General features: G+C 72.4%; 44 protein-coding genes and 1 pseudogene (2 of these 45 cut by a window edge). 31 read left to right on the top strand and 14 right to left on the bottom strand.

The annotated features are described in order from the left end of the window. The 17 genes from rsmH to ACZ6R6_RS06945 form a co-directional block, all read left to right on the top strand. Nucleotides 1-929, top strand: the 3' portion of a protein-coding gene (gene rsmH, locus ACZ6R6_RS07025; RefSeq protein WP_470090849.1) for a 16S rRNA (cytosine(1402)-N(4))-methyltransferase RsmH. It extends 64 nt beyond the left edge of the window; the window shows 929 of its 993 coding nt (coding positions 65-993); its start codon lies off the left edge, out of view; its stop codon occupies nucleotides 927-929. Further along, entirely contained in the window at nucleotides 907-1,413 is a 507-nt protein-coding gene (gene ftsL / locus ACZ6R6_RS07020; RefSeq protein WP_470090847.1) for a cell division protein FtsL, read from the top strand. Before rsmH ends, ftsL begins: the two co-directional genes overlap by 23 nt. A gap of 779 nt (nucleotides 1,414-2,192) precedes the next feature. After that, a complete protein-coding gene (locus tag ACZ6R6_RS07015; protein WP_470090895.1) occupies nucleotides 2,193-3,935 on the top strand; it encodes a peptidoglycan D,D-transpeptidase FtsI family protein in 1,743 nt (580 codons plus the stop codon). Nucleotides 3,936-3,975: 40 nt separating this feature from the next. After that, complete coding sequence (locus ACZ6R6_RS07010) at nucleotides 3,976-5,520, top strand: UDP-N-acetylmuramoyl-L-alanyl-D-glutamate--2,6-diaminopimelate ligase (protein WP_470090893.1); 1,545 nt, start codon at nucleotides 3,976-3,978, stop codon at nucleotides 5,518-5,520. Nucleotides 5,521-5,532: 12 nt separating this feature from the next. Continuing rightward, complete coding sequence (locus ACZ6R6_RS07005) at nucleotides 5,533-6,912, top strand: UDP-N-acetylmuramoyl-tripeptide--D-alanyl-D-alanine ligase (RefSeq protein WP_470090845.1); 1,380 nt, start codon at nucleotides 5,533-5,535, stop codon at nucleotides 6,910-6,912. Beyond that, the gene (gene mraY / locus ACZ6R6_RS07000) at nucleotides 6,909-7,967 is read left to right on the top strand and encodes a phospho-N-acetylmuramoyl-pentapeptide-transferase (protein ID WP_306857761.1); all 1,059 of its coding nucleotides are present in this window, start codon (nucleotides 6,909-6,911) and stop codon (nucleotides 7,965-7,967) included. Before ACZ6R6_RS07005 ends, mraY begins: the two co-directional genes overlap by 4 nt. A 40-nt stretch (nucleotides 7,968-8,007) precedes the next feature. Further along, nucleotides 8,008-9,414, top strand: a complete 1,407-nt coding sequence (murD, locus tag ACZ6R6_RS06995) for a UDP-N-acetylmuramoyl-L-alanine--D-glutamate ligase (protein ID WP_470090844.1) — start codon at nucleotides 8,008-8,010, stop codon at nucleotides 9,412-9,414. Between the two features lie 55 nt (nucleotides 9,415-9,469). Continuing rightward, complete coding sequence (ftsW, locus tag ACZ6R6_RS06990) at nucleotides 9,470-10,792, top strand: putative lipid II flippase FtsW (protein ID WP_470090842.1); 1,323 nt, start codon at nucleotides 9,470-9,472, stop codon at nucleotides 10,790-10,792. 14 nt (nucleotides 10,793-10,806) lie between these two features. Beyond that, entirely contained in the window at nucleotides 10,807-11,898 is a 1,092-nt protein-coding gene (gene murG / locus ACZ6R6_RS06985; RefSeq protein WP_470090840.1) for an undecaprenyldiphospho-muramoylpentapeptide beta-N-acetylglucosaminyltransferase, read from the top strand. A 159-nt stretch (nucleotides 11,899-12,057) separates the two neighbouring features. Beyond that, nucleotides 12,058-13,464: a UDP-N-acetylmuramate--L-alanine ligase gene (gene murC / locus ACZ6R6_RS06980; protein WP_470090839.1), complete on the top strand. Its 1,407-nt coding sequence runs from the start codon at nucleotides 12,058-12,060 to the stop codon at nucleotides 13,462-13,464. A 55-nt stretch (nucleotides 13,465-13,519) separates the two neighbouring features. Further along, the gene (locus tag ACZ6R6_RS06975; RefSeq protein ID WP_470090837.1) at nucleotides 13,520-14,188 is read left to right on the top strand and encodes a cell division protein FtsQ/DivIB; all 669 of its coding nucleotides are present in this window, start codon (nucleotides 13,520-13,522) and stop codon (nucleotides 14,186-14,188) included. A 225-nt stretch (nucleotides 14,189-14,413) separates the two neighbouring features. Further along, nucleotides 14,414-15,832, top strand: coding sequence for a cell division protein FtsZ (gene ftsZ, locus ACZ6R6_RS06970; RefSeq protein WP_470090835.1), 1,419 nt, complete (start codon nucleotides 14,414-14,416; stop codon nucleotides 15,830-15,832). A gap of 90 nt (nucleotides 15,833-15,922) precedes the next feature. After that, nucleotides 15,923-16,627, top strand: coding sequence for a YggS family pyridoxal phosphate-dependent enzyme (locus ACZ6R6_RS06965; RefSeq protein WP_470090834.1), 705 nt, complete (start codon nucleotides 15,923-15,925; stop codon nucleotides 16,625-16,627). Nucleotides 16,628-16,747: 120 nt separating this feature from the next. Continuing rightward, nucleotides 16,748-17,251 (top strand): cell division protein SepF, encoded by a 504-nt coding sequence (locus ACZ6R6_RS06960; RefSeq protein ID WP_306857771.1) that lies wholly within the window; start codon nucleotides 16,748-16,750, stop codon nucleotides 17,249-17,251. A gap of 83 nt (nucleotides 17,252-17,334) precedes the next feature. Further along, nucleotides 17,335-17,622 carry a YggT family protein gene (locus ACZ6R6_RS06955; protein ID WP_451932344.1) on the top strand — a complete coding sequence of 96 codons (288 nt, stop codon included), beginning with the start codon at nucleotides 17,335-17,337 and terminating at the stop codon, nucleotides 17,620-17,622. A 49-nt stretch (nucleotides 17,623-17,671) separates the two neighbouring features. Next, entirely contained in the window at nucleotides 17,672-18,529 is an 858-nt protein-coding gene (locus ACZ6R6_RS06950) for a DivIVA domain-containing protein (protein ID WP_470090832.1), read from the top strand. Between the two features lie 66 nt (nucleotides 18,530-18,595). Next, nucleotides 18,596-20,443, top strand: a complete 1,848-nt coding sequence (locus ACZ6R6_RS06945; RefSeq protein ID WP_470090830.1) for a hypothetical protein — start codon at nucleotides 18,596-18,598, stop codon at nucleotides 20,441-20,443. Nucleotides 20,444-20,797: 354 nt separating this feature from the next. On the opposite strand, the gene ileS is transcribed toward ACZ6R6_RS06945, so the two are convergent. Next, nucleotides 20,798-23,962, bottom strand: coding sequence for an isoleucine--tRNA ligase (gene ileS, locus ACZ6R6_RS06940; RefSeq protein ID WP_470090829.1), 3,165 nt, complete (start codon nucleotides 23,960-23,962; stop codon nucleotides 20,798-20,800). A gap of 469 nt (nucleotides 23,963-24,431) precedes the next feature. On the opposite strand from ileS, the gene ACZ6R6_RS06935 reads away from it, so the two are divergent. The 3 genes from ACZ6R6_RS06935 to ACZ6R6_RS06925 are packed head-to-tail and all read left to right on the top strand — an operon-like array spanning nucleotide 24,432 to nucleotide 26,342. Continuing rightward, entirely contained in the window at nucleotides 24,432-24,851 is a 420-nt protein-coding gene (locus ACZ6R6_RS06935) for a TraR/DksA family transcriptional regulator (protein WP_306857779.1), read from the top strand. Further along, nucleotides 24,815-25,420, top strand: a complete 606-nt coding sequence (locus tag ACZ6R6_RS06930) for a signal peptidase II (protein ID WP_470090827.1) — start codon at nucleotides 24,815-24,817, stop codon at nucleotides 25,418-25,420. The genes ACZ6R6_RS06935 and ACZ6R6_RS06930 overlap by 37 nt, the downstream gene beginning before the upstream one ends. After that, complete coding sequence (locus tag ACZ6R6_RS06925; RefSeq protein ID WP_470090825.1) at nucleotides 25,413-26,342, top strand: RluA family pseudouridine synthase; 930 nt, start codon at nucleotides 25,413-25,415, stop codon at nucleotides 26,340-26,342. Before ACZ6R6_RS06930 ends, ACZ6R6_RS06925 begins: the two co-directional genes overlap by 8 nt. Before the next feature lie 111 nt (nucleotides 26,343-26,453). On the opposite strand, the gene ACZ6R6_RS06920 is transcribed toward ACZ6R6_RS06925, so the two are convergent. The 6 genes from ACZ6R6_RS06920 to ACZ6R6_RS06895 form a co-directional block, all read right to left on the bottom strand. Continuing rightward, nucleotides 26,454-28,055 (bottom strand): serine/threonine-protein kinase, encoded by a 1,602-nt coding sequence (locus ACZ6R6_RS06920; protein ID WP_470090824.1) that lies wholly within the window; start codon nucleotides 28,053-28,055, stop codon nucleotides 26,454-26,456. A 114-nt stretch (nucleotides 28,056-28,169) separates the two neighbouring features. Next, the gene (locus tag ACZ6R6_RS06915; RefSeq protein WP_470090823.1) at nucleotides 28,170-28,481 is read right to left on the bottom strand and encodes an AzlD domain-containing protein; all 312 of its coding nucleotides are present in this window, start codon (nucleotides 28,479-28,481) and stop codon (nucleotides 28,170-28,172) included. After that, entirely contained in the window at nucleotides 28,478-29,158 is a 681-nt protein-coding gene (locus ACZ6R6_RS06910; protein ID WP_470090821.1) for an AzlC family ABC transporter permease, read from the bottom strand. Before ACZ6R6_RS06910 ends, ACZ6R6_RS06915 begins: the two co-directional genes overlap by 4 nt. Nucleotides 29,159-29,168: 10 nt before the next feature. Next, nucleotides 29,169-30,014, bottom strand: a complete 846-nt coding sequence (locus ACZ6R6_RS06905) for an AraC family transcriptional regulator (RefSeq protein WP_470090820.1) — start codon at nucleotides 30,012-30,014, stop codon at nucleotides 29,169-29,171. Then, the gene (locus tag ACZ6R6_RS06900; RefSeq protein WP_470090819.1) at nucleotides 30,011-32,044 is read right to left on the bottom strand and encodes a serine/threonine-protein kinase; all 2,034 of its coding nucleotides are present in this window, start codon (nucleotides 32,042-32,044) and stop codon (nucleotides 30,011-30,013) included. The genes ACZ6R6_RS06905 and ACZ6R6_RS06900 overlap by 4 nt, the downstream gene beginning before the upstream one ends. Before the next feature lie 49 nt (nucleotides 32,045-32,093). Further along, complete coding sequence (locus ACZ6R6_RS06895) at nucleotides 32,094-34,100, bottom strand: serine/threonine-protein kinase (RefSeq protein ID WP_470090817.1); 2,007 nt, start codon at nucleotides 34,098-34,100, stop codon at nucleotides 32,094-32,096. A gap of 315 nt (nucleotides 34,101-34,415) precedes the next feature. Here ACZ6R6_RS06895 and ACZ6R6_RS06890 point away from each other — a divergent pair. Both ACZ6R6_RS06890 and ACZ6R6_RS06885 read left to right on the top strand, forming a co-directional pair. Next, nucleotides 34,416-34,916, top strand: a pseudogene (locus tag ACZ6R6_RS06890) (hypothetical protein); the annotation flags it as partial. 123 nt (nucleotides 34,917-35,039) lie between these two features. Beyond that, on the top strand, nucleotides 35,040-35,348 hold the full coding sequence (locus ACZ6R6_RS06885; protein WP_470090891.1) for a chorismate mutase: 309 nt from the start codon (nucleotides 35,040-35,042) through the stop codon (nucleotides 35,346-35,348). 73 nt (nucleotides 35,349-35,421) lie between these two features. Here the strand turns inward: ACZ6R6_RS06885 and ACZ6R6_RS06880 are convergent, their stop codons facing one another. Continuing rightward, complete coding sequence (locus ACZ6R6_RS06880; RefSeq protein WP_470090816.1) at nucleotides 35,422-36,798, bottom strand: amino acid permease; 1,377 nt, start codon at nucleotides 36,796-36,798, stop codon at nucleotides 35,422-35,424. Between the two features lie 184 nt (nucleotides 36,799-36,982). Between ACZ6R6_RS06880 and dnaE the strand changes: the two genes are divergently transcribed. Further along, on the top strand, nucleotides 36,983-40,504 hold the full coding sequence (dnaE, locus tag ACZ6R6_RS06875; RefSeq protein ID WP_470090815.1) for a DNA polymerase III subunit alpha: 3,522 nt from the start codon (nucleotides 36,983-36,985) through the stop codon (nucleotides 40,502-40,504). Nucleotides 40,505-40,559: 55 nt separating this feature from the next. Here dnaE and ACZ6R6_RS06870 read toward each other — a convergent pair whose 3' ends face one another. After that, nucleotides 40,560-41,948 carry an MFS transporter gene (locus ACZ6R6_RS06870; RefSeq protein ID WP_470090813.1) on the bottom strand — a complete coding sequence of 463 codons (1,389 nt, stop codon included), beginning with the start codon at nucleotides 41,946-41,948 and terminating at the stop codon, nucleotides 40,560-40,562. 137 nt (nucleotides 41,949-42,085) lie between these two features. Here ACZ6R6_RS06870 and ACZ6R6_RS06865 point away from each other — a divergent pair, with 137 nt between their 5' ends. The 5 genes from ACZ6R6_RS06865 to ACZ6R6_RS06845 all read left to right on the top strand — a co-directional run bounded on the left by ACZ6R6_RS06865 (nucleotide 42,086) and on the right by ACZ6R6_RS06845 (nucleotide 47,832). Then, nucleotides 42,086-42,448, top strand: coding sequence for a MerR family transcriptional regulator (locus tag ACZ6R6_RS06865; protein ID WP_470090812.1), 363 nt, complete (start codon nucleotides 42,086-42,088; stop codon nucleotides 42,446-42,448). Nucleotides 42,449-42,708: 260 nt separating this feature from the next. Beyond that, a complete protein-coding gene (locus ACZ6R6_RS06860) occupies nucleotides 42,709-44,067 on the top strand; it encodes a discoidin domain-containing protein (protein ID WP_470090810.1) in 1,359 nt (452 codons plus the stop codon). Then, complete coding sequence (locus ACZ6R6_RS06855; RefSeq protein WP_470090809.1) at nucleotides 44,068-45,288, top strand: MFS transporter; 1,221 nt, start codon at nucleotides 44,068-44,070, stop codon at nucleotides 45,286-45,288. A gap of 103 nt (nucleotides 45,289-45,391) precedes the next feature. Beyond that, entirely contained in the window at nucleotides 45,392-46,360 is a 969-nt protein-coding gene (locus tag ACZ6R6_RS06850; protein ID WP_470090807.1) for a TolB family protein, read from the top strand. A gap of 161 nt (nucleotides 46,361-46,521) precedes the next feature. Beyond that, on the top strand, nucleotides 46,522-47,832 hold the full coding sequence (locus ACZ6R6_RS06845) for a serine hydrolase domain-containing protein (protein WP_470090805.1): 1,311 nt from the start codon (nucleotides 46,522-46,524) through the stop codon (nucleotides 47,830-47,832). A 173-nt stretch (nucleotides 47,833-48,005) separates the two neighbouring features. On the opposite strand, the gene ACZ6R6_RS06840 is transcribed toward ACZ6R6_RS06845, so the two are convergent. From ACZ6R6_RS06840 to murA, 3 genes are all read right to left on the bottom strand, one after another. Further along, nucleotides 48,006-48,581, bottom strand: a complete 576-nt coding sequence (locus tag ACZ6R6_RS06840) for an RDD family protein (RefSeq protein ID WP_470090804.1) — start codon at nucleotides 48,579-48,581, stop codon at nucleotides 48,006-48,008. Between the two features lie 716 nt (nucleotides 48,582-49,297). Next, the gene (locus ACZ6R6_RS06835) at nucleotides 49,298-51,574 is read right to left on the bottom strand and encodes a transglycosylase domain-containing protein (protein WP_470090802.1); all 2,277 of its coding nucleotides are present in this window, start codon (nucleotides 51,572-51,574) and stop codon (nucleotides 49,298-49,300) included. Between the two features lie 74 nt (nucleotides 51,575-51,648). Continuing rightward, on the bottom strand, nucleotides 51,649-52,971 hold the full coding sequence (murA, locus tag ACZ6R6_RS06830; protein ID WP_470090800.1) for a UDP-N-acetylglucosamine 1-carboxyvinyltransferase: 1,323 nt from the start codon (nucleotides 52,969-52,971) through the stop codon (nucleotides 51,649-51,651). Nucleotides 52,972-53,069: 98 nt separating this feature from the next. On the opposite strand from murA, the gene ACZ6R6_RS06825 reads away from it, so the two are divergent. Further along, nucleotides 53,070-53,618: a hypothetical protein gene (locus tag ACZ6R6_RS06825; protein ID WP_470090798.1), complete on the top strand. Its 549-nt coding sequence runs from the start codon at nucleotides 53,070-53,072 to the stop codon at nucleotides 53,616-53,618. Here ACZ6R6_RS06825 and ACZ6R6_RS06820 read toward each other — a convergent pair. Both ACZ6R6_RS06820 and ybaK read right to left on the bottom strand, forming a co-directional pair. Next, the gene (locus tag ACZ6R6_RS06820) at nucleotides 53,605-54,996 is read right to left on the bottom strand and encodes an amidase (RefSeq protein ID WP_470090796.1); all 1,392 of its coding nucleotides are present in this window, start codon (nucleotides 54,994-54,996) and stop codon (nucleotides 53,605-53,607) included. The genes ACZ6R6_RS06825 and ACZ6R6_RS06820 overlap by 14 nt on opposite strands. Before the next feature lie 95 nt (nucleotides 54,997-55,091). After that, the gene (ybaK, locus tag ACZ6R6_RS06815) at nucleotides 55,092-55,592 is read right to left on the bottom strand and encodes a Cys-tRNA(Pro) deacylase (RefSeq protein ID WP_470090795.1); all 501 of its coding nucleotides are present in this window, start codon (nucleotides 55,590-55,592) and stop codon (nucleotides 55,092-55,094) included. Between the two features lie 99 nt (nucleotides 55,593-55,691). Between ybaK and hisD the strand changes: the two genes are divergently transcribed. Together hisD and ACZ6R6_RS06805 are read left to right on the top strand one after the other, a co-directional pair. Further along, nucleotides 55,692-56,999 (top strand): histidinol dehydrogenase, encoded by a 1,308-nt coding sequence (gene hisD, locus ACZ6R6_RS06810; protein WP_306857809.1) that lies wholly within the window; start codon nucleotides 55,692-55,694, stop codon nucleotides 56,997-56,999. A 61-nt stretch (nucleotides 57,000-57,060) separates the two neighbouring features. Then, nucleotides 57,061-57,671 carry the 5' portion of a histidinol-phosphate transaminase gene (locus tag ACZ6R6_RS06805; protein WP_470090889.1) on the top strand. Its footprint extends 466 nt past the window's final position, so only the first 611 of its 1,077 coding nucleotides appear in the window; the start codon lies at nucleotides 57,061-57,063; its stop codon lies beyond the right edge, outside the window.

Here is a 57,671-nt window from a genome sequence, read left to right as displayed (position 1 = left end):
AGCGGGTGCTCGAACTCCTGGCTCCCGCCCTCACCGGCCCGGACCCCGTCGTCGTCGACGCCAACCTCGGCCTCGGCGGCCACGCCGAGGCCCTGCTGGCCGCCCACCCCGCGCTGCACCTGATCGGGATCGACCGCGATCCCACCGCCATCGAGCGCTCGACGGCCCGGCTGGCGCCGTACGCCGACCGGACCACCCTGGTCCGCGCGGTCTCCGACGAGCTGACCGGGGTGCTGGCCGAGGCCGGCCGTCCCCGCGTCAACGCCGTCCTGTTCGACCTGGGCGTCTCCTCACCCCAGCTCGACGAGGCCGAGCGCGGTTTCGCCTACTCCTACGACGCGCCTCTGGACATGCGGATGGACCGCGACCAGGAGCTCACGGCCGAGGTCGTCGTCAACACCTATTCGGCCGCCGAACTCATCCGGATCCTCCGGGATTACGGCGAAGAGCGATTCGCCCCGCGTGTCGCGCGCCTAATCATCAAGGAACGGGGCAACGAGGCCATAACGTCTACCAAGCGGCTTGCGGAGATTGTCCGTACGGCAATACCCGCCGCTACCCGACGGACTGGGGGAAACCCCGCAAAAAGGACTTTTCAGGCGTTGCGGATCGAGGTGAACGCGGAGTTGACAGCACTGGAACGCGCGCTCCCCGCCGCGCTCGACGCGCTGACGCTTGGCGGGCGCGTGGTCGTGCTCGCCTACCACTCCCTTGAGGACCGGCTCACCAAGCAGGTCCTCGCGGCGCGAACCAGGGAGACCAGCCCCCCCGGGCTGCCCGTCCCGCTGCCGGCTCACCAGCCGCGGTTCGCCCTCCTGACAAGGGGAGCCGAGCTTCCGAGCGAAGAGGAGGTGGCCCGCAACCCGCGGGCGGCCTCTGCCCGGTGTCGGGCGGCAGAGAGGATCCGTGAGGCAGTTGACGAGGAGTGAGTCGGACGTCCGCACCGCGCCGAGCCGGGGCGGGCGACCCGCGCGGGTGCCCCGCGCGACGCCGCAGGCGCGCAGGAGCAGGCCGGCCAGGACCGCGCACGCCGGCCGTCCGGCGGCCCAGGCTCCCGAGTCCCGGCAGGGACGCGCGCCGCGCGCTCCCTTCGTGCTGCTCGTCGTCGGCCTGCTCTGCGGTGGCCTGGTCAGCCTGCTGCTGCTCAACACCGTCCTCGCCGAGGACTACTACAAGGCCAACGAGCTCCGCGACGCCAACAGCCAGCTCCGCCTGAAGAAGGAGGAGCTGAAGAACGCCAACGCGCGGATGGAGATGCCCGGCGAGCTCTCCAAGAACTCCGCCAACCAGGGCCTGGAACCCGACTGGGACAAGGCCGAGGTCATCACCCCCGACCGCCCCGCCCGCAGCCGGACCGCAAGCGACGCCCAGACGCCCGCCGGGCAGGAGCGGGCGCCGGGCACGGGCCGGTGAGGGAGACCGGCGGGCGGGGCCCCGGCCCCGGCCGCGGCGGTTCCGCCGGAGGCTCCGGCCGCCGGGCCCCGGGCGGGCCCGGCCGTGCCGGCCGCCCGGGTGGCCCAGACCCAACGGGACGGCCGGGCGGCTCCGGCAGGCCCGCACGCCCGGAGGGCCCGGGCAGGCCCGACGGCGCCGACGGACCGGGCCGGCCGGCCGCTCCCGGCAGGCCGTCCGGCGCCGACGGCTCCGGCAGGTCCGGCGCCCAGGGTTCCGGTAAGGCGCGTCCCGACGGCTCCGGCAGGTCCGGCGCCCAGGGTTCCGGTAAGGCGCGTCCCGACGGCCCCGGCAGGTCCGGCGCCCAGGGTTCGGGCAAGGCGCGTCCCGACGGCTCCGACGGCCAGGCCAGGCCCGCGGGCCCGGGCCGGGCGCGTACGGACGGTCCCGGCAGAGCGCGTTCCGACGGCTCCGGCAGGTCCGGCGCCCAGGGTTCCGGCAGATCCGGGGGACCGGCGGGGACGGGCAAGGCGCGTTCCGACGGCTCCGGCAGGCCGTCCGGCCCGGCGGGGACGGGCAGATCCGGCCCCTCGGGCAGGTCCGCGCGCCCGGAGAGGCCGGGCAGGCCGTCGGGGCCCGAGGCGCCGCGCAGGCCGCGCAGCTCCCCGCGCCCGGAGACGCCGCAGCCCGCGCCGGGGCGGATCCGTCCCGGCGCCGGACAGGACGCCGATCCGGGCCGTACGGCGGGCCGGGGCGGGACGGGCGGCAGGCCGCCCCGGCCGCCGGTGCGCCCGCCGGCGGTGCTGCACCTGGGCAACCCCGGCAGGCGGATCAACATCGGCCTGATCGCGATGACCTTCGTGCTGTCCATCTTCGCCGGCCGGCTGATCCAGCTCCAGGGCCTGGACTCCAAGGTCTACACGGCGGAGGCGGCCGAGCAGCGGGTGCGGGACGAGAAGCTGACCGCCCGGCGGGGCTCGATCACCGACGTCAACGGGCACGAGCTCGCGCTGACCGTGGAGGCACGGGAGATCTTCGTCGACCCGGCGGAGGTCGACCCGCGCAAGCGCGACCAGGTGGCCACGGTCCTGGCAGCCGAGCTGAACCAGCCGAAGGAGCAGATCGCCGCCAAGCTCGGCAACTCCGGCAGCCGCTACCAGCAGGTGGCCGCCGCCGTCGACCCGTCCGTCGCCCAGCGGATCATGGAGCGGATCGCCGAGCAGAAGCTCAGCGGTGTCGGCAGCAAGCCCCGCTACCGGCGCGACTACCCGGGCGGCGACCTGGCGGGCACCCTGCTGGGCTTCGTCGGCGACGACGGCACGGGCCTGAGCGGGCTGGAGAACACCTACAACAAGCTGCTCGCCGGCCGCGACGGGGAGCAGGTCATCGAGACGGGCCGTGAGGGGCAGCACATCCCGATGACCCGCAGCACGCTCCAGGCGCCCGTGGAAGGCAGGGACGTGCGGCTCACCATCGACCGCGACGTCCAGTGGGCCGCGCAGAAGGCGATCACCGACCAGGTCGGGGCCACCGGTGCCCGCACCGGCAGCGTCATCGTCGTCGACGTGCCGACCGGCCAGGTGGTCGCCATGGCCAACGCGCCCGAGCTCGACCTGAGGGCCTGGGAGAAGACCGCCCCGGAAGACTGGGTCAACCGGTCGGTGACGGACGTGTTCGAGCCGGGCAGCACCAACAAGGTCATCACCGCGGCGGCCGCCCTGGAGTCGGGGGCCGTGCGGCCGGAGACGGTGTTCAAGGTCCCCGACAACATCAGGTGCGCCGACCGGGTGCTGCGGGACTCCCACCCGCACCCCGTGGAGCGGCTGACCTTCTCCGGCGTGGTCGCCACCTCCAGCAACGTCGGCACGATCCTCGCCTCGCAGCGGGTCGGCGACCAGCGGCTCCACGAGATGCTGCAGCGCTTCGGGTTCGGCGCCAAGCCGGGCAGCGGCCTCCTCGGCGAGGAGGCCGGGCTCCTGCCGGACTGGAAGAAATGGTCGGGCAGCCAGCGCTGCACGATCGCCTACGGCCAGGGCGTCTCGGTGACCGCGCTCCAGACGGCCAGCGTCTACCAGACCATCGCCAACGGTGGCACGCGCGTCACCCCGCAGGCCGTGGCCGGCACCACCACCGAGAAGGGGGTGTTCGTGCCGTCCGCGCCGGGCAAGCGGACCCGGGTGGTCAGCGAGCGCACGGCCCGGGAGGTCACCGGGATGCTGGAGGCCGCCGTCAGCGAGGAGGGCACCGGCAGTCTCGCCGCCATCGAGGGCTACCGGGTGGCCGGCAAGACCGGCACCGCGATGCGCTACGACCCCAAGTGCCAGGGATACTGCGGCTACACCTCGACGTTCGTCGGCTTCGCGCCGGCGGACAAGCCCCGCCTGGTCGTCCTGGCGGTCGTCCAGGACCCTCACAAGGGCTACTACGGTGGGGAGATAGCCGCCCCGGTCTTCAAGAAAGTGATGACGTTCGCGTTGAAGAGCAAGAAGATCCCACCTACCGGAACGACGCCGTCCTCGGTGCGGATACGCGCCGGGGAGTGATGAGGGAAGGTACGCTCTCGCCGTGCGTCCCCCGTTGTCCATGCGACCGTCAACCAGTTCACCCCGTCCGCTCTCGGGGCTGGCGAGCCTGCTCGGCGCGCCCTCCGGCACCTCGCGCGCCCCGCTGGCCGCGGTGTCCGGCATCACCATCGACTCGCGCCAGGTCCGGCGCGGAGATCTCTACGTCGCGCTGCCCGGGGCCCTGTCCCACGGCGCCGACTTCTCCGCCCAGGCACTCGCCGCCGGAGCCGCCGCCATCCTGACCGACGAGGCGGGCCGGGCGTCGGCGGTGGCGACCGGCCTGCCGGTCCTCGTCGTGCCGGACCCGCGCGGCGTGCTCGGCGAGGTCTCCGCCTGGGTGTACGGCAGGCCCGCGGCGGACGTGATGGTGATCGGCGTCACCGGCACCAGCGGCAAGTCCACCACCAGCTTCCTGCTGGAGGCCGGGCTGCGGGCCGCCGGCCACAAGGCGGGGCTGATCGGCGGTGTGGAGATCCGCGCCGGCGAGCTGCGCTTCGTGCCCAAGCTGACCACGCCGGAGGCCAGCGACCTGCAGGGCCTGTTCGCCCTCATGCGCGAGCACGGCGTAACGGCCGCCGCGATGGAGGTCTCCAGCCACGCGCTGGCGCTGGGCCGCGTCGACGCGGTGTTCTACGACGTCGCGCTGTTCACCAACCTCTCCCAGGACCACCTGGACTTCCACAAGGACCTCGACGACTACTTCGCGACCAAGGCCCGGCTGTTCACCCCCGAGATGAGCCGCGCCGGCGTCGTCAACGTCGACGACGCCCACGGGCGCGAGCTCGCCGCGATGAGCAAGATCCCGATCACCACCTTCTCCGCCGAGGGCGCCCCCGAGGCCGACTGGCGGGCCGTGGACGTGCGTCTGGGCAGTGAGGGCAGCTCCTTCCGCGTGGCCGGCCCCGGCGGCGTCGAGGAGGACGTGACGGTGGCCCTGCCCGGCCCGTTCAACGTCGCCAACGCGCTGGGCGCGATCGTCTCCCTCGTGGAGGCAGGGGTGCCGCTGCGGGCCGCGGTGGCGGGCGTCGGCACGCTGGCCGGGGTGCCCGGCCGGATGGAGCGGGTGCCCGGCGGCGAGGACTTCCAGGCCATCGTCGACTACTCGCACAAGCCCGGAGCGGTGGAGTCGGTGCTGCGCTCGCTGCGCCAGGTCACGACCGGCCGGCTGACCGTGGTGCTGGGCTGCGGCGGCGACCGCGACCGCGGCAAGCGCCCCATGATGGGGGAGGCCGCCGCCCGACTGGCGGATGTGGCCATTCTCACCAGCGACAATCCCCGCTCGGAGGACCCGCTGCGGATCCTCGCCGAGATGATGAATGGAGTCCTCGGCGTGTCTCAGGACGAGCGCGCCCATGTGATCATTGAGCCGGACCGGGCCGCGGCCATCGACCTGGCGATCAGCCGGGCGGGCTTCGGCGACGTCGTCGTCGTGGCGGGCAAGGGCCATGAGCAGGGCCAGTATGTCGGGGACGAGGTGCTCCCGTTCGACGACAGGCAAGTGGTGGCCGACGCGATCGTCAGAAGGCGGAACCGGACCGGGCGCCGAAGCACATATGGAGAGTAGGTAAGACGCATCATGATCCCGTTGCCGCTGGCAAGGATCGCCGAGATCACCTCGGGTGCCCTCACGGGCATGGCCGATCCCCGTGCGGTCGTGCGCGGTCCGGTCGTCATCGACTCCCGCGCCGTCGAGCCGGGGTCGTTGTTCGTCGCCATCAAGGGCGACCGGGTCGACGGGCACGACTTCGCCGCCCAGGCCGTGGAGGCCGGGGCCGTCGCCGTGCTGGCGTCCCGGCCGGTCGACGTCCCCGCGGTCGTCGTCGGCGACGCCGTGACCGCCCTGGCCGCCCTGGCCACCGCGGTCTGCGCCGACCTGCCGTCGGCCACGGTCGTCGGCGTGACCGGATCGGCGGGCAAGACCACCACCAAGGACCTGCTGGCCCGCCTCACCGCCAGGATCGGCCCGACGGTCGCCCCGGTCGGCTCGTTCAACAACGAGATCGGCCACCCCCTCACGGTGTTGAAGGCCGACGAGGACACCCGCTACCTGGTGCTGGAGCTCAGCGCCAGGGACGTCGGCCACATCAGCCACCTGGCCCGGGTCGCCCCGCCGAAGATCGGCGTGGTCCTCAACGTCGGCACCGCCCACCTGGGGGTCTTCGGCGGCAAGGAGGCGATCGCCAAGGCCAAGGGCGAGCTGGTCGAGGCGCTGCCCGCCGACGGCGTGGCCGTGCTGAACACCGACGACCCGCTGGTGGCCGCGATGGCCCGGCGCACCGGCGCCCGGGTCACCTGGTACGGCCGGGCCGAGAGCGCCGACGTGCGCGCGGAGGGCGTGACCCTCGACGACCGCGGCCGCGCCGCCTTCACGCTGCGCACCCCGTCCGGGGCCGCCCCGGTCATGCTCCGCCTGTACGGCGAGCACGCGGTGGAGAACGCGCTGGCCGCCGCGGCGGCCGCCTACGAGCTCGGGCTGCCGGTCGCCACCATCGCCGAGGAGCTGTCGGAGGCCGAGCCCCGCAGCCGCTGGCGGATGGAGGTCACCGACCGGGCGGACGGCGTCACCGTGATCAACGACGCCTACAACGCCAACCCCGACTCCATGCGCGCCGCCTTCGACGCCCTCGACGCCCTCGCGGGCGGCCGCCGCCGCTTCGCGGTCGTGGCCGCCCTGCGCGAGCTGGGTGAGGAGAGCGTGGCCCTGAACGAGGGCGTGGGCCGCCTGGCGGCGGGCGCGGGCCTCGCGGGACTCCTCGTCGTCGGGCCCGACGCCGGCCCCGTCCTGGCCGGGGCCGCGGACGGCGCCGCGCCGGTGACGCACGTCGCCGACGCCGAGGCGGCGGCCGCCGAGCTGTCGGCGCTGCTGGCCCCGGGCGACGTGGTGCTGGTCAAGGGGCCGCGCGCGGCCGCCCTGGAGCGCGTGGCCGAGGCGCTGCTGGGAGGTGAGCGCCGATGATGGAGATCCTCATCGCGGCGGCGGTCGGCCTGCTGCTGTCGACGTTCGGCACGCCCCTGGCGATCCGCCTGTTCTCCCAGCGCGGCTACGGCCAGAGCATCCGGGAGGAGGGGCCCTCCGGCCACCACGACAAGCGCGGCACCCCCACCATGGGCGGCACCGTGATCGTGATCGCGGCGCTGCTCGGCTTCGCCTGCGCCCACCTCTACAGCCAGACCCTGCCCACCGTCTCGGCGATCCTGGTGCTGTTCCTGATGACCGGCCTGGGCGCGGTCGGCTTCCTCGACGACTTCATCAAGATCTACAAGCAGCGCAGCCTCGGCCTGCGCAGCGGCGCCAAGGCCCTGGGCCAGCTCATCGTCGGCGCGGTCTTCGCGGTCCTGGTGACCCGCTTCCCCAACTCCTACCTGATCACCCCGGCCGAGACCCGGCTGTCGTTCCTGCGCGACTTCGGGCCCTCCATCGGCATCGTCGGGTTCACGATCTGGGTGCTCATCATGATCGTGGGCTTCTCCAACGCGGTGAACCTCACCGACGGCCTCGACGGCCTGGCCAGCGGCGCCACCGGCGTGGTGCTGGCCTCCTACGTCCTGATCGGCAACTGGCAGCTCCGCAACAACTGCACCACCCAGCTCGGCCCCAACTGCTACTGGGTCCGCGATCCGTTGGACCTGGCCGTGGTCGCCGCCGCCGTGCTCGGCGCGCTGGTCGGCTTCCTGTGGTGGAACGCCCCGCCCGCCAAGATCTTCATGGGCGACACCGGATCGCTGGCCCTGGGCGGCGTGCTCGCCGGCCTGGCCATCACCACCCGCACCCAGCTCCTGCTGATCATCCTGGCCGGGATGTGCGTGGTCATCACGACGTCGGTGATCATCCAGGTCGGTTTCTTCAAGATGACCGGCAAACGGGTCTTCCGAATGGCCCCGCTCCAGCACCACTTCGAGCTGTCGGGCTGGGCGGAGACGACGATCGTGGTCCGCTTCTGGCTCATCGCCGGGCTCTGCGCCGCCGCCGGTCTCGGCCTGTTCTACGTCGAATGGATGCCCAAGTCATGAGTGAGGCGCCCACGCCCGCGCGGCCGGCGGAGGTGGCGGGATGAGCCAGGTGATCTGCGTCGCCGGCCTCGGGGTCTCCGGCACGGCCGTGGCCCGCGCCATGGCCGCCCGGGGCGAGAGGGTGGTCGTCCTGGAGGGCCGGGACGGGGAGGGAGTCAGGGCGACGGCCGCGGAGCTGGCCGGGCTCGGTGTCGAGGTCCGCTTCGGCGAGCCCGCCGAGCTGCCCGCCGGCACCGCCCTCGTCGTCGCCACCGGCTGGCCGCCGCACCACCCGCTGCTCGTCGCGGCGGCCGCGGCCGGGGTGGAGGTGATCGGCGAGGTCGAGCTGGCCTGGCGGCTCCGCCCGGCGGGCGCGGCCCCGTGGCTGGCGCTGACCGGCACCAACGGAAAGACCACCGTGGTCCGGATGCTCACCTCGATGCTCGTCGCGGCCGGCCACAAGGCGCTCGCGGTCGGCAACGTCGGCACCCCCGTCGTGGAGGCCGTCACCGGCCCCGCCGACGTGCTGGCGGTGGAGCTGTCGAGCTTCCAGCTCCACCGCTCGCCCAGCCTCGTCCCGCACACCGCCGCCGTGCTGAACGTCGCCCCCGACCATCTCGACTGGCACGGCTCCATGGAGGAGTACGCCCGGGTCAAGGGTGAGATCTTCACCCGGGCGGGGACGGTCGTCCACAACGCCGACGACGAGTGGTCGGCCCGCCTGGCCGCGCCGTACGAGGCGCGGGCGGGCGGGCGCAGCGTGGGCTTCACCCTCGACGTGCCGATGCCCGGGCAGGTCGGCGTGGTCGAGGACCTGCTGGTGGACCGGGCGTTCGTGGCCGATCCGGCGCGCAACGCCGAGGAGCTCGCCTCCTTCGGCGACATCCGGCCGTTCGCGCCGCACAACGTCGCCAACGCGCTCGCCGCCGCCGCCATGGCCCGCTCCTACGGGGTGCCCGCGGCAGCCGTACGGCAGGGCCTGCTGGACTTCGTCCCCGACCCGCACCGGATGGCGCGGGTCGCGCGGGTCGGCGAGGTCGACTACGTCGACGACTCCAAGGCCACCAACCCGCACGCCGCCGCCGCCTCGCTCGCCGCCTACCCTTCGATCGTCTGGATCGCCGGAGGACAGCTCAAGGGCGCCGACGTGGAGGAGCTGGTACGGCGGGCCGCGCCCCGGCTGCGTGCCGCGGTGCTGCTGGGCGTCGACCGTGGGCGGATCCGGGAGGCTCTGGCGCGACACGCCGCGAATGTCCCGGTGGTGGAGGTCGCCGGGCAAGACACTGGGGTCATGGACCGCGTCGTCGCCGAAGCCGCGGGGCTCGCCGCCCCCGGAGACACCGTGCTGCTGGCCCCGGCCGGCGCCTCCCTGGACATCTTCCCCAACTACGGGGCCCGCGGGAGAGCCTTCGCCCAGGCCGTCCTGGAGCGCCTGGGCGGGGCGCGGGGCGGTGCCGGGGAGGGATGAGAGCACGCCTGCGAGATCCGGGGACGCCCGTCCGGCCGGCGGGGCGGGGTGACGGATGACCGCCGTGAACGATCGGCCGCCGGGCACGGCCCCCTTCAGGGGCCGGCTGGCGCGGGCGCGTGAGCTGCTGGCCCGCCCGCTGTTCTCCTACCACCTGCTGGTGGGCGTCAGCGCGCTGCTGATGGCCCTGGGGCTGATGATGGTCCTGGCCGCGTCGAGCATCCAGGCGCTTGAGACCAGAGGGTCGGCCTTCGCGCTCTTCGGGCGGCAGCTCATCTCGATGGCGGTGGGGCTGCTGCTGATGTGGATCTGCTCCCGGCTGCCGATCAGGTTCTTCCGGCTGGCGGGCTACCCGCTGATGGTCCTGGCCGCGCTGGGCCTGGTCCTGGTGCTGTTCATCGGCCAGGCGGAGCTGGGCGCGCAGCGCTGGATCTACATCGGCGAGCTCACCATCCAGCCGTCGGAGCCGGCCAAGCTCGCGCTGGTGCTGTGGGGGGCCGACCTGCTCGCCAAGGGAGCGCGCGCCGGGCGGATCGAGTGGCGCAGGCTGCTGATCCCCCTCATGCCGGGCCTGGCGATCATGGCCGTCCTGGTGATGCTGGGACGTGACCTCGGCACCACGCTGGTCCTGATGATGATCTTCCTGGCCCTGCTGTGGGTCGTGGGCGCGCCGCTGAAGCTGTTCGGCGGCATCCTGTCGATCATGGTACTGGCCACCATCACGATGATCACCATCGAGGGCTACCGCTCGGAGCGGATCAAGGGGTGGCTCAACCCGTGGGGCAACGCGCAGGACGCGGGCTACCAGCTGGTGCAGGGCCAGATCGGGATGGGCAGCGGCGGCTGGTTCGGGCTCGGACTGGGCTCCAGCCGGCAGAAATACTGGACCCCCCACGCCGAGAGCGACTTCATCTTCTCCATCGTCGGCGAGGAGCTCGGCCTGATGGGCACGCTGGTCGTGGTGGCCCTGTTCGGCCTGCTGGGCTATGCCGGCCTGCGGGTGGCCACCCGGGTGCGGGACCCGTTCGTCCGGCTCGCCTCGGCCGCCGCGATAGCCTGGATCGTCGGCCAGGCGATCGTCAACATCGGCGCCGTCATCGGCGCGCTGCCCATCACCGGCATCCCGCTGCCCCTGATCTCCTACGGCGGATCGGCGCTGCTGCCGACCCTGGCCGCGCTGGGGATGCTGCTGGCCTTCGCCAAACACGAGCCCGGAGCGCGCGAAGCTCTGGCGGCGCGTGGCCCCGGACCGGTGGCGCGGGGCCTAAGCTGGCTTGGCCTGGGTGGTCCGGCCGGGAAACGACGGCCGGTCCGCGAGGACGATGAGCGACGGGGCGGTCCGGCGCGCAGGCGACGGCCGGTCCGCGGGAGACGATGAGTGAAAGGACCGACATGAGGGTGGTCCTCGCAGGCGGCGGGACGGCCGGTCATATCGAACCGGCGCTGGCTCTGGCCGATGCGCTCCGCCGGCTGGACCCGAACATCGGGATCACGTGCCTGGGCACCGAGCGTGGCCTGGAGACGCGACTGGTGCCGGCCCGGGGCTACGAGCTGCAGCTCGTGCCCGCGGTGCCGCTGCCCCGGGCGATCACACCCCAGCTCCTGACGGTGCCCGGCCGGCTGGCGGGCGCCATCAACGCCGCCGCGGGCATCATGGACCGCGTCCAGGCCGACGTGCTGGTCGGCTTCGGCGGCTACGTGGCGACCCCCGCCTACCTGGCGGCGCGCCGGCGCGGCGTGCCGATCGTGGTGCACGAGGCCAACCCGCGGCCGGGACTGGCCAACCGGCTGGGCGCCCGGCTCACCGACCACGTGTTCACCGGCCACCAGAACACGCCGCTGAACCGCGCCGAATACATGGGCATCCCGCTCCGCCGCGAGATCGTCGCGCTCGACCGGCTGTCCATGGGCGACAAGGCGCGCTCCTGGTTCGGCCTGGAGGCCGACCTGCCCACGCTGCTGGTGACCGGCGGCTCCCAGGGCGCGCGCTCGCTCAACCGGGCGGCCCTGGCCGCCGCCCCGGCGCTGCGCCGGGCCGGGGTGCAGGTGCTGCACGTCATCGGCCCGAAGAACACGCTGGAGGAGGAGCCGCCGCCCGGCGACCCGCAGTACGTCGTGCTGCAGTACGTCGACCGGATGGACCTGGCCTACGCCGCGGCCGACTTCGCCCTGTGCCGCAGCGGCGCCATGACCTGCGCCGAGCTGACCGCGGTGGGCCTGCCCGCCGCCTACATCCCGCTCCCGCACGGCAACGGCGAGCAGCGGCTCAACGCCGAGCCGATCGTGCAGGCGGGCGGCGGCCTCATGATCGACGACGCCGACCTGACGCCGGAGTGGATCGTCCAGAACGTGCTGCCCATCCTGTCCGACCCCGAGCGCGTGGTCACCATGTCGGAGGCCGCCTCCAGGATGGGCCGCAAGGACGCCGACGTGGCGCTCGCCCGCAAGGTGTTGCAGATCGCGGCCGAGGGGAAGGGCAGATGAGCCGGGCACACGGTGCCCGGCGGGGGACGGGCCGGCCCGCGCGGCGGGCGGCGAGCGGTGGGCGGCCGGCGGGCACGGAGCGGATCCGGCGCGGCGAGTGCTGCCACCGGTGGGGGAACGAGACCGTCCGCGTGGCGGATGAGGAGTGGTGAACGGCCGATGAGCCTGGTCAAGTTGGTGGATCCGGTCGCGGCCGAGGAGCTCGGGCGCGTCCACTTCATCGGGATCGGCGGGGCCGGGATGTCCGGCATCGCCCGCATCCTGCTCAAGCGCGGCGTGCCGGTCTCCGGCAGCGACTCGCGCGGCTCGGACATGGTGACCGAGCTGCGGGAGCTGGGCGGCCGGGTGCACATCGGCCACGCCGCCTCGCACATCAAGCACGTCGACACCGTGGTGGTCTCCACCGCGATCCGCGACTCCAACCCCGAGCTGGGCGAGGCGCTCCGCCAGGGCCTGCGGGTGATCCCCAGGGCCGCCGCGCTGGCCTCGGTCATGGCGGGCCGGACCGGGATCGCCCTGGCCGGGACCCACGGCAAGACCACCACGACCTCGATGCTCACGGTGGCGCTGCAGAAGTGCGGCGCCGACCCGTCCTACTGCGTCGGCGGCCAGCTCGTGACCACCGGCCTGGGCGCCGACGAGGGCGCGGGCGAGGTGTTCGTCGCCGAGGCGGACGAGAGCGACGGCTCCTTCCTCATGCTGGCCCCCGACATCGCCGTGGTGACCAACGTGGAGCCGGACCACCTCGACAACTACGGCGATCCGCGCGCGGTCTACGACAGCTTCGCCCGGTTCGTCGAGCGGGTCGGGACGGCCATGGTGATCTGCGCCGACGACCAGGGGTCGGCGGCCCTGGCCCCGATCGCCCGCGCGCGCGGCCTGAAGGTGATCACCTACGGTGAGGCCGAGGACGCCGACCTGCGGGTGAGCGGGATCGTCCCCGACGGCCTGGGCATCTCCTTCACGGTCGCGGGCCACGGGGAGGTCAGGCTGGCCGTCCCCGGCCGCCACAACGCGCTCAACGCCACCGCGGTCATCGCGGTGGCGGCGGAGCTGGGGGTCTCCTTCGACGAGATACGCGACGGTCTGGCCGCCTTCACCGGCGCCAAGCGCCGCTTCGAGGCCAAGGGCGAGGCCGGGGGAGTGGCGGTCTTCGACAGCTACGCCCACCACCCGACCGAGCTCGCCGCCGACCTGCGCGCGGCGCGGGACGTGGTGGCCTCCTTCTCCGGCTCCGGCAGGGTCATCGCGGTCTTCCAGCCGCACCTCTACTCGCGCACCAGGTTCTTCGCCGACGAGTTCGGCGTCGCCCTGGGCCTGGCCGACGAGGCCATCGTGCTGGACGTCTACGGCGCCCGTGAAGACCCCGAGCCGGGCGTCTCCGGGGCCCTGGTGGCGGGCAAGGTGCCGCTGCCGTCGGGTCAGGTGACCTACGCGCCGCAGCGGGAGGCGGTCCCCGCCCTGGTGGCCGACCGGGCCCGGCCCGGAGACATCGTGCTCACCATGGGGGCGGGGGACGTGACCGAGCTGGGCCCCCGCATCGTGGCGGAGCTGGCCGCCCGGTGACCCGCGGCAGGGGTCGCGGGGCGCCGGAGCCCGGGCCGCCCGACGGGGTGAGACGGTGAACGCGGTGTGGCGGTCGGCCTTCCTGGCCCTGCTCACGGTGGGGGTGGTGGGCACCGCCGCCTGGCTGGTGTTCTTCTCGTCGGTGCTCGGGGTCCGCGACATCCGGGTCGCGGGCAACCTCGGCATCCCCGCCCAGCAGATCCAGCTGGCGACGGGGGTGCCCGAGGGCAGGCCCCTGGCCATCGTGGACGTGGACGAGGTCGAGGCGCGGATCAAGAGGATCCGGCAGGTCGAGTCGGTGAGCGTCAGCCGCAACTGGCCGGGCACGCTGGTGGTCGAGATCGTGGAGCGCGAGCCGGTGGCGGTGGTGCCGGTCGGCCCCAAGTTCGCGCTCATGGACCGGCACGGTGTGATGACGGAGGTCAGGGACGTCGCGCCGCCGTCGCTCCCGCTGCTGCGCGTGGACCGCCCGCAGCCCGGCGATCCGGCGACCGGCGCCGCGCTGACCGTCATCCAGGCGCTGTCGGCGGATCTGACCCGGCGGATCGCGGAAGTGCTCGCGCCCTCGCCCGAGACCGTCTCGCTGCGCCTGAAGGACGGCCGGACGGTCGTGTGGGGCGGTCCGGACCGTCCGGCGGACAAGGCGAACATCCTTCTCACGCTGCTGAAACGTCCGGCGGACACCTATGACGTGAGCTCGCCCGACGTCGTGACGGTGAAGTGATCTCATCCACCGTCGCGCCTTCCCCGAAAAGGACGGCCCGCGACACGCCGGGCGCGCTTGCGGCGCGGTTAGTTGACCCGCCTGGAGCGCAACTCCTACTGTCCGTATCACTCCTCAGGTTGACATAAATCTAAATCTCAACTTGAGGGTGAGGGTTTTGGAAACGACGGCACGGGCCCCGTGCCGCATGAAATTGCAAGTCAACGAGCGGAAAGGCCCCTCGTCGTGGCAGCACCGCAGAACTACCTCGCGGTCATCAAGGTTGTAGGAATCGGCGGAGGCGGAGTCAACGCCGTCAACCGGATGATCGAGGAGGGACTCAAGGGCGTCGAGTTCATCGCCATCAATACCGACGCTCAGGCGCTGCTGATGAGTGACGCCGACGTCAAACTCGATGTCGGACGCGAACTCACCCGCGGCCTCGGCGCGGGAGCCAACCCCGAAGTCGGGCGCAAGGCGGCCGAGGACCACCGCGAGGAGATCGAAGAGGTCATCAAGGGCGCCGACATGGTGTTCGTCACCGCCGGAGAGGGCGGCGGCACGGGCACCGGAGGCGCCCCGGTGGTGGCCAACATCGCGCGCTCGCTGGGCGCGCTGACCATCGGCGTGGTCACCCGGCCCTTCAGCTTCGAGGGCCGGCGCAGGGCGATGCAGGCCGAGGCGGGCATCGAGACCCTCCGCGAGGAGGTCGACACCCTCATCGTGATCCCGAACGACCGGCTGCTGTCGATCTCCGACCGGCAGGTGAGCGTGCTGGACGCCTTCAAGGCGGCCGACCAGGTGCTGCTCTCCGGTGTCCAGGGCATCACCGACCTCATCACCACGCCGGGTCTGATCAACCTCGACTTCGCCGACGTGAAGTCGGTCATGTCCGGCGCCGGCTCGGCGCTCATGGGCATCGGCCACGCGCGTGGCGACGACCGGTCGGTCGCCGCGGCCGAGATGGCCGTCTCCAGCCCGCTGCTGGAGGCCAGCATCGACGGTGCGCACGGCGTGCTGCTGTCGATCGCCGGCGGGTCCGACCTCGGCCTGTTCGAGATCAACGAAGCGGCCCAGCTCGTCTCCAACGCCGCGGCGCCCGACGCCAACATCATCTTCGGTACGGTCATCGACGACGCCCTCGGCGACGAGGTGCGCGTCACCGTGATCGCGGCCGGGTTCGACGAGCCCGCCGCGGAGGTCAAGGCCGCGCCGCCGCAGCCGGCCGTCCGGCAGCAGCCGGCTCCGCGCCCGGCCCCCGCCCCCGCGGCGACCGCGCCGGTCCGTCCGGCGCCGCCCACGGTGAAGGCCGAGCCCCGGCCCGAGCCGAGGGCCGAGCAGCCGCCGCCACCGCCGGTCCGGCCGGTCGTCAGCCCGCCGCCCCCGCCGGCCCCCGTGGCGGAGACGCCGCTCCCGCCGGCGCCGCAGCCGCTCCAGCAGATCCCCCAGGCCCAGCCCGCCGCGCCGGTGCACCTCCCGGCCGAGCCGGTCGAGCCGCCCCGGGTGGAGGAGCCGCCGGCCCCGCCGGTGTCGATCCCGCGCCCGACGCCCGAGCCGTCGCAGCCCACCCCGATCTCCGCGCGGGTCTCCGACCCCGCCCGGAGACGGCCGGTGATCTTCGAGGAGCAGGAAGAGGAGCTCGACGTCCCCGACTTCCTGAAGTGACATTGCTCACGGCCGGGGGGCCGACAGGTCACCCGGCCGTGACGGGGAGAATGGATTCCGCCGGTTTTTCGGTATTCGGACGGCGGAGACGTGACACAGACAACACGACATGATGAGATCGCGGCCGGTCTGGCCCAGGTCGAGGCGGAGATCGCCGCGGCCTGCCGGGCCGCCGGCCGTGCCCGCGAGGAGCTGACGCTCATCGCGGTGAGCAAGACCTACCCCGCCTCCGACGTGCGGTTGCTGGCCGCGCTGGGGGTGACGGACGTGGGGGAGAACCGCGACCAGGAGGCTTCGGCCAAGGCGCGCGAATGCGCCGAGCTGGGGCTCACCTGGCACTTCGTCGGTCAGTTGCAGACCAACAAGGCCCGTTCCGTGGTCGGCTACGCCGACGTCGTCCACTCGGTGGACCGTCCACGCCTGGTGAGCGCGCTCAGCCAGGAGGCGGTCAGGGCGGACAGGGAGATCACCTGCCTGGTGCAGGTCGCCCTGGACGGTGATCCCGGACGGGGCGGGGCGCGGCCGGCGGACGTGCCGGAGCTGGCGGACGCACTCGCCGCCGCGCCGGGGGTACGGCTGGGCGGGGTGATGGCGGTGGCGCCGCTGGGAGAGGAGCCGGCCAGGGCCTTCGCGAGGTTGTGGGAGATCGCGCAGGCCGTACGGGGGGTCCACCCCGGGGCCGACGTCATCTCGGCGGGGATGAGCGGTGATATGTCCGAGGCCATTGCGAATGGCGCGACACACCTGCGCGTCGGTACGGCGTTGCTCGGTCGCAGGAAGCCCTTAGTCAGGTAATGTCCCTTCAAGTGGACCTTGGCGTCCGCGTATCCAGATAGAGGTCGATCGGTGGTGAGCTCCAAGGGGGTGCGGCTACCGCCCCAGGGAAATCGAAGTAAGGCGGAGGAAGAAGTAGCGATGGCCGGCGCGATGCGCAAGATGGCGGTCTACCTCGGTCTTGTGGAGGACGACCGCTACGAGAGATACGACAGCTATTCCGACGACGAGTACGACGACTTCGACGACTCGCGGAAGGTCGGCGACGAGCGGCCTGGCACGGTCCACGACCGCGAGGACGACACTGAGGCGGGCGTGCCCGCTCCGAGGCCCGCGACGGCTGTCATAGAGCGCCGCACGACCGATCTGGCCCGCATCACGACGCTCCATCCCCGCACCTACAACGAGGCGCGGACAATTGGCGAGCACTTCCGTGACGGCACCCCGGTCATCATGAATCTGACCGAAATGGTTGACAGTGACGCCAAGCGGCTTGTCGATTTCGCGGCAGGTCTTGTCTTTGGCCTACATGGCAGCATTGAACGTGTTACCAACAAGGTGTTCCTGTTGTCCCCTGCCAATGTCGAGGTGACCGCCGAGGACAAGGCCCGAATCGCGGAACGCGGGTTCTTCAACCAGAGCTAGAGTTCCACCATGAACAGTGACCGGCCGGACAGGTCCTCGCGGGACCGGGGTGCGGCGGAACAGAGTGGAGGCGGGGACAGGCCGTGAGGGTCGTTAGCGAGATCTTGGTCGTCGTCCTGGCCCTCTACCTGGTTCTGCTGATCGGTAGAATGATCTTTGAGACGGTGCAGGCGTTCGCACGTCAGTGGCGCCCCACGGGGGTCGTCCTGGTTCTGGCGGAGGCCGTATACACGGTGACCGACCCACCTCTCAAGTTCCTCCGCCGTTTCATTCCACCACTCCGGTTGGGTACGGTGGCCTTTGACCTAAGCTTCACAGTGCTGTTCATTGTGGTCTTGGTCTTGATCCAACTCGTGTCCGCGCTTAGTTGATCGGGTACCGTCCCTCCGGACAGACTCCAAGCGCGCCAAGGAGACCGAAATGCCGCTGACGCCCGCTGATGTGCGGAACAAGCAATTCAGTACGACCCGGCTCAGGCCGGGCTATGACGAGGAAGAGGTGGACGCCTTCCTTGATGAGGTGGAGTCCGAGCTGGACCGCCTCATTCAGGAGAACGAGGAGCTCCGCGCCAAGCTGGCGGAGTGCCTGCGGGGCAAGGTGCCCGGCGGAATGGGAATGGCCATGGCGCCCGCCCCCGTCGCCGAGCCCAAACCCGAGATGATGATGCCGCAGCCGGAGCCGATGCGTGCCCCCGAGCCGGTGCAGCACCAGCAGCCTGTCCCCGTCGGCATGGGGATGCCCCCGGCCGAGGACAACATGGACACCGCGGCCCGCGTGCTCGCGCTGGCCCAGCAGACGGCCGACCAGGCGATCGCCGACGCCCGCCGGGAGGCGGACGAGACGGTGACCCGGGCCCGCCGCGAGGCCGACGACATCCTCGGCAAGGCGCGCCGCCAGGCCGAGCAGGTCATCGGCGACGCCCGTGCCCGCGCCGAGACGCTGGAGCGCGACGCCCAGGAGCGGCACCGCCAGGCCATGGGCTCGCTGGTGCAGACCCGCGACGAGCTTGAGCGCAAGGTCGAGGAGCTGCGCAGCTTCGAGCGGGAATACCGCAGCCGGCTGAAGCTGTACCTGGAGAACCAGCTCGCCGAGCTGAACGTGGCTGCCGAGGGCAGCGGCGGATTCCCGATCGTGGGCAGCCCCCCGGCGATGTCCCACGCCGTGGCTCCGGGCGGCCAGCCGACCATCCAGGGCGCCGCCAACCCGTTCGGTGGCGAGCCGCCGCAGCATTCAGGCGCCTTCCAGGGCGTTGACGGTCCGCACAACGACCGCCGGTAAGGTGACGGGTCAATTCCCCCCTGACCCGTACCCGGGAGTTCCTCTGTGATCCTTATCAGCGCTGGTTTGGTGGTCACGGCCATCGTCCTGCTCATCGCGGGGTTCGTGCTGGCCAAGCCATTTCTGGTCATGTGGTCGATCGCGGTCAGTGTGCTGTCCGCGGTCTTCCTGGTGATCGGGGCGTTGTTGCGCCGCCACGAGCTGTTCCCCGGCGGCGGGCGCGCCGGGTCGGCTCCGCTCCCGCCCAAGGGACCGGTCCCGGCCGGGCCGAGGCCCGCACCGCACCTGGCGCCGGACCCGCATGCCCCCTCGGCCCCCCGGCCGACGGCTCCGCACGGCATGCGGCAGACGGCGGCCGCGCCCCAGCCCCGGCCGAACCCGGTGGCCGGGCCGGCCCCCGCCGCCAGGCGGGGCCTCCTGGACGCCGAGGCGATCGTCCTGGTGATCCCGGGGCGTAAGCGATATCACCTCGCCGGCTGCCGGCAGCTCGTCGGCAGGGATCATGAGGAGCTGACGCACGAGGAGGCGCGGGAGGAGGGCTTCACGCCCTGCACCACGTGTCTGCCCGAGTTCACCGGCGGGCTCCAGCCTCAGGACGCCCCCGCCGGATCCCAGGAGCCGCCCGCGTCCCGGGCCTCCCAGGAGTCCGGCCCCTCCGGCGGCACCGATGTCCACGGGCCCACCGCCCGTTTCAGCCCGCCGTACCGGCCTGTCCCTCCGGCCGGCCCGAAGGAGGGCGCGACCGGGGTGACCCGGCCCCACCTCCAGGACGCCCCCGCCCCCCAGGAGCAGACGCGGCCCCAGGAGCCGGTGGACCCGCCGCTCCGCGCCGCGGCGGCCGCGGCCCGGCCCTCTCCGGCCGCCGAGCCGGAGACCCCCGACGACTCCAACGCGACCAGCTGGTTCAGCCGCGACCTGGCCAGGTCCGCCGCCGGGCAGGCGCCCCAGGCCGACCCCTCGGATTCCGGTGACACACCCGAGCCCGAGCCGGCCTCCGCCGAGGACGAGGCTCCGGTGGCGTCGTCCGGATCCGTCTCCGCCAAGCCCGCTTCCGCTTCTGCCAAGCCCGTCTCTGCCGAGCCCGCTTCCGCCGAGCCCGTCTCCGCCGCCTCCGAGGGTTCTGCCGGAGCCGTCGGGGCCGGGTCCGGCGTCCCCGCCGGGCGTGGGCCCGCCGGGGCCGAGGAGGACGTCGAGCGGCCGGAGACCGGGTCTCCCGAGCCCGCCGGGGACGAGGGTCCGGCCACGGCCGACGGCCCCGCCGAGCGCGGGTCCGCCGCGGGCCAGGCCCCGGTGGCGTCGCCCGCTTCCGACAAGCCCGTCTCCGACAAGCCCGTCTCCACTGAGCCCGCTTCCGCTGCCTCTGAGGGTTCTGCCGGAGCCGTCGGGGCCGGGTCCGGCGTCCCCGCAGGGCGTGGGCCCGACGGGGCCGAGGAGGACGTCGAGCGGCCGGAGACCGGGTCCCCCGAGTCGGAGGGCCCCGAGGGCTCCGGCGTCCCCGCCGAGCCCGTCTCCGCCGGACCGGAGGCTCCCCAGGAGCCCTCGCCCGCGGAGCGTACGGCCTCCGATGAGCCGGACGGCACCCCCGAGCCGGTGGAGCCGGCCGACACCGCACCCGGGCGCGCCGGGCGCGCGGTGTCGGCCGACTCCACCTCGGCGGGGCCGCGGGCCGCGCAGGAGCCCCCCGGCGAGGACGACGGAGACACCGCCCCTCACGGGATCCCGGCCGTCAAGGACGGCCCGGCGCCCGGTGCCCCCGGGACCGTCAAGGTCATCGTCGGCACCCGCCGCTTCCACAGCTCCGCCTGCCCCCTCATCAAGGGCACCGACGACAGCGGCATCGAGATCATGTCCCGGGCCGAGGCCGAGGAGGCGGGCCTGACCAGCTGCTCGGTCTGCCGGGACGAGGAGTCCTAGACCGCCGGCCGGTCCGTCGGGACCGGCCAATGAGGGCGGTCAGCCGTACGTGCCGCCGGCCACACGGGCGGCGGCACGCACGTACTCCCGGCCGCCTGGCGGAAGGGGCCCGGGAAACGTCCGTCGGGGCCGGCCATGGGGTGGCCAGCCGTACGGGCGGCGGAACGCGCGCAGGCCGGGCCGCCCGGCGGAAGGGCTCCGGGAAACGGTGGATTCAGGGGGCGGAGGCGACCCGGTCCGCCGGCCGGGAGCGCGGGCCCCGAGCGGTGTGACGGCCGCCGGAACCAGAGAGATCCCGGGCCGCTCGCCCGCTGTCCCGGAGGCGGCCGGCGGGCCGCCTCCGGGACAGGCCGATCAGACGGTCCGGCGGAGCTGGAAGGTCAGCCCGAGGTCGGCGTCGTGGTGGGTGGGCAGGTCGCTGTCGGCGCCCTCGGTGAGGGTGACGGCGAGGACCTCGCCGGCCACGGTGCCGCCCTGGAGGCGCAGAGCCTCGGCCAGGTCGGCGTCGGCGGTGGACCACCACACGTCGATCCGGTCGGAGATGGACAGCCCGGTCGACTTGCGGGCCTCCTGGAGCAGGCGGACGACGTCACGGACCAGGCCGGAGCGGCGCAGCTCGTCGGTGATGGTCAGGTCGAGGGCGACCGTCTCGCCGGTGCCGGTGTCGACGGCCCCGGTCTCCACCGCCCAGCCGGTCTTCGGCTGCTCGGTGACGATCACCTCCTCGCCGCTCAGCTCCACCGTGCCCAGCTCGCCGGCCTCCACCGAGACCGCCGAGCCCGAGCGGAGGGCCCGCGCGAGCTCGCCGGGGTCGGCGGCCGCGACGGCGGCGGCGACCAGCTTGGTCTGCGAGCCGAACCGCTTGCCCAGCGCCCTGAAGTTGGGCTTGACGGTGAAGGAGACCAGGTCGGCCTCGATGCCCGACAGGTCCTCCAACCCCTGCACGTTGAGCTCGTCGGCGATCAGCTCGCGCAGCTCGGGGGAGAGCGCGCCCCAGCCGCGGGCGCCGACCAGGGCACGGCCGAGCGGCTGGCGGGTCTTGACCCCGCTGGAGGCGCGGGCCGAGCGGCCCAGCTCCACCAGGCGGCGGACCAGCGCCATCTGCTCCGACAGCGCGGGGTCCAGCAGCTCCTCGGTCACCGTGGGCCAGGCGGCCAGGTGGACCGAGGTGGGGCCGCCGGCCTCGCGCAGCACGTCCCAGACGTAGTCGGTGATGAAGGGCACCACCGGTGACATCAGCCGGGTGACGGTCTCCAGGCACTCGTACAGCGTGGCGAACGCCGAGGCCTCGCCGGACCAGAACCGGCGGCGGGAGCGCCGCACGTACCAGTTGGACAGGTCGTCGAGGAACTCCGCCAGCCGCCGCCCGACCCGGGCGGTGTCGAAGTCGTCCAGCGACGAGGTGACCTCGGCCACCGTCCGGTGCAGCTCGGCCAGCGCCCAGCGGTCGATCAGCGGGCGCTCGGCGTACGGGGGGGCCTCGGAGAGCTTGGCGGGCGACCACGACTCGGCGTTGGCGTAGAGCGTGAAGAACGACGCGGTGTTCCAGTAGGTCAGCAGGACCTTGCGGACGATCTCCTCCAGGGCGCCGTGCCCGACCCGGCGGGCCGCCCACGGCGAACCGGAGCAGGCCATGTACCAGCGCAGCGCGTCGGCGCCGTGCTGGTCCATCAGCGGGATGGGCTGCAGCACGTTGCCCAGATGCTTGCTCATCTTGCGGCCGTCCTCGGCGAGGATCAGGCCGAGGCAGAGCACGTTCTCGTAGGAGGTCCTGCCGAAGACCAGCGTGCCGACCGCCATCAGCGAGTAGAACCAGCCGCGCGTCTGGTCGGTGGCCTCGCAGATGAACTGCGCCGGGTAGGCCTTCTCCAGCATGTCCGCGTTCTGGTACGGCGCGCCCCACTGGGCGAACGGCATCGACCCCGAGTCGTACCAGGCGTCGATCACGTCCGGCACCCGGCGCGCCTCGGCCCCGCAGGTCGGACAGGGCAGCGTGACGTCGTCGACGTAGGGACGGTGCGGGTCGAGCGCGGAGACGTCCTGGCCCGACAGCCGGCTCAGCTCCTCCATCGAGCCGACGCAGGTGATGTGCGACTCGTCGGCGGTGCAGACCCACAGCGGCAGGGGCGTGCCCCAGTAACGCGAGCGGGACAGCGACCAGTCGACGTTGTTGCGCAGCCACTCGCCGAAGCGGCCCCACTTGATCGTCTCGGGGTACCAGGTGGTCTTCTCGTTCTCGGCGAGGAGCTGCTCCTTGACGGCCGTGGTCCGGATGTACCAGGCGGGGAGCGCGTAGTAGAGCAGCGCGGTGTGGCAGCGCCAGCAGTGCGGGTAGCTGTGCTCGAAGTGGCTGCCGCGGTAGAGCAGGCCGCGTGCCCTGAGGTCCTCGGTCAGGCCCTCGTCGGCCTCCTTGAAGAACTGCCCGCCGACCTGGGGGACGCTGTCGAGGAAGCGCCCGTCGGGGCCGATCGGGTTGACGACCGGCAGGCCGTACCGCTTGCAGGTCGTCATGTCGTCGGCGCCGAAGGCGGGGGCCTGGTGGACCAGGCCGGTGCCGTCCTCGGTGGTGACGTAGTAGCCGAGCACCACGTAGTGGGCGCCGGGGATGTCGACCAGCTCGAAGGGGCGGGAGTAGGTGGTGTGCTCCAGCTCCGCGCCCTGGAAGGTGGCCAGCACCTGCGCGCCCTCGCCCAGCGCGGAGGTCAGCAGCTGCTCGGCCACCACCAGCACCTCGTCGGACCCGGCGGGGCGCGCCGCGACGTAGGTCACGTCGGGGTGCACGGCCACCGCGGTGTTGGAGACCAGCGTCCACGGCGTGGTGGTCCAGATCAGCAGCGAGGCGCCGAGCTCGGCCAGCGGGCCCGAGGTGACGGGCATGCGGACGTAGACGGACGGGCTGGAGACGGTCTCGTAGCCGCCCGGCTGGCCCAGCTCGTGGTCGGACAGGCCGGTGCCGCAGCGGGGACAGTAGGGGGTGATCCGGAAGTCGCGGAACAGCAGGTCCTTGTCGAAGATGACCTTGAGCGACCACCAGACGGACTCCACGTAGGCCGGGTCCATCGTGCGGTAGGCCTGGGACAGGTCGATCCAGTAGCCCATCCGCTCGGTCATCTCTTCGAAGGCGTCCACGTGCCGCAGCACCGACTCGCGGCAGCGGGCGTTGAACTCGGCGACGCCGTACGCCTCGATGTCCTTCTTGCCGCTGAGGCCGAGTTCCTTCTCGACGGCGACCTCGACGGGCAGGCCGTGGCAGTCCCAGCCCGCCTTGCGGGGCACGCTGTAGCCCTGCATCGATTTGTAGCGGGGGAAGAGGTCCTTGAACACCCGGGCCTCGACGTGGTGCACACCGGGCATGCCGTTGGCGGTGGGCGGGCCCTCGTAGAAGACCCAGCTGGGGCCGTCGGCGTTCTGCTCGACCGAACGCTCGAAGACCTTTCCGTCCCGCCAGCGGTCGAGCACCTCATGTTCGAGCGCGGGCAGGTCGACCTGCGCGGGAAGAGAGCGGAAATAGGCGGACATGACGGGCGGGACCTCCACGCTGGTGCTGGCAGTGGCGTGGAGGGACGAGACCTCTCGGGCCCCGCGGTACCACCCTCCTTGACCTTCACAGGGGAAGGCCCTCTTCCTTTGGTCCGCTGCCGGGTCTACTGGGCCGTGAAGGCCGTTCTTCCGGCGGCTCCGGGGTGATTTTCCCTCCGGGTCTCGCCCCGGGCTCACACCATCCCCGGGTCGCTCGTGCGAGGGGCACGGAGGTAGTTGTCCCCATCAACGCCTTGCGAACTCAAACGATAACGCACGGGCCTGCTCGAAGCTTCCCGATATCGGCACTTCCGGCGATCGGCGGAGCGCGGGAATCCCGAGGAAGGAGCCGGATGTTACGGGAGTGGTAAACATCACGGCGGGTCGTTTGCCGTTCTGTTATGGGAGACCTAAGCTGCCCGCACCGTTTACCACATTGGATACGGTCCGATCGAGCAAGGAGGCCGACATGGCCGCGACTGTACGCGCAGACGAGAGCGCGGTAGCGCCGTCAGAGGACAGTACCGTCGTCACCTGGTCGGCCAAGGAGCTCGCGGAGGTCCGCGAGCGGCTGGCCACGGAGATCGAGGAGCTGAACCAGGAGATCGCCAAGGCCGAGACCGAGATCGCGTCGAGCGATGTGACGGACGGTGCCGGAGACGACCAGGCGGACGCCGGGGCCCGCACGTATGAACGGGAACGCGAGATCGCCCTTACCCTGAATTCGCGCGACCTGGTCGCGCAGAACGAGCGGGCGATCGCCCGGATCGACGCGGGAACCTACGGAGTGTGCGAATCGTGCCACAAGCCGATCGGCAAGGAGCGCCTTCAGGCGTTCCCGAGGGCGACGCTGTGCGTGGCCTGCAAGCAGCGGGAGGAGCGCCGCTGACGGACGGCACCGTCGCCGGGGCGGTCGCGGCCGCCCCGGCCCGAGCGCGGCGGATCGCCGTCCTGGCGACGATCGTACCGATCGTCTACCTCCTCGACCTGATCACCAAGACGGTCGTGCTGAGGACCCTTGAGGGCAAGGAGCCGTTCGTCGTCATCCCCGGGCTGCTCCAGTTCCGGGTGATCTTCAACTCCGGGGCCGCGTTCAGCATCGGCACGGGCATGACGATCGTCTTCACGTTCGTCGCGGCCGGTGTGGTGATCGCCATCCTGCGCACCGCCCGCAACCTGCGCAGCCTGCCGTGGGCCGTCACGCTGGGGCTGATGCTCGGCGGGGCGCTCGGCAACCTGACCGACCGGCTCCTGCGCTGGCCCTCGGGCTTCGGGCGGCCCTCGCCGTTCCAGGGGCACGTGGTCGACTTCATCGAGACCTTCCCCGGCCACTTCCCGGTCTGGAACGTGGCGGACTCGGCGATCGTCTGCGGCGGCATCCTGGCCGTCTTCCTCGCCTGGCGGGGTTACCAGATCGACGGCACACGCGACACGGGGGAGCAGAAGAACAATGGCTGAGCAGCGGAGTCTCCCCGTCCCCGACGGGCTGGAGGGCGAGCGCCTCGACGCCGCCCTGTCCCGGCTGTTCGGGTTCTCACGGACCCGCGCGGCCGAGCTGATCGTCTCCGGCGACGTGCTGGTGGACGGCTCGACGGCGGCCAAGTCCGACCGGGTCCACGGGGGCGCGTGGCTGGAGGTCACCCTGCCGCCGCCGCCCACCGCGCCGATGCCGGTCGCGGAGCCGGTCCCCGGCATGAAGATCATTTATGAGGACGACGACATCGTGGTCGTCAACAAGCCCATCGGCGTGGCCGCCCACCCGACCACCGGCTGGACCGGGCCGACCGTGATCGGCGGCCTGCTCGGCACCGGGCACCGGGTGGCGACCAGCGGCGCCGCCGAGCGGCAGGGCATCGTGCACCGCCTGGACGCCAACACCACCGGCGCCATGGTCGTGGCCAAGAGCGAGCACGCCTACTCGAACCTGAAGCGGGCCTTCAAGGAGCGCACGGTCGACAAGCGCTACCACGCGCTGGTCCAGGGGCACCCCGACCCGCTGCGCGGCACCGTCGACGCGCCGATCGACCGCCATCCCTCCGGGGACGGCCGCTTCGCGGTCGTGGCCGGGGGCAAGGAGTCGGTCACCCACTACGACACGATCGAGGCGTTCCGGGCGGCGTCACTGCTGGACATCAAGCTGGAGACCGGCCGGACCCACCAGATCCGGGTCCACATGTCGGCGCTGCGTCACCCGTGCGTCGGTGACATGATGTACGGCGCGGACCCCACGCTGGCCGCGCGCCTGGGCGTGACCCGGCAGTGGCTGCACGCGGTCTCGCTGGCCTTCGAGCATCCCGCGACGGGTGAGTGGGTCTCCTTCACCACCGACTACCCGGACGACCTGGCCCACGCGCTGGAGGTCGTCGGCAGCGAGTCGTAGCGCCGCCCGCCGTAGCGCCGCCCGCCGTAGCGCCGCCCGTTGTGGTGGCGTCCGCGGTGGTGCTGTCCGCGGTGGTGCTGTCCGCGGTGGTGCTGTCCGCCGTGGTGGCGGCTACTTGTCCTTGGCGGCCTTCTTGGCGGCTTTGCCGCTGACCTTGCCGGGGGCGTCCGTCCCGCCCCCGAAGGCGACCTGCTCGGTCCCTTCCTGGCTCTGGTCCTGGGTGGCGTCGTCTCCGGAGGTGCCGCCGGAGCTCTCGCCCGCGCCGTCGCCGGGCCCCTGCCCCTGCTCCTGGCCGGAGCCGTCGTCGGGGGCGTCCTGGGAGTCCTTGCCGGGCTTCTTGCCGGAGTCCTGCTCGGAGTCCTTGCCCGAGTCGTCCTTGGAACCCTTGCCGGAGTCCTTGCCCGAGTCGTCCTTGGAGCCCTTCCCGGAGCCGTCCCCGGGCCTGTCCCCCGTCGGCCCGTCCGACGGGGAGGGGCTGCTCCGCCGGGGCTGCTCCGGAGTCGTGGGACGGGCGGAGGGCTGGTGGTGGCCGCTGCCCGTCCTGGCCGGTGAGGGTTTCTTCTCCGTGGGCAGTCTCGCCTGCTCGGTGTTCTTGTCCGGGGTGTCCTTCTCGGCGGGGACGCTCGCGGAGGTGGGCCCCTTCACCGGCTGCGTGGGAGCGGAGTTCAGGGCCACCCAGGCGGCCCCGCCCGAGGTCAGGACGGCGGCGACCGCCGTCGCCGCCAGGGCCGCGACGGCCGGCCGCCGCCGGCGCCTCCCGGCGGCCACCAGTGGATCGGGCCCCGGCGCGGGCGCCCCGGCCGGGACCGCGACCGGCGCTGCGGCCGGGGCGGGCGCCGGAGTCGGGGCCGGGGCCGGGGCCGGGAGCACGATCGGCATGGTGGGCTGCGGCTCGGTCCCGTTCACGATCGCCCGCAGGTGGATCTGCACCTCCTGGGCGGACATGCGCTGCGCCGGGTCCTTGCGGAGCAGACCGGAGATCACCGGCCCCAGCGACCCGGCGAACCTCAGCGGGGCCGGCTCCTCGTGCATGACCGCGCTGAGCGTCGCCAGCGGGTGGGCGCGTTCGAAGGGGGACCGTCCCTCGACCGCCATGTAGAGCGTCACGCCCAGCGACCACAGGTCGGAGGCGAACTCCGCCGGGCCCCCGCTCGCCCGCTCCGGCGCGATGAACGCCGGGGTGCCGATGAGGGCGCCGGTCCTGGTCACCGACGAGTCGCCCTCGAGCACCGCGATGCCGAAGTCGGTCAGCACCGCCCGCCCGTCCTTCGACAACAGCACGTTGTCGGGCTTGACGTCCCGGTGCAGCACACCCGCCTGGTGCGCGGCGAGCAGCGCGCCGAGCACCTCCAACCCGATCTGCGCCGTCCGCGCCGGCGGCAGCGGCCCGTCCTCCCGGACCACGGCCCCGAGCGTGCGGGAGTCCACGAGCTGCATCACGATCCACGGGCGCCCGTGCTCCTCGATCACGTCGTAGACCGTCGCGACGCCCGGATGGCCGATCCGCCCGGCGGCGCGGGCCTCCCTGAGCGTCCGTACGGTGAAGACCTCGCGTTCGGGACCGGTCAGGTCGGGAGAGGGGATGACCTCCTTGACCGCCACGTCCCTGCCGAGCACCTCGTCCCGCGCCCGCCAGACCGTGCCCATCCCTCCTCGGCCGATGTGTTCCAGCAGCCGGTACCGAGCGCCGATGATCCCCTGAGAGTCGGTCATGAGCTGCCGAGTACCCAGGATTTGCTCTGACATTCCGGACGCTTTACGCAGACACCCCCAGTGATCCACAATCGACCACGGATCTGCCGTCATGTCAGGCGGTCTCCGCCGAGATCAGCTCAGGACATGACGCAGCGCGGCCGTGACGACGGCCGCCGTCGCGAGTACCACCAGGAAGGGCGCGCGCAGCAGCAGCGCCGCCACGGCCGCCCCCAGCCCGGCGGTGCGGGGCAGGTCGAAGTGCAGTTGCTGCCCGTGCGCGAAGGTCTGCACCGCGATCAGCGCGGCCAGCAGAGCCACCGGGACCAACGCTGCGAAACGCTGCACGGTCGGATGGTCGAGCACCTGGCGCGGAGCCGACAGCCCGGCGAGCTTCAGCGCGTAGCAGCCCGCGCAGGTGATCACGATCGCCCACCAGACAGTCACTTCGGCCTCCTCAGGATCACGGCGAGCACGGCGACCGCCGCGATCAGCACGGGCACGCCCGGCGGGGTGAACGGCGTCGTGGCCAGCGCGATCGCCGCACCGCCGCCGGCGATCAGCCGCAGCGCGCGGGTCTCCGGGCCGCCGCCGGTGAGCCGGGGCCACAGGATGGCCACGAACGTCGCCGGGCCCACCGCGTCCAGGCCGAACACCGCCGGGTCGGTCACCTGGGAGGCGCCCGCCGCGCCGAGCAGGGTGGTGACGTTCCACGTCAGGTAGAGGCTGACGAACGTGACGAGGAAACCGGTCCGGGCGGAGCGCCCGTCGGGCTGGGCCAGGGCCACCGCGGCCGTCTCGTCGATCACGCCGTGGGCCATCGGGAGCCTGCGCCAGCCCTGGGCCGCGAGCAGGTCGGACATGCGCAGGCCGTACAGGCCGTTGCGGACTCCCAGGAGCAGCGCGCCCGCGGTGCCCGCCACCAGGTTGCCGCCGCCGGCGACGACGCCGACCATGGCGAACTGCGAGGCGCCGGTGAAGGCGAACAGGCTCAGCACGCACGCCTGCGCGACGCTCAGGCCGGCGGTGACCGCGGCGGCGCCGAACGCCACTCCCGACAGTCCCACGGCGATCCCCACGCCCAGTCCGTCCCTGACCGCTGAGGAACGAGTGGTTGTATCCATGGGAACGAGGTTATGTCCGGTTTCTGACCCCGGTCTTGTACGTTCCTGCACGCTGGTAGGCCCCGGGCGGCACACCCACGATCCGCTTGAAGTGCCTGGTCAGGTGGGCCTGATCGGTGAAACCCACGTCGGTGGCGACCTGCGCGGCCGATGTGCCGGAGTCGAGCAGCCCTCGGGCCCGCCGGACCCGGAGCGTGTTGAGATAGGCGTGCGGGGGCAGGCCCGTGACCGCCTTGAAGGCCCGGATCAGAGCGAAGGGCTTCGCCTGTACGGCCCGCGCCAGGTCCTCCAGCGTGGGCGGGTCGACGAGCCGTTCGTGCAGGATCTCCCGCGCCCGCCGTACGGCCCGGTCCTCCCTGGCGGGCCGTGCGTCCGCCGTACGGCGGACGGCGTGCTGCCTGAGCAGGGCGCCGAAGGCCGTGCGGGCGAGCGTGGAGGAGGCCAGGCCGTCGCCGTGCTCGGCGGCGTCGTGCGCGGCCCGCAGCAGCGCGGTGGCGTGCGGGTGGGAGACGACGGGCTCGGGGAAGTGCGGCGTGCCGCGCCCGGCCGCCAGCTCCGCGGCGATGTCCGCCATGACCTCGATCGACGGGTAGAGCATCCGGTAGGCCCAGCCGCCGGGCTCGCCCGCCTGGCCGGTGTGCACGTGCTCGGGGTTGACCAGGACCAGGTTGCCCGCACCCGCGCGGTGCCGGGCGCCCCGGTAGTCGAACTCCTCGACCCCGGACAGGATCACCCCGATCGCGTAGCCGTCGTGCACGTGCCGGGAGAACCGGTGGGTGACGTACCTGGCCTTGAGCAGGTCCACCCCCGGCAGCCCCGGACTGCGCCAGAAGCGCGCCGCCTCCCGCTCGGTCACGGCCGGAAGGTCTCGGTGAACCTGTCGAAGAACGTCCGGTTCGACCTGCCGTCGTCGGGGCCCTCCCAGTAGATCGCGTACGGACGGCCCGTAGACGTGCGGAAGCCCCGGTCCAGGACGCGCATCCTGACCTTGTCCTTCAGGTAGGTGAACTCCCAGTCGGCGGCCGGCAGGCCGCGGTATCTCAGCGCGGTGATGCCGATCCGCTCGTAGCCCGGCCAGACGTTCTTGGCCAGCCCGCCTTTCTCCACCTTCTCCCAGTGCCTGACCGGGTCCTTCTCGGGGTCCTCGGTCGACTCGATCCACAGGAAGCCGTTTCTGCCGGGAGGCCGGAACTCGACCCTGTCGCGGCCGGAGAACCGCTTGACGGCCCAGTCCCTGGGGATCGCGACGGTGAAGCCCAGCGGGTCGCGGTGGAGCCGCCAGCCCGCCGGGAGCGCCTGGGACGGGCGGCCGGACGGGGTGGGGGTCGCACGGGGCGTCTTGGAGGGCTCGGCCGGGGTGGTCGGCCCGGTGGTGACCGCGGCCGTGGCCGTCGGCGTGGGCGATGCCGTGCCGTCCTGGCCCCGGAGCACCAGCCAGCCTCCCACCCCGAGTGTGACCGCGAGCGCGGGCACCCCGGCGGCGAGCGCCATCCGCGCCGCCCGCGGCCGCCGCGCCGCGGGGGCGGGCGGGGCGGCGGCGGGCCGCTCCTCGTGCGGCCACCGCCCCGGATACGCCGGATCGTCGAGGTAGGGCTGCCCGGCGTGGGTGGGGGCGTCGCGGTGCGACGGCCAGGCCCGGCCGTCCGGGTGGGGCGGCTGCCCGGCGAGGGTGGGCTCGCCGCGGTGAGGCGGCTGCTCCGCGGGCGTGGAGCCGCTCCGGTGGGACGGCCACGCCGGGTCGCCCGCGTGGTGCAGCGGGTCGCCGGGGTGGTGCGGCTGGTCTCCCGGACGTGACGGCTGTCCGGCGTGCCACGGCGGCCATCCGCCCGGTGCCGCTCCCGCCGGATACGGCGGCTGCCCTCCGTGCGGGCGCTGCGCGCCGTACGGAGGACCGCCGTGGTGCGCCGGGCCGTCCGGAGGGAAGGGGTGCGCCGGATGGGACGGCCGGTCGGAGCGGTGCCCCGCGTCGGCGTGCGTGGGGACGGGGCCGGGGTGGCCGGAGTAGGGGGACGCCGGGCCGGGATAGGAGGATGGCGTGTCGGCGTGCGCGGACGCCGGGCCGGGGTGCCCGGTGGCCGGGCCCGCGGCCGCGCGGGTGAGCAGGGGCGTGGCCTGCTCGGCGGTCATCCGGGTGGCGGGGTCCTTGGCCATCAGGCCGAGGATGGCGACGGCCAGGGGACCGCTGTGCGCCATGGGGCTGGGCTCGCCGTGGAGGACGGCCATCATCGTCGCCGCGGCCGTGGCCCGCTCGAACGGCGGACGCCCCTCCAGGGCCGCGTACAGCGTCGCCCCGAGGGACCACAGGTCCGACTCGGGGGTGGCCGCCAGCCCGTGGAGCCGTTCCGGGGGCAGGAAGGCGGGGGTGCCGACCATCGCGCCCGTCCGGGTGATCCCGGTCTCCTGCGTCATCGAGGCGATCCCGAAGTCGGTCAGCACGACCCGGCCGTCGTCGGCCAGCAGCACGTTCTCCGGCTTGACGTCCCGGTGCAGCACTCCGGCGGCGTGCGCGGCCAGCAGGGCGCCCAGCACCTGCAGCCCGACCGAGGCCACCCGCTCGGGCGTCAGCGGCCCCTCCGCGCGGACGACCTCGCCCAGCGAGCGCGACCGGACCATCTGCATGACGATCCAGGGCCGGCCCTCCTCCTCGACCACGTCGTGCACGATGATCACGGACGGGTGGTCGAGCCGCCCGGCGGTCCGGGCCTCCCGGATCGTCCGCCGGTTCAGGTCCGTGCGCGCGGCCTCGTCGACCCCGCGGTAGCGGACCTCCTTGACCGCCACGACCCGGTCGAGAAGCTCGTCGTGGGCACGCCAGACGACGCCCATCCCGCCCTCGCCGATGGGTTCGAGCAGGCGATACCGGCCCGCCACCTTCCGTTCGGTCATTCTCCTCGCCCCTCCCAAACCCACGAATCGTAGCCGGTCGGGGCGGGTCTCACTTTTTCGACGAGAAGGTCTGAGCGAATCCCTCGAAAAGGTGCATGTTCTTCTTCCAGTCCTCGGCCGGGGTGTGCCAGTAGATCGCGTAGCCCCGGCCGCCCTTGGTCACGAACCCCCGGTTGAGCACCCGGGCCTTGCCCGAGCTCGTGTTCCAGGTGAACTCCCAGTCGGCGGCCTTCTCCATGTAGTCGACCTTCTCGATCCGGATCCGCTCGTAGCCGGGGAAGTTCCCCCGGCTGGCCCGCTCTCCGTTGTACCAGTCCTGCTTCGGGTCGGGACCGGCCTTGTCGACGTATTCGACGAACACGAAGCTCCTGCGGTCGGACCCGCGGAACCAGACCTGCTGGCCCGGGCGCTTGTCCACCTTCCAGCCCTTGGGCAGGCCGATGGAGAAGCCGTTGCCGTCCTTGTGCATGTGCCAGCCGTCGGGGAGCTTCGACTTGTCCTTCTCCTTCTCCTTGTCCTTCTCCTCGGTCTTGGCGGGACTGGGGGCGGGACTTTCGGAGACGGAGGGGGTGGCCTCCGCTGTCGCCTTGGCCGTTCCCGCCGCCGTGGTCGGCCTGCCCGCGTGCGGGGTCGGCGAGGCGTCCGACTCGCGGCTGCGCATCCCCAGCCAGCCGGCGACCGCGCCGACGACCAGGACCGCGGGCACGATCACCAGCAGGCCCCGTTTGACCTGCGACCGGGGGCCTCGCGAGAACATCGTCGGCGAGGTGGAGCGGTAACTCTCCATCGGCGTGGAGGCCGGTGCGGGCCGGGAGGCGGTGCCGGGCTCCCGGCGTGCCGGCGGGACGGGCGCGACCGGCTCGGGCCTGGGCGCGGGGACCGGCTCGGGCGCGGGTTCCGGCCGTGCCGGCGGGAAGGGCTCGCGTCTCGTCTGGGGGGCCGGTCGGGAGACGGGCCTGGGGGCGGGCTTGGGAGCCGGTGTGGGGACGGGCTTGGGAGCCGGCGTGGGGGCGGGCTCCTGCCGCACTTTCGCGGCGGGCTCGCGCGGTGCCGGCGCGGCGGGCGGCGAGCCCTTGGCGGGGGCCGGCACGGCGGGCTCCAGCTTCACCCCGGTCGCGGGGAAGCCCTCGGGCTCGTATCTGATCCCGGGGTCGGTCTCGGCCGTCGCCGAGGTGGTCACGGCGGGCATGACGGCGGTCTTGGCGGGCTTGGGGGTCCGCTGCCGGCCGCCCTCGGCCACCTCGCGCAGCAGGCGCGCGGCCTCGTCGTAGGACATGCGCTGGGCCGGGTCCTTGCGCAGCAGCCCGTCGAGCACCGTGGTCAGCAGCCGTCCCGCGCGGACCGGGGGCTCCGGCTCGTCGTTCAGCACGGCGTGCATGGTCGGCAGCGCCCCGCCCCGCTCGTGCGGCGGCTTGCCCTCCACGGCCGCGTACAGCGTCGCCCCGAGGGACCACAGGTCCGACTCGCGCTGCGCGCTGGCCCCCTTGATCCGCTCCGGCGGGATGAACGCGGGCGTGCCCGCGATCCCGGTCATGGTCAGCGCGGTCTCGGCCTCCAGCGTCGCGATGCCGAAGTCGGTCAGCACCACCCGGCCGTCGTCGGCCAGCAGCACGTTCTCCGGCTTGACGTCCCGGTGCAGCACCCCCTGCGCGTGCGCGGCGCGCAGCGCCTCCAGCACCTGGAGCCCGATCTCGGCCACCCGCTCGGGCCGCAGCGGCCCGTCCTGGCGCAGGACCTTGCCGAGCGAGCGGGACTCCACGAGCTGCATGACGATCCAGGGGCGCCCGTCCTCCTCGACCACGTCGTGGACGACCACCACGTTCGGGTGCGTCAGCCGACCGGCGGCCCGCGCCTCGCGCTTGGTGCGCCGGTTGAAGTCTTCCTGGTTGTCCTCGCCGAGCATGTCGGCGTAGCGGACCTCCTTGACCGCGACCTCCCGGTCGAGGAGCTCGTCGTGGGCCCGCCAGACGATGCCCATGCCACCCCGGCCGATGGGCTCGCGCAGGTGGTAGCGGGCGGCAATGCGACGTCCCTCAGAAGACTGTGCTTCGGCCATCAACCGCACCTACCCCTTTCTAAACCCCCGAATACTCTCATAGGCCGGGAAGGGTGATCGACTCTCGCGAGACCCGGGTGTCCACGATTCGAGACGTGCTGTCCAACAGGTGGCGCCCGGTGGGGAGATGGCCTATCGTCGATCCCATGACTTGCTATTTCGCGTTTATCGAGCCGGCTCCGGAGGGCCGGTCGTGACAGTGTGATCTAGCGACCACCCGGAGCCGGCACGAGGCAGAGACACGTTCTCTGCCTTTTTTGTTTCTTACGATTCGCCGGCTCGCGGATGTGCGCCGGCTGAGCATGAGGAGCCGAGATGTCGTTGTTGACCGCACACCTGGAGCGCGGAGCCGTGAAGCTGGGGACGCTCACGGTGGGGGCCGGACCGGCAGTGGTGATCGGCGGCCCGGGGGCGGACGCCCGCTGGATCAGCCTGCGCGACCACCACGGACGGGTGCCGGCGGCCGAGGCCGTGGCGGCGGTCCGCGCCGAGTGGGCCGGGCCGATCCTGGTGGAGCCGTTCTCGGCGGGAGACCTGCCGGAGATCCTCGCCGACGCCGACGGCGTGGTGGTCGGCGCGGCCTGGATGCAGGACTTCCAGCTCGTCCGCGCGGTCGCCCGGCTGGGCCTGCCCGTGGTCGTCCAGCGCGGCCCGGCCGCGACCCTGGAGGAGTGGCTGGCCATCGCCGACTACTGTGTGGCCGAGGGCAACGACCGGGTCGTGCTCTGCGAGAGCGGCAGCCGCACCCACCTGGCCGGGGTGACCCTCGACCTGACCCTGATGCGCGCCGCCCGGGAGAGGTCCGGCCGCCCCGTGCTGGCCGACCTCGGCGGGGATCCCGCGCTGGCCGCCGCGGCGGTCGCCGCCGGGGCCGACGGCCTGCTCCTGGCCCCCGACGCCGCCGAGCGGGCCGTCCTCGCCGCCCAGGAGGCCGTGCGGATCGTCGGCGCGCTCACCCGCCGCGAGACCCCCGACTCCGTCCTGGCCGCCCGGGGCGCCGTCGACCGCGTCGACGCGGCCCTGGCCGTCCTGCTCGAACGCCGCGCCGAGCTCGCCGGGGTCATCCAGAGCCTCAAGCCCGTCGGCGGTTTCGCCGGCCGCGACATGGACCGCGAGCGCCGCCTGGTCGCCGAGATGGCCCGCCGCGCCCCCACCCTGGGCGAGGCGCGGCTGGCGCCCATCATGAACGCCGTGATCGAGGCGGGGCTGCACCTGGCCGAGGAGCGCAGGGCGGCCGGTCGGGACTGACCCCGTGCCCGCCGCGGGCCCGACGGCGGCCGCGCGGCGCCGGGCGCCCGCGCCGCGGCGCGCCCGGACGCCGTCAGTCGAAGAGCATCTCGGTGCCGCGGCGTGCGTCGACGATCCGCCAGCCCGCCGCGATGGCGGCGGCCAGCAGCGGGACGCAGAAGAAGGCGATGCGCTGGTCGGCGTCGGCGAACGGCATGAGCAGCACCACCAGCGCGAGGAAGGCCAGGGTGGACCAGCCGGTGTACGGTGCGCCCGGCATCCGGAAGGCGGGGCGTTCGAGCAGGCCCCGCTCGGCGGCGCGGCGCAGCCGGATCTGGCAGAAGACCAGGGTGCCCCAGGTGGTGATCACGCCCAGGGAGGCGATCGCGGTGGCGATGTTGAAGGCCCGCTCCGGCACGTAGTAGTAGAGGACGACCCCGGCGACGAACACCGCCGCCGTGAGGAGGATGCCCCCGTAGGGGACCTGGCGGGAGCTGAGCAGCCCGGCGAAGGCGGGGGCCTCGCCCTTGACGGCCATGGCGCGCAGGATCCGGCCGGTGGAGTAGAGGCCGGAGTTGCACGACGACAGGGCCGCGGTGATGACGATCAGGTTCATGGCGTCGGCGGCCCAGGGGACGCCGAGCGCGGCGAAGACCGTCACGAACGGGGACTGGGCCGGGCCGTAGGCGGTCCACGGCAGGACCATCGCCAGCAGCAGGACGGAGCCGACGTAGAAGATCATGATCCGCCAGATCACGCCGTTGATCGCCCTGGGCAGCACCTCCCTGGCGTTCTTCGTCTCTCCCGCGGCGATGCCGACCAGCTCGATCGAGGAGTAGGCGAAGATCACCGACTGGAGGCTCATCAGCACCACCGGGAACCCGTTGGGGGCGAAGCCGCCGTGGGCGGCGAGGTTGCCCACCCCCGCGGTGCTGCCGCCCAGGCCCATCCCGAAGATCACCAGCACCAGCCCGGTCACCAGGAACGCGCAGATCGCCAGGACCTTGAGCAGCGCGAACCAGAACTCCAGCTCGCCGAACAGGCGCACCGACAGCAGGTTGACGGCCAGCACGAACGCCAACGCGATGAGGGCGGTGAGCCATCGGGGGAACTGCGGGGCCCACAGGTGCACGTAGATGGAGATCGCGGTCAGCTCGGCGATGCCGGTGAAGGCCCAGTTGATCCAGTACATCCAGCCGCTGGCGAAGGCCGCCCACGGTCCGACGAAGTCGGCGGCGTAGTCTACGAATGAGCCCGAGGTCGGCTTGTAGAGGACCAGCTCGCCCAGGGCCCGCATGACGAAGAAGGCCGCGAGCCCGGCGGCCGCGTACGACAGCACCAGCGCCGGACCGGCGGCCTGGAGCCGTCCGCCGGACCCGAGGAACAGCCCGACGCCGATCGCGCCGCCGATCGCGATCATCTGCACCTGGCGGTTGCCGAGCGCGTGGCTGTAGCCCTCGTCGGTCTTCACGCGTTCCCCCTGTGTGCCCGCCCCGGAAACATCATTACCCAAAGTAGCCGATCGTCACTCCGGGTGCTCGACGGCAGGCGCTGCGAAAGGTGGCGAAGTGTGTGGCCACGGGGGGCCACAGCGGGGGGCAAACACGCGTAGGCTTCCCACGCCGACACGCGACTAGGGGGAGGAACGAGGCCGCATGTCCGACTCGTTTGTGCATCTTCACGTTCACACCGAGTACTCCATGCTCGATGGGGCCGCTCGCCTGAAGCAGATGTTCAAACAGGTCGGCGACCTGGGCATGCCCGCCATCGCGATCACCGACCACGGCAACATGCACGGTGCCTACGACTTCTACAAGCAGGCCACCGGGGCCGGGATCAAGCCGGTCATCGGCATCGAGGCCTACGTCGCCCCCGCCTCCCGGCACCAGAAGAAGCCGGTGCTGTGGGGCGAGCCGCACCAGAAGCGGGACGACGTGTCGGCGGGTGGCTACTACACCCACATGACGATCTGGGCGAAGAACGCCAAGGGTCTGAGCAACCTGATGAAGCTCTCCTCGCGCGCCTACACCGAGGGCTTCGTGCGCAAGTGGGCCCGGATGGACGCCGAGACCCTCGCCGAGCACGCCGAGGGGCTGATGGCCACGACCGGCTGCCCGTCGGGCGAGGTGCAGACCCGGCTGCGCCTGGGCCAGTACGACGAGGCGCTCGCGGCGGCGGCGAAGTTCCAGGAGCTGTTCGGCAAGGACAACTACTACCTGGAGATCATGGACCACGGGCTCGACATCGAGCGCCGGGTCCGCGACGGCCTGACCCGCATCTCCCGGGAGCTCGACATCCCGCCGCTGGTCACCAACGACTCCCACTACACCTACGAGTCGGACGCGACCTCCCACGACGCGCTGCTGTGCATCCAGACCGGCAAGCAGCTGTCCGACCCCGAGCGGTTCCGCTTCGACGGCAGCGGCTACTACATCAAGTCCGCCGACGAGATGCGCGCGGTCGACTCCTCCGACCTGTGGGCCGAGGGCTGCCGCAACACGCTGCTGGTCGCCGAGAAGGTCGACCCGACCGGCATGTTCGGCTTCAAGAACCTGATGCCGACCTTCCCGGTGCCCGAGGGGGAGACCGAGGAGAGCTGGTTCCGCAAGGAGATCCAGCGGGGCATGGAGCGCCGCTTCCCCCAGGGCATCGACGACGAGCACCGCAGGCAGATCGACTTCGAGATGGACGTCATCCTGCAGATGGGGTTCCCCTCCTACTTCCTCGTGGTCGCCGACTTCATCATGTGGGCCAAGAACAACGGCATCCGGGTCGGTCCGGGCCGTGGCTCGGCGGCCGGCTCGCTGGCGGCGTACGCGCTGGGCATCACCGACCTCGACCCGCTGCCGCACGGCCTGATCTTCGAGCGGTTCCTCAACCCCGACCGCGTCTCCATGCCCGACGTCGACATCGACTTCGACGAGCGCCGGCGCGGCGACGTGATCCGCTACGTGACCGAGAAGTACGGCGCCGACAAGGTCGCCATGATCGCCACCTTCGGCACCATCAAGGCGAAGGCGGCCATCAAGGACGCCGCCCGCGTCCTCGGCCACCCGTACGCGCTGGGCGACAAGGTCTCCAAGGCGTTCCCGCCCGCGGTGATGGGCAAGGACATCCCGCTGTCGGGCATCTTCGACAAGGACCACCCGCGCTACAACGAGGCCGGTGAGCTGCGCAAGCTGTACGACGAGGACGTCGACGTCAAGTCGGCCATCGACCTGGGCAGGGGCCTGGAGGGCCTGATCCGGCAGACCGGCGTGCACGCCGCCGGCGTGATCATGTCCTCGGAGGTGCTGACCGACTACATCCCGATCATGCGCCGCGACTCCGACGGCGTGATCATCACGCAGTTCGACTACCCGACCTGCGAGACGCTCGGCCTGCTCAAGATGGACTTCCTGGGCCTGCGCAACCTCACGATCATCGACGACTGCCTGAACGCCATCGAGGCCAACACCGGCACCAAGATCGACCTGCTCGACCTGCCCCTCGACGACGCCAAGACCTACGAGCTGCTGGCCCGCGGTGACACCCTGGGCGTGTTCCAGGTCGACGGCGGCGGCATGCGCTCGCTGCTGCGGTTGATGCGTCCCGACAACTTCGAGGACATCTCGGCGGCGCTCGCGCTCTACCGGCCGGGCCCGATGGGAGCCAACTCCCACACCAACTACGCGATGCGCAAGAACGGCCAGCAGGAGATCACCCCGATCCATCCCGAGCTGGAGGAACCGCTCAAGGAGATCCTCGACACGACCTACGGTCTGATCGTCTACCAGGAGCAGGTCATGGCCATCGCGCAGAAGGTCGCCGGGTTCTCCCTCGGCAAGGCCGACCTGCTGCGCCGCGCGATGGGCAAGAAGAAGAAGTCGGAGCTGGACAAGCAGTACGAGTTCTTCGAGCAGGGCATGAAGGACAACGGCTACTCGGCCGCCGCGATCAAGGCCCTGTGGGACATCCTGCTCCCCTTCTCCGACTACGCCTTCAACAAGGCCCACACCGCCGCCTACGGCCTGGTCTGCTACTGGACCGGCTACCTCAAGGCCAACTACCCGGCCGAGTACATGGCCGGCCTGCTGACCTCGGTCAAGGACGACAAGGACAAGTCGGCCCTCTACCTCAACGAGTGCCGGCGCATGGGCATCAAGGTGCTCCCGCCGGATGTCAACGACTCCGACTTCGACTTCACCCCGCGCGGCACCGACGTCCGGTTCGGCCTGTCGGCCATCCGCAACGTCGGCGGCAACGTGGTCGACGGGATCATCGCCGCGCGCAAGGAGAAGACCCGCTTCGCCGACTTCAAGGACTTCCTGCGCAAGGTCCCGATGGTGGTCTGCAACAAGCGGGTCATCGAGTCGCTGATCAAGGCGGGGGCCTTCGACTCGTTCGCGCACGAGCGCAAGGGCCTGGTGATGGTCCACGAGCAGGCCGTCGACAGCATCATCGGCATCAAGAAGAACGAGGCGCAGGGACAGGACTCCCTGTTCGGGGCCATCGAGGGCGCCGAGGACCAGACCTTCGACGTGCAGATCCCGCCCGGCGAGTGGGACAAGACCACCCTGCTCCAGTTCGAGCGGGAGATGCTCGGCCTCTACGTCTCCGACCACCCGCTCTTCGGCGTGGAGCACATCCTCGCCTCCGGCGCCGACTGTTCGGTCGCCGCGCTCCAGGACGAGAACCGCCCCGACGGCCAGATCGTCACGGTGGGCGGCATCCTGAGCGGCGTCCAGCGCAAGGTCACCAAGAAGGGCGACACCTGGGTCCTGACCATGCTGGAGGACCTGGAGGGCGCCATCGAGGTGATGATCTTCCCCTCGGCGTACCAGCTCTGCGCGACAGTCCTGGCCGAGGACGCCATCGTCTTCGTCAAGGGCCGCCTGGACAAGCGCGAGGACGTCGGGAAGATCATCGCCATGGAGGTGACCGCCCCCGACCTGACGCGCGAGAGCGGCGGCCCCCTAGCGGTCAGCCTCCCCCTCACCCGCTGCACCCCTCCGGTGGTCGGCCGCCTCAAGGAGGTCCTGACCGCCCACCCCGGCACCACCGAGGTCCACCTCCAGGTGCACAACGGCCCGAAGACCACCGTCGTCCGCCTGGACGACCGCCTGCGGGTGGCGCCCTCCCCGGCGCTGATGGGCGACCTGAAGCAGCTGCTGGGCCCCGCCTGCCTGGGGGCCTGAGCCCGGAGACCGGCCGCCCCGGCCGGTGCGGGGGACCGGCCGCGACCGGTCTCCCTCACCGCCCGGCGGGCGCGAGCCGGCGGCGCCGTACCGCTGCCAGGACGGCCCCGGCCGCCGCGGCCGCGGTGGTGATCAGGAAAGCCGCCCGGAAGCTCCCGTCGTCCGGCGACGCGCCGAGCACGAGCGTGAGGACGGCGACCGTCACGGCCGCCGAGAGATACTGGGAGGTCGTCAGCAGCGCTCCGGCGGTGCCCTGGTGCTCGGAAGGCACGTCCCGGGTGCCGATGACGAACATCGAGGTGTAGATGACCCCGTGCCCGAAGCCGCTGGCGATCAGTCCGCCGAGCAGGTCGGCGACGTAGGAGTCTCCGTGCAGGGCGAAGGAGAGCCAGCCGAGACCGGCGGCGGCCGTGCCGAATCCGCCGGCGAGCACGGCCGGAGCGCTGAACCTCCGGACCGCGCGGCCGGCCGCCATGCTCCCGACGGTGACCATGACGGCGAGCGGCAGGAAGGCGAGTCCCGCCTGCAACGGCGGGTAGCCCTTCGTGGACTGCAGGAGAAGGGTCACGAGGTAGAACTCCGAGCCCACGCTCGCCATGTAGAGCGCGGTCGCCGCCGCCCCCGTCCGGAGCGATCGGGTCCGCCGCAGGACCGGCTCGATCAGGACGCCCCGCGGCCTGTTCTCGTTCAGCGCGAACCCGAGGGACAGCAGCAGGGCGAGGCCGAGCGAGACGAGCGCCGGCGCCGAGTCCCAGCCCTGGTCGGCGCTGAGGGTGAGTCCCACGACCAGGCAGAGCATGGCGCCGGTGCCGAGGACGGAGGCGAGCACCGGGATCCGGTCCGTGCGGTCCCGGTCGTGGGTCCGGCCGAACCACCTGGCCGCCCCCAGCGCGCACAGCAGCGTCAGCGGGACGTTGATGAAGAACGTCAGCCGCCACGACACCGTGGTGAGCAGGCCGCCGAGGACGACGCCGACGGCGAGCCCCGACGCGCCGACCGCGCCCCATACCGCCAGGGCCCTGCTCCGGGACGGCCCCGCCGGGAAGGTCGTCCCGATGAGACCGAGGACGGCCGGCTGCAGCAGCGCCGTGCAGAACCCCTGCGCGCCACGTGCGAGCAGCAGGGCCGTCCCGTCCTGGGCCGCGCCGCCGACGACGCTCGCGGCACCGAAGAGGGTGACCGCGACGATGAGGAGCCGCCTGGCCCCCACCCGGTCGGTGAGGCGGCCCCCGACCATCAGGAACCCCGCGAACAGGACCGCGTAGGCGCTGACCACCCACTGGGCGACGGCCGGGGTGAGGTACAGGTCACGGGCGAGGCTGGGCAGGGCGACATAGACGATCGAGTAGTCGAGGGCGATGAGGAACTGCGCCACCGAGAGCACGGCGAGGGCCGCCGGGCTGCGGACCGTCGCCGGATCGGTGGAGGTCGGCGCGTTGTTCACGGGATTTCCTGTCATGGATGCACGGACTGTCGTCGACACGAGAGACGGCGTCTCGCACGTCATGACGGGATCATCAAGGTTCACATTAATGTGAAGGTCAAGTCCCGACGTCCAGGACCGGAATCGAGAGTGGTCACATGCGCATCGGCGAGCTCTCCCGGCGTACCGACACCCCGACGAGGCTCCTGCGCTACTACGAGGAGCAGGGGCTCATCACCCCGGCCCGGCGGGAGAACGGCTACCGGGACTACGGCGAGTGCCTGGTCGACCGGGTCCAGCAGATCCGCGGCCTGCTCGACGTCGGCCTGCCCACCCGGGTCATCCGCCAGATCCTGCCGTTCCTGGACAGGCCGTGCACGATCCTGTTCTCGGACGCCACGCCCGAGCTGCTCGCGCTCCTGGAGCAGGAGCGTGACCGCATGGACGAGCGCATCGCCTGCCTGGCCAGGAACCGCGACGCCATCACCGCCTACCTCGAGGCCGTACGCGCCGAGGGCTGAGCGCCACCCGTCCGGGCGTCCGCGGGGCGCGTTCCCGGCGGGGGTGTTTCCGGAGGACGGCTGGAGAAGAGTTAGGAAACCTTCCTAACTTCCGTTGACACCGTACTGGCCGCTTGCCAGGATGCCGGTGAGCGGCTTGGCACGGCGTCCCCCGGGGGACGTGACGTGCTCAGTAAGAGATGTGCTGCCCCGGCCGCGTGTCGCACGGCGCCGTGGTTCGGCGCCGTGACCCTCTCCTCTCACCCCTCGGGAGACAGCCTGTGTCTTCAACGACGTCCCGTCCCGCCCCCCGCCTCCTCTTACCGGCCCTCGTAGCGGTCGCCGCCCTTCTCGCGGGCGTCCTCGTCGCCGCCGGCCGCGCCGAAGCGGCCGAGACCCTGCTGTCGCAGGGCAAGCCCGCCGCCTCCTCGTCCAAGGAGGGCTCCTCCTACAGCTCGGGCAAGGCGGTCGACGGCGACCTCACCTCGACCCGCTGGGCCTCCCTGGAGGGCAGCGACCCGCAGTGGATCCGCGTCGACCTGGGCGCGGTCACCCCGATCTCCCGGGTCAAGCTGTTCTGGGAGGCCGCCTACGGCAAGGCCTACAAGATCCAGGTCTCCGCGGACGCCGCGAGCTGGACGACCGTCTACTCCACCACCAGCGGCGACGGCGGCCAGGACGACCTGACGGGCCTGTCGGGCTCGGGCCGCTACGTGCGCATGTACGGCACGGCCCGGGGCACCGAGTACGGCTACTCCCTGTACGAGTTCCAGGTGTTCGGCGGCGGCACCGCCACGCCCAGCCCCACCCCGACGGTGACCCCCACCGTGCCCCCGGGCGACACCTTCGTCGTCGCGGCCGCCGGTGACATCGCTGCCCAGTGCACCGCGAGCTCCAGCTCCTGCGCCCACCCCAAGACGGCGGCGCAGGTCCAGGCGATGAACCCCGAGTTCGTCATCACCATGGGCGACAACCAGTACGACGACGCCCGGCTCTCGGACTTCCAGAACTACTACGACAAGACCTGGGGCAAGTTCAAGAGCAAGACGCGCCCGGTCGCCGGCAACCACGAGACCTACGACCCGGCCGGCACCTACGCCGGGTACAAGGGCTACTTCGGCTCCATCGCCACCCCGCAGGGCAAGACCTACTACAGCTACGACCGGGGCAACTGGCACTTCATCGCCCTCGACTCCAACTACTTCGACCAGACGGCCCAGATCAACTGGCTCAAGGCCGACCTGGCCGCCAACACCAAGGGTTGCGTCGCCGCCTACTGGCACCACCCGCTGTTCAGCTCCGGCGAGCACGGCAACGACCCGGTGAGCAAGCCGGTCTGGAAGATCCTCTATGACGCCCGGGCCGACCTGGTGCTCAACGGCCACGACCACCACTACGAGCGGTTCGCCCCGCAGAACCCCGACGCCCAGGCCGACCCCGAGGGCATCGTGGAGATCCTCGGCGGCATGGGCGGCGCCTCGCCGTACAACATCGAGAACGTCCAGCCCAACAGCCTGAAGCGGCTGCAGGACATCTACGGAGTGCTCAAGCTGAAGTTCGGCCCCGACTCCTTCTCCTCGCAGCTCATCGGGACCGACGGCGCGGTCAAGGACAGCAGCCCCACCTACACCTGCCACTAGATGTACATCTCGGCAAGCCGGGCCGCGGACGGAGCACGCCCGCGGTCCCGGCTCTCCTTCGCGGTCCCCGGGAACGTGCTCGCGCTCGGGGCGGTCAGCCTGGTCACCGACATCTCCTCGGAGATGGTCACGGCCGTGCTCCCGCTCTACCTGACGCTCTCCCTCGGGCTCAACCTGCTGCAGTTCGGCCTGCTGGACGGGCTCTCCTTCGGGGTGACCGCACTGGTCCGCCTGGCCGGCGGCAACCTCGCCGACCGGTGGCGGCGGCGCAAGCTGGTCGCCGGCCTCGGATACGGCCTGTCGGCGCTGTGCAGGCTCGCCCTGCTCGCGGTCGGCGGCTCCGTCACGGCGCTGGGCGCGGTGATCGCCGCGGACCGGACGGGCAAGGGGCTGCGCACGGCCCCGCGGGACGCGCTGATCTCGCTGAGCGTCCCGCCGGACGGCCTCGGGCAGGCGTTCGGCGTGCACCGGGCCATGGACACCTTCGGCGCGCTGCTCGGCCCGCTGGTGGCCTTCGCCGTCCTGACGGGCACCGGCGGAGCCTATGACGCGGTGTTCGTGGTCAGCTTCTGCGTGGCGGTGCTCGGCGTGCTGCTGCTGGTCATGTACGTCCGCGACCCGCGGCCGCCGCTGCCGGGCCCGCGCCCGGCGACCTCGCCGCGCGCGGTGGCCGGGCTGCTGCGCGAGGCGGCGTTCCGGCGGGTGTGCGTGGTGGCCGCGCTCCTCGGGCTGGTCACGCTCAGCGACGCCTTCGTCTACCTGCTCTTGCAGAAGCGCGGCGGGTTCGGCGCCGAATACTTCCCGCTGCTGCCCCTGGGCACGGCCGCCGCCTACCTGCTGCTGGCCGTGCCCGTCGGGCGGCTGGCCGACCGGCTGGGCCGCGTGCCGGTCTTCCTGGCCGGGCACGTGGCGCTGATCGCCGCCTACCTGGTGCTGATCGGACCGGGATGGCTCGTCGCCGTGCTGGTCCTGCAGGGGGCCTTCTACGCCGCCACCGACGGCGTGCTGATGGCCGTGGCGGGTCCGATGCTCCCGGCCCACCTGCGCACCAGCGGCCTGGCCCTGCTCCAGACCGGCCAGGCGGGCGCCCGGCTGCTCTCCTCGATCCTGTTCGGCGCCGTCTGGACGGTGTGGGGGAGCGCCCAGGGGCTCGCCGTCATGGCCGCCGGGCTCGCGGTGTGCCTGCTGGGCGCCTGGTCCGTCGTGCGGAGGCACGCGTGACACCGCCGATGACATGGGCGCCGGGCGCCGAGGAGGAGGCCATGACCATGACGGTGACGGTGACGCGGGCATCCGGTCCCCGGCCGGTGCCGGGGAGGCGTCCATGACCCCGGTACGGCGCCTGCTGGTGCTGCTGGCCGCCCTTGCCGTCCTCGGCGGGACGGCGGCCGGCTACGCGGCCTGGGCCGCGCGCCGCGACCCCGTCCCGGCCCAGGCGGGGCAGGCGGGGCAGGGCGGCGTGCTCCGTCCCGGGCAGCTGATGTTCCGCTCGGCGGCCGGCCGGGTCGCCGCGGTGCCGCTGGCGGACACCTCCGCCGCGCCCACCGGCAGCAGCCTGGCCTGCGACCGCTTCTCCACGGGCGGCGGGACCTCGATCTGCCTGGTGGCCCGGCCGGGGCCGGTGGCCACCACGCACGCGGTGATCCTCGACCGCTCGATGCGGGAGACGCGCCGGATCAAGCTGGCCGGCATCCCGAACCGGGCCAGGATGTCGCAGAGCGGCCGGATGGCGTCGTGGACCGTGTTCGTCACCGGAGACTCCTACAGCGAGGGAGGGTTCTCCACCTGGACCGGAATCCTGGACACCCGCACCGGCTACGCCGTGACCAACATCGAGGACATCCCGCTGACCCTGAACGGCCGCCGCTACCACGCCCCCGACGTGAACTACTGGGGCGTGACCTTCGCCGCCGACGACAACCGGTTCTACGCGACGGTGGCCACCGGCGGGAAGACCTACCTCGTGGAGGGCGACTACGGCAGGTGGCAGGCCCGGACGCTGCGGGAGAACGCCGAGTGCCCGTCGCTGTCGCCCGACGGGACGCGCCTGGTGTTCAAGAAGCGGGTCTCGGCCGACCCCGCCCGGATGTGGCGGCTCCACCTGCTGGACCTGGCCACCATGCGGGAGACGCCGCTGGCCGAGCGGGCCAGCGTCGACGACCAGGTGGCGTGGCTCGACGGGCGCACGGTGATGTACGGCAGGGCAGGCGACGTCTGGTCGGTGCCCGCCGACGGCTCCGGCGCCCCCGCCCGGCTGGTACGCGGGGCTTCCTCCCCGGTGGCCGTCCGGTGACGGCCGTCATGCCGGCCGGATGACGGTTGTCATACGACATCGAGGCGGCTTCGTCCCGGCGGATGAAGGGCCGGATCATCCAGAGAGAGGAGGGAGGGCCGGGACCGGATTGCGATGATCATCATGTCGTATTTTTTCCGGATCTGAGGAGCTGACAGGCGATGCCTCTCGCGCGACCCCACCACCGTGGACGGACGATCGCCGGACTAGGGCTGAGCGCGGTGCTCGTGACCTGGGCCGCCGCGCCCGCCACCTGGGCCGCCGTGCCCACCACGCCCGCCGCGACGGCCGCGAAGGCCGGCCCCCCGGCCGGACTCGACCGGGAGGCGCTCCGGCGCGGCCTCGACGCGATCCGCGAGGCCGGGATGTACGGCGCCTACTCCGCCGTGCGGGACGCCGGCGCGGACTGGAGCGGGGCGGCCGGGGTCGCCGACGTGCGCACCAAGCGGCCGGTCCGCCCCGGGATGCTCCACCGGGTCGGCAGCATCACCAAGACCTTCACGGCGGTCGCGATCCTCCAGCAGGTCGAGCGGGGGCGGATCGAGCTGGACGCGCCCGTCGCGCGCTACCTGCCCGAGCTGATCCCGGGGGAGCGCGGCCAGAAGGTCACGGTGCGGATGCTGCTCAACCACACCAGCGGCATCGGCGACTACGTCCTCGGCGCCTTCCCCTCCCTCCAGCAGGGCTCCACCGCCAGCCTGGACGACAACCGCTTGCGCGCCTTCTCCCCCGAGGAGCTGGTGAGGTTCGGCCTGGAGGCGCCGTCCACGGGGGAGCCGGGCCAGAACTGGTCCTACTCCAACACCAACTACATCATCGCCGGCCTGCTGCTGGAGAAGGCGACCGGCACCGCCGCCGAGCCGTACATCACCCGGCACGTGATCCGCAGGGCCGGGCTGCGTGACACCTCCTTCCCGCGCACGCCGCTGATCCCCGGGCCACACTCCAGGGCCTACGAGTCGTTCTACGGCTACATCGACCCGCCGCGCGACTACAGCGTCTACGACATGTCCTGGGCGGGCACGGCGGGCGCGGTCGTCTCGACGATGGACGACCTCAACCGGTTCTACCGGGCGCTGCTGGGCGGCAGGCTCCTCGGCCCCGCGCAGCTCGCCCAGATGCAGACCACGGTGCCGGTCACCGACGGCCAGGGCGACGTCCTGATGAACTACGGGCTTGGCCTCTACGCCCAGGATCTGCCGTGCGGCCGGTTCTGGGGCCACGACGGAGGGGTGTTCGGGATGGGCACGTTCTCGCTGTCCAGCCCGGACGGCCGCCGCCAGCTCTCCTTGGGGATAAACCTGATGAAGTACCAGCGGTTCGACGAGAACGGCGTTCTCCAGCCCCACGCGATCGACCTCGCGCTCGGGGACCACATGCTCCAGGCCCTGTGCGGGCCCGCCGCGCCCCTGGCGAAGGGCGGGCGGCCGCTCACGCCCTTCCCGACCCAGCAGGTCCTGGTCAAGAGATAACCGCCCGCTCCCGCGATCGGCCCGCCGGCCGGCTCAGGGGCCCGGCCCCGCCGGTGCGCGGGGCGCGTCCTCGCCGGCGGGGCCGCGCTGAGCCTCCCGTTCCCGTACGAGCGGGTGCCGTACGGGAACGGGAACCTCTCACGGAGAGGGGTTACGGCCTGCGGGCCATGTGGTCAGCGGGGCATCTTCACGACGACGGTGTTGGCCACCTTGTCGTGCAGGCACTGCTGGAGCGGCTTGTCCCAGAACTGCCACAGGACGTTCACCAGGGTGAAGAGGGAGCCGATGAGGTTGAGGAACGTCTGGAAGCCGAGCAGCTGCGGCCCGTAGAGCACACCGATCCGCCTGAGGGCGCTCTGCGAGTCCAGGCCGCCCTGAAGCCCCGCGCCCACGGTGGTGATGCGGATCTTCATGATCTTCTTGCCGAGGGTCTGCCCGTCACGGGTGATCTGGAAGTACTCGTAGGCCGAGTAGATCAGGAATCCCACGACGGCCGAGATCAGCAGTCCGAGGAACGAGGTGACCGGCACCTCGACGGTGGTGCCGAGCAGGGCGACCTCCTCGGTGGTGGTGAACGGCCTGGTGACGATCGGGGTGATGATCACCATGACGACGACGCCCAGGATGATGGAGTCGATCAGGCGGGCGACGAGACGCTCCCACCAGAGGGCCAGGATGGGCGGAGCGGGGGGGACGGATCCGTGGGGAGCCTGTCCGTACGCGCCATAGTTGGGGGGTTCAGCGGTCATTGTTGACGATCTCCACGTGCCCGGAGGGCTGTAGGTGTCCAGGGGGTGCTCCGGTCGGCACGGTGCCCGCTCGATCTCCTCGTGATCACCGCTCCCGTGGGACAGCGGCTGGACAAGCCGGATCGGGGCGTCACCTTGTCGGGTTCCGGAGAGGAACATACCGCCGTGATCGGCGAATCGCTCCAGTATGCACGTGGCCGACCCCGGAGGGTATCTTTTTCCCTTTACACCTGAATCGACTTGTACCCGAATCGGCCGGCCCGCCCCCCGCGGGACCGGCCACGGCCGTCTCCGGCCCGCCGGTCAGCTCCGGGGCGCGGACCGGTAGGCGCGGATCGCGGTCCCCGCCGGTCTGACCCTCGCCTCCGGGCACACGGTCGTGCCGGGGCCCGCGACCGCGGTGGCGTCACCCGACAGCACCGGATCCGCTGTGCCGCGGCCCTTCGAGCCGCCCCCGCTGCCCACCCCGTCGCCACCCTCGACTTCGGAGACCTGGGCGACGGACGGGCCTTCGGGCGCCTCAGGGTGGGATACCTGCCCGACGGCCTGCGGTGGTCCCACTGGTCGATCGACAGGGGTGAGGAGTACACGACCGCGTGGAACCGCGACGGGGTCGACGACGGCTCCTACTACGTCCAGATCTTCGTCTATGAGGGCCGGGACCGCCCGCCACCGGCTCAGCGGCCGCCGCCGTCCCGCGCCCACCCGCCACCGGCTCAGCGGCCGCCGCCGCCGTCCCGGGCCCACCCGCGACGGGTGCGGTGGACGCGCTCCTCGCGGCCCGCCCGCCCTCCCGGATACCGCCGGTAGTCCTGGTGGCGACCGCGGCCCCAGGCGGGCGGCCAGCCGGCGCGCCGCCCGGCGACGCGGTCCTCGGCCTCCTTGTCCTTCTCCATGCCGGGGGTGAAGCCACCGCCGAAACGCCCCATGTCCGGGTGGTGGAAGGAGGACGGCTCGACGTCCTCCAGGGCGGCCGACATGGACGACACCCAGATCGGGCCGGGCAGGGAGGCGCCCTGCACCGCGCCGTAGTATTCGCCGCCGATCGTCACGTCGCGCAGCGGATGGCGGTAGGAGCCGCGGATGTCGCCCACGCTGACCGCCGCGGCCAGGTCGGGGGTGTATCCGGCGAACCACGCCGAGGTGTAGCCGTTGTTGGTGCCGGTCTTGCCCGCCGCGTCGCGGCCGATGCCCTGGCCCGTCATCGTCCCCTTGGTGAACACCCCGGACAGGACGTGGTTGACCGCGTCGGCCACCTCGCGCTCGACGGCCTGCTCGCAGCTCGGCGGCACCTGGACCCGCCGGCCGTCGCGCTCGACGATGTCGGTGATGGCCATCGGGCGGCAGTAGCGGCCCCGCGCGCCCAGCGCGGCGAACGCCCCGGCCACCGTCACCGGGTCCATCTCGTTGACCCCCAGGGTGAAGGTGGGGACCTCGCGCAGCGGCCTGCCGTCGGCCCGGACGATGCCGAGCGCCCTGGCGGTCCTGACCACCGGGCACAGGCCCACGCGCCGCTCCAGCATCATGTAGAAGATGTTCACCGACTTCCAGGTGCCGGTGGAGATGCTCTGCGGGCCGCCCTTGCCCTCGCCGCTGGCGTTGAAGATCTCGGCGTTGGGGTCGTTGACCCGGCTGCCCCGGCAGTCGACGTAGCCCGAGGCGGGCACGTAGCGGCCCGGCGTCATGAAGCCCTCGTCGAACCGCCAGCCCCTGCCCAGCGCGGTGGTCAGGGTGAACACCTTGAACGTGGAGCCGGCCTGGAACCCCTGTCCGCCGCCGTGGGCCACGTCGGCGGGCAGGTTGAAGGTGGTCCTGGGGCCGCTGTCGGTGTTGCCGGAGTTGCGGCCGTACTTCTTGCTGGCGGCCATCGCCCGGATCCGGCCGGTCCCCGGCTCGATCATGGCCTCGGCCGCGACCTCGGTGTCGGCCGGGGCGACCCGCGAGGAGATGGCCCGCTGCGCCGCCCGCTGCGCGACCGGGTCCACGGTGGTGCGCAGCACGATGCCGCCCCTGGCCAGGCGGCGCTCCCGCTCGGCGCGGGTGTTGCCGAACACCGGGTTGGTCAGCAGCTCCTTGTGGACGTAGAGGCAGAAATAGGGGTAGGCGCTCTCGGCGCAGCCGCCGGGCTCCGGCTTCAGCCGGATGTTCAGGGGAGCCCGCTTGGTGGCGTCGGCCTGGGCCTGGGTGATGTTCCCCACCTGGGCCATCCGGTCCAGCACGGTGTCCCTGCGCTCCTGCAGGCGGGCGCGGCGTTGCGGGCCCAGTGACGGGTCCGTCGCGTACGGCGTGCGCACCGCGCCGGCCAGCGTCGCCGCCTGCTGCAGGGACAGCCGCGAGGCCGGGACCGAGAAGAACCGCTGGGCCGCCGCCTCGATCCCGAAGGCTCCGGCGCCGAAGTAGGCGATGTTGAGGTAGCGCTCCAGGATCTCGGCCTTGCTGTACTTCTTCTCCAGCGCCAGGGCGTACCGCAGCTCGGTGATCTTGCGCCGGAGGCTCGGCGCCCGGGCCTGGGCGCGCTCGGCGCTGGTCTGGGCGTTCTCGACCAGGATGTTCTTGACGAGCTGCTGGGTGAGGGAGGACCCGCCCTGCCGTACCCCGCCCGCCTGGGTGTTGGTCACCAGGGCCCGGATCGTCCCCTTGACGTCGAGCCCCGCGTGCTCGTAGAACCGGGAGTCCTCGATCGCCACGATCGCCTGGCGCATGATCGGGGCGACCTTGCCGAGCGGCACGACCGTCCGGTTCTCCGTGTAGAACTGGGCGAACTGCCTGCCGTTGCGGTCCAGCAGCACCGTGCGCTGGGGGAGGGGATCCTCCCGCGGGCTGGGGGGCAGGTCGATCACCGTGCGCGCGACGTTGTGGGCGGTGATCCCGGCGGTGCCGGCCAGCGGCAGGGCCGCGGCCGCGGCCAGCAGCCCGCCGAGCACGCCGCAGGCCAGCAGCCCGCGCAGGCACGCGGCGGGGCCGCGCCTCACCTCATGTAGTCGCGATGTCACAGATAGTAAGGTGCGACCGGACGATCAGGAACAAACGTCCGGGCGGGATTTTTTTACTTTCGGGAGCCTGTCCGCTACCGGCCCTCCGGCCCGACGATCTCCCTGCTGATCTTCAGGCCCAGCGAGGCGAACTGCTCGAAGGGGCGGTGGTAGCCCCGCTCGATGTGGTGTACCCCGCGCAGCGTGGAGGTGCCCTCCGCGGCCGCGGCCGCGAGCACGGCGGAGAAGCCGGCGCGGATGTCGGGCAGCGTCACGTCGGCGCCGCGCAGCTTCGACACTCCCCGCACGACCGCCGAGTGCTTGGCGTTGGTGTCGTGGTAGCGGCAGGCCGGGCCGCCGAGGCACACGTCGAAGACCTCGATCTCGCACCCCATCCGCTGCAGGGCGGGCACGTAGACCAGCCGGTTCTCGAAGACCGTCTCGTGCAGCACCGACATGCCCTGGGCCTGCGTGAACAGCACCATCAGCGGGGTCTGCCAGTCGGTCATGAAGCCCGGGTGGGTGTCGGTCTGCACCGCCGCCGCCCGCAGGCCGTCCGGTGCCGACGCCGACACGTAGTCGTCGGTGATGTCCATCTCGGCGCCCATCCGGGCCAGGGTGGTGATCGCGGTGACCAGCCGGTCCTGCGGGCAGCCGTGCACCCGCACCTCGCCGCCGGTGATCAGGCCCGCCGCCAGGTAGGAGAACGCCTCGATCCGGTCGCCGTTGAGCCAGGTGGAGGCGCCGCGCAGCCGCTCCACGCCCTCGATCACGATGCGCCGGTCGGGGCTGAGCTCGATGCGCGCGCCCATGCGCTGCAGGAACAGGGCGAGCTCCACCACCTCGGGCTCCATGGCCGCGCCCTTGAGCACGGTCTTGCCCTCGGCCAGCACCGCCGACATCAGGATCGTCTCGGTCGCGCCCACGCTCGGGTAGGGCAGCTCCAGCCGGGTCCCGCGCAGCCGCTTGGCCTTGGCGTAGACGCCGGTGTCGCTCACCTCGACCTCGGCCCCCATGGCGCGCAGGGCCTCGACGTGGAAGTCGACGGGCCGGCGCCCGATCGGGTCGCCGCCCACCAGCGGCACGAACGCCTCGCCCGCCAGGTGCAGCAGCGGGCCCAGCATCAGGATGGGGATCCGGTTGAGACCGGTGAACGCCGCCGGCACGTGCGGGTTGATCTGCGGTCCCTGGGCGATGCTGATCTCGCGGGGCGTGATCTCCACGTTGATGCCGAGCGCCCGCAGCATCTGCGCGGTGATCCCGACCTCGCCCACGTCGGGGGCGTTGTGGATCGTGCTCTCGCCGGTGCCCAGCATCGCGGCGACCATGTGCTTGGAGACGCCGTTCTTGGAGCCGCGGACCTCGACGTCGCCGCGTAGCGGCCCGGAGGGTTCGATCAGCCATACCTCTTCGTTCACCCGGACAGACTAACGGGATTCGGTCGAAGTCTCGGGGAGCTCGGGCCGGGGGATCGGTAACATCGGGCACATCAGTACAGAGGGTGAGGGGAAACACATTGCGGCATGCGCGCGACTTCACCGTCACAGTGCTTGTGCTCGGCCTCCTGGGAGTGGTCGCAGGTGTCCTGTGGTCGCTCCTCGCGCCGCGCCCGCCGTACGTCATGACCAAGCAGGGCCCGCTGCTGGCCGACCCCTCCACCCAGGCGCTCATCGCGGCCGACGGCTGGTTCGCCGTCGTCACCGGCGTGCTCGGGCTGGCCTGCGGCGCCGTCGGCTACACCCTGTCGCGCCGGGGGCGCCCGCTCGCGGTGGTGCTGGGCCTGGCCGCCGGCGGCCTGCTCGGCGCCTATCTCACGCTGGAGGTCGGCCGGGCGGTCAACCTCGGCACGCAGAGCGTCACCGCCGCAGGCACGGCCGTGACCCTGATCCCCGGCCCGCTGGGCCTGACCGCGCAGGGGGTGATGTGCGCCTGGCCGCTGCTCGCCGTCGGCCTGTTCTTCGCCCTGGAGGGCGTCGCCGGCTACCGCGACTCGCCGCTGCGCCGCCCGTTCGGCGGGCAGGACCCCTACGGGCCGCTGTCGACCTACGACATCAGCGGCAGGTAGGTCTGCGGGTGCCGTGCCCGGTGGCCCGCTCGAAGGCGTGGGCCAGCCGTAGCACGTCCATGTCGCCGAAGGGGCGCCCGACGATCTGCACGCCCACCGGCAGCCCGCCGGAGGTGAAGCCGCACGGCACCGACGCCGCGGGGGCGTGCAGCACGCTGATCCAGTAGGCCGAGCGCATCCAGGCCAGGTAGTCGGGCAGCGCCTGCCCGTTGATCTCCGAGACGTACGGCGCGTCCACCGGGAACGGCGGCACCTGGCTGACCGGCGCGATCAGGAAGTCGTAGGTGCCGAAGAACCCGGCCATCCGCTGGTAGAGGCCGCTGCGCAGCCGCTCGGCCCTGGCCAGGTCCGCCCCGGTCACCGCGCGTCCCCGCTCGACGTTCCAGCGTACGTTCGCTCCCAGGCGGTCCTGGGGGAGGTCGCCGTAGGACAGCGCGTAGTACCACGCCCGGTAGATCCGGAAGGCGTCCTCGGCGTCCGACAGGTCCAGTTCGACCCGCTCCACCCGCGCGCCCAGCCCCGCGAGCACCGCGGGGGCGTCGGCGGTGACCTTCGCCGTCTCCGCGTCCACCGGCAGCCCGCCCAGGTCGGGGCTCCACGCGATGCGCAGCCCGGTCAGGTCCAGCTCCAGCGGCGCGGTGAAGACCGCCCCGCCCTCGGCGATCGACAGGGGGGAGGCGGCGTCGAACCCGGCCACCACGCTCATCAGCAGCGCCAGGTCCTCCACGGTGCGGGCCATCGGGCCCGGCACGCCGAGGGTGAACCACGCCGCCGTCGCGGACGGCGAGGGCACCCGTCCCGGGGTCGGCCGCAGCCCGACCACGTTGCAGAAGGAGGCCGGGTTGCGCAGCGACCCGCCCATGTCCGAGCCGTCGGCCAGGGCGGTCATCCCGGACGCCAGCGCCGCCGCGGCCCCGCCGCTGCTGCCGCCGGCCGACTTCGACAGGTCGTAGGGGTTGCGGGTGGCGCCGAACAGCTCGTTGACGGTGTGCGAGCCGGTGCCGAACTCCGGGGTGTTGGTCTTGCCGATCGTGATCGCCCCGGCCTCGCGCATCCGCCGCACGAGCGGGGAGTCGGCGCCGGGGACGTGGTCGGCGAAGAGCGGCGAGCCGTAGGTGGTGCGGATCCCGGCGGTGTCGGCCAGGTCCTTGTGTGCGACCGGCAGGCCGTGCAGGGGCCCCCGCCACCGTCCCCTGGCCAGGTCGCGGTCCGCCTCCTCGGCCTCCCGCCGGGCGCGCTCGGCCACCAGGGTGACGATCGCGTTGACCCGCGGGTTGACCTCCTCGATCCGGCGCAGGTGCGCCTCCAGCAGCTCGACCGCGCTGACCTGCCTGGTGCGCAGGAGCTCGAGCATCTCGGTAGCGGTCAGGTAAAACATCTGCTCCCCCGATCGAGGTACGGCCTGCGCCGAGTCTCGCCGAAGGCCGCCGCCGGCCGCGTCGGCAACCTTCGACAACAGGATGGCCGGGGAGATCAGCCGACCTTGCCGATGGGGGCGGTGATCGCCTGTGTCAGCCTGATCAGCTCCGCCGGGGCGGTCTCGATCTGCAGCCCGCGCCGCCCGGCCGAGAAGTAGATCGTCGGGTGGTCCAGCGCGGAGGCGTCGATCACGGTCGGCAGCCGCCTGCGCTGGCCCAGCGGGCTGATCCCGCCCACCACGTAGCCGGTGACCCGCTCCACCTTCGCCGCGTCGGCCATCGCCGCCCGCTTGCTGCTGAGCGCCGCCGCGAACGCCTTCAGGTCGAGCTTGCCCGCCACCGGCACCACCGCGACGGCCAGCCCGCCCTCCACCTCGGCCACGAGGGTCTTGAAGATCTGCCCGTACGGCACGCCGAGCGCGTCGGCGGCCTCCTCGCCGTAGGCCTGGGAGCCGGCGTCGTGTGTGTAGGGGTGGAGAGTGAAATCCACTTTCGCCTGGGTAAGCGCCACCGTCGCCGGTGTCCCCTGACCGCCCTTGTTCTTGCTCTTGCTCACAGGGAAAGCTTAGTGGCCGGTTAAAATCTACTTTGTAAAGGGCATGTCCGGATGGTGGACGGAACGTGACCGGGTGCCGGACCTCCGTAGACTGGACGGGTGATTTCCCGTACCGACCTGCGCGGAGCCCTCCCCGAGGACCTGCGCCACGTGCTGCCCCGTGCCGAACTCGACGTCGAAGCCGCCCTGGAGAAAGTGCGGCCGATCTGCGAGGACGTGCATCATCGCGGGGTCGAGGCGGTGCGGGAGCTGACCGCCAGGTTCGACGGCGTCGAGCTGGAGTCCACCCGCGTCCCCGCCGAGGCCGTCGCCGGCGCGCTGGAGGAGCTCGACCCCAGGATCCGGGCGGCGCTGGAGGAGTCGATCCGCCGCGCCCGCCTCGTCCACCGCGACCAGCGGCGCACCGACGTCACCACCCAGGTCGTGCCCGGCGGCACCGTCACCGAGCGCTGGGTCCCCGTCGACCGCGTGGGCCTCTACGTCCCCGGCGGCCGCGCGGTCTACCCCTCCAGCGTGGTCATGAACGTCGTGCCCGCCCAGGAGGCGGGGGTGGCCTCGCTGGCCGTCACCTCACCCGCGCAGAAGGAGTTCGGCGGGCTGCCGCACCCCACCATCCTGGCCGCGTGCGCGCTGCTCGGCGTGGAGGAGGTCTACGCCGTCGGCGGCGCCCAGGCCGTGGCCATGTTCGCCTACGGCACCGAGGAGTGCGCGCCGGTCACCATGGTCACCGGCCCCGGCAACATCTGGGTCGCCGCCGCCAAGCGGCTGCTCAAGGGCCGCATCGGCATCGACTCCGAGGCCGGGCCCACCGAGATCGCGATCCTCGCCGACTCCACGGCCGACCCCGTGCACGTCGCCGCCGACCTGATCAGCCAGGCCGAGCACGACACGATCGCCGCGGCCGTCCTCGTCACCGACTCCGTCGAGCTGGCCGAGGCCGTCGAGCGGGAGCTGCCCCGCCAGGTCGCCGCCACCAAGCACAGCGAGCGCATCGCCGAGGCCCTGTCCGGCCGCCAGTCCGGCATCATCCTCGTCGACGACATGGAGGCCGGCCTGCGCGTCGTCGACGTCTACGCCGCCGAGCACCTGGAGATCCACACCGCCGACGCGCCCGCGCTGGCGGCCCGGGTCCGCAACGCCGGAGCCATCTTCGTCGGCACCTACGCGCCGGTCTCACTCGGCGACTACCTCGCCGGGTCCAACCACGTGCTGCCCACCGGCGGCTGCGCCTGCCACTCCTCCGGGCTGTCGGTGCAGACCTTCCTGCGCGGCATCCACGTCGTCGACTACAGCCGAGAGGCCCTCGCCGGCGCCGCCGCCCACGTGTGCGTCCTGGCCGACGCCGAGGACCTGCCGGCGCACGGTGCGGCGATCCGCGCGAGGTTCGACTGGGAGGTGCCCTCATGAGGACCTGCCGGCCCGTGTCCACCGGGCGCGCGGCGACCCGTGACCGTTCCGACCGGGAGAGATCTCGATGAGGCTTGAGGACCTGCCGATCCGCGACGACCTCCGGGGACGGTCGCCCTACGGCGCGCCCCAGATCGACGTCCCGATCCGGCTCAACACCAACGAGAACCCCTACGGGCCCTCGGCGTCCCTGGTCGCCGACCTCGCCGAGGCCGTACGGCACGGCGCGGCCGGCCTCAACCGCTACCCCGACCGCGACGCCCTGGCCCTCCGCCGGGACCTGGCCTCCTACCTGGGCCACGGCCTGACCGTCGAGCAGGTCTGGGCCGCCAACGGCTCCAACGAGGTGCTCCAGCAGATCCTGCAGGCCTTCGGCGGCCCCGGTCGCAGCGCGCTCGGCTTCGAGCCCTCCTACTCCATGCACCCGATCATCACCACCGGCGCCTCGACCGAGTGGATCTCCGGGGCGCGCGAGGAGGACTTCGGGCTTGACCTCGGCAAGGCCATCGCCGCGATCGAGGAGCACCGGCCCGACATCGTGTTCCTGACCTCGCCCAACAACCCCACCGGCACCGCGCTCGACCCGGCCGTGATCGCCCGGATCGTCGAGGCCGCGCCCGGCATGGTGGTCGTGGACGAGGCATACTTCGAGTTCGCCCGCACCGGCACCCC

The organism is Streptosporangium sp. NPDC048886, assembly GCF_055586905.1.
The sequence above is the reverse complement of the archived record's forward strand: the minus strand, read 5'-3'. Positions and strand labels throughout refer to the sequence as shown.

Excerpts from the sequence above, each read along its gene's own strand:
- ACZ6R6_RS07010 (WP_470090893.1), top strand. The coding sequence starts at position 3,976 with ATGCGACCGTCAACCAGTTCACCCCGTCCGCTCTCGGGGCTGGCGAGC.
- ACZ6R6_RS07005 (WP_470090845.1), top strand. The coding sequence starts at position 5,533 with ATGATCCCGTTGCCGCTGGCAAGGATCGCCGAGATCACCTCGGGTGCC.
- mraY (WP_306857761.1), top strand. The coding sequence starts at position 6,909 with ATGATGGAGATCCTCATCGCGGCGGCGGTCGGCCTGCTGCTGTCGACG.
- murD (WP_470090844.1), top strand. The coding sequence starts at position 8,008 with ATGAGCCAGGTGATCTGCGTCGCCGGCCTCGGGGTCTCCGGCACGGCC.
- ftsW (WP_470090842.1), top strand. The coding sequence starts at position 9,470 with ATGACCGCCGTGAACGATCGGCCGCCGGGCACGGCCCCCTTCAGGGGC.
- murG (WP_470090840.1), top strand. The coding sequence starts at position 10,807 with ATGAGGGTGGTCCTCGCAGGCGGCGGGACGGCCGGTCATATCGAACCG.
- murC (WP_470090839.1), top strand. The coding sequence starts at position 12,058 with ATGAGCCTGGTCAAGTTGGTGGATCCGGTCGCGGCCGAGGAGCTCGGG.
- ACZ6R6_RS06960 (WP_306857771.1), top strand. The coding sequence starts at position 16,748 with ATGGCCGGCGCGATGCGCAAGATGGCGGTCTACCTCGGTCTTGTGGAG.
- ACZ6R6_RS06950 (WP_470090832.1), top strand. The coding sequence starts at position 17,672 with ATGCCGCTGACGCCCGCTGATGTGCGGAACAAGCAATTCAGTACGACC.
- ileS (WP_470090829.1), bottom strand. The coding sequence starts at position 23,962 with ATGTCCGCCTATTTCCGCTCTCTTCCCGCGCAGGTCGACCTGCCCGCG.
- ACZ6R6_RS06935 (WP_306857779.1), top strand. The coding sequence starts at position 24,432 with ATGGCCGCGACTGTACGCGCAGACGAGAGCGCGGTAGCGCCGTCAGAG.
- ACZ6R6_RS06925 (WP_470090825.1), top strand. The coding sequence starts at position 25,413 with ATGGCTGAGCAGCGGAGTCTCCCCGTCCCCGACGGGCTGGAGGGCGAG.
- ACZ6R6_RS06920 (WP_470090824.1), bottom strand. The coding sequence starts at position 28,055 with ATGACCGACTCTCAGGGGATCATCGGCGCTCGGTACCGGCTGCTGGAA.
- ACZ6R6_RS06910 (WP_470090821.1), bottom strand. The coding sequence starts at position 29,158 with ATGGATACAACCACTCGTTCCTCAGCGGTCAGGGACGGACTGGGCGTG.
- ACZ6R6_RS06900 (WP_470090819.1), bottom strand. The coding sequence starts at position 32,044 with ATGACCGAACGGAAGGTGGCGGGCCGGTATCGCCTGCTCGAACCCATC.
- ACZ6R6_RS06895 (WP_470090817.1), bottom strand. The coding sequence starts at position 34,100 with ATGGCCGAAGCACAGTCTTCTGAGGGACGTCGCATTGCCGCCCGCTAC.
- dnaE (WP_470090815.1), top strand. The coding sequence starts at position 36,983 with ATGTCCGACTCGTTTGTGCATCTTCACGTTCACACCGAGTACTCCATG.
- ACZ6R6_RS06865 (WP_470090812.1), top strand. The coding sequence starts at position 42,086 with ATGCGCATCGGCGAGCTCTCCCGGCGTACCGACACCCCGACGAGGCTC.
- ACZ6R6_RS06855 (WP_470090809.1), top strand. The coding sequence starts at position 44,068 with ATGTACATCTCGGCAAGCCGGGCCGCGGACGGAGCACGCCCGCGGTCC.
- ACZ6R6_RS06850 (WP_470090807.1), top strand. The coding sequence starts at position 45,392 with ATGACCCCGGTACGGCGCCTGCTGGTGCTGCTGGCCGCCCTTGCCGTC.
- ACZ6R6_RS06845 (WP_470090805.1), top strand. The coding sequence starts at position 46,522 with ATGCCTCTCGCGCGACCCCACCACCGTGGACGGACGATCGCCGGACTA.
- ACZ6R6_RS06840 (WP_470090804.1), bottom strand. The coding sequence starts at position 48,581 with ATGACCGCTGAACCCCCCAACTATGGCGCGTACGGACAGGCTCCCCAC.
- ACZ6R6_RS06820 (WP_470090796.1), bottom strand. The coding sequence starts at position 54,996 with ATGTTTTACCTGACCGCTACCGAGATGCTCGAGCTCCTGCGCACCAGG.